At 71.8% G+C, this 57030-nt stretch carries 51 protein-coding genes and 1 tRNA gene (2 of these 52 running past the window's edge); 33 read left to right on the top strand and 19 right to left on the bottom strand.

The window, feature by feature from the left end:
* Positions 1–190, bottom strand: the start of a protein-coding gene (locus tag ACIBMZ_RS03650) for a glutamate--cysteine ligase (RefSeq protein WP_396690654.1). Its footprint begins 965 nt before the window's first position; 190 of the gene's 1155 nt are visible here — the first part of the coding sequence; the start codon lies at positions 188–190; the stop codon falls past the left edge of the window.
* A 302-nt stretch (positions 191–492) separates the two neighbouring features.
* Between ACIBMZ_RS03650 and ACIBMZ_RS03655 the strand changes: the two genes are divergently transcribed.
* Together ACIBMZ_RS03655 and ACIBMZ_RS03660 are read left to right on the top strand one after the other, a co-directional pair.
* A complete protein-coding gene (locus tag ACIBMZ_RS03655; protein ID WP_396690655.1) occupies positions 493–1911 on the top strand; it encodes a carbohydrate-binding protein in 1419 nt (472 codons plus the stop codon).
* Positions 1912–2097: 186 nt separating this feature from the next.
* Positions 2098–3516: a chitinase gene (locus ACIBMZ_RS03660; protein ID WP_396690657.1), complete on the top strand. Its 1419-nt coding sequence runs from the start codon at positions 2098–2100 to the stop codon at positions 3514–3516.
* 280 nt (positions 3517–3796) lie between these two features.
* On the opposite strand, the gene ACIBMZ_RS03665 is transcribed toward ACIBMZ_RS03660, so the two are convergent.
* Both ACIBMZ_RS03665 and ACIBMZ_RS03670 read right to left on the bottom strand, forming a co-directional pair.
* Entirely contained in the window at positions 3797–4462 is a 666-nt protein-coding gene (locus tag ACIBMZ_RS03665) for a DedA family protein (RefSeq protein WP_396690659.1), read from the bottom strand.
* A gap of 57 nt (positions 4463–4519) precedes the next feature.
* Positions 4520–5110, bottom strand: coding sequence for a DUF1349 domain-containing protein (locus ACIBMZ_RS03670; RefSeq protein ID WP_396690661.1), 591 nt, complete (start codon positions 5108–5110; stop codon positions 4520–4522).
* Between the two features lie 92 nt (positions 5111–5202).
* On the opposite strand from ACIBMZ_RS03670, the gene ACIBMZ_RS03675 reads away from it, so the two are divergent.
* Both ACIBMZ_RS03675 and fabG read left to right on the top strand, forming a co-directional pair.
* Positions 5203–6855, top strand: a complete 1653-nt coding sequence (locus tag ACIBMZ_RS03675; protein WP_396690663.1) for an alpha-amylase family protein — start codon at positions 5203–5205, stop codon at positions 6853–6855.
* Positions 6856–6971: 116 nt separating this feature from the next.
* Complete coding sequence (gene fabG, locus ACIBMZ_RS03680; protein WP_396690665.1) at positions 6972–7730, top strand: 3-oxoacyl-ACP reductase FabG; 759 nt, start codon at positions 6972–6974, stop codon at positions 7728–7730.
* 115 nt (positions 7731–7845) lie between these two features.
* Here fabG and ACIBMZ_RS03685 read toward each other — a convergent pair whose 3' ends face one another.
* Positions 7846–8289, bottom strand: coding sequence for a hypothetical protein (locus tag ACIBMZ_RS03685; protein ID WP_396690667.1), 444 nt, complete (start codon positions 8287–8289; stop codon positions 7846–7848).
* A complete protein-coding gene (locus ACIBMZ_RS03690) occupies positions 8282–8677 on the bottom strand; it encodes a hypothetical protein (protein ID WP_396690669.1) in 396 nt (131 codons plus the stop codon). Before ACIBMZ_RS03690 ends, ACIBMZ_RS03685 begins: the two co-directional genes overlap by 8 nt.
* A gap of 151 nt (positions 8678–8828) precedes the next feature.
* Here ACIBMZ_RS03690 and ACIBMZ_RS03695 point away from each other — a divergent pair, with 151 nt between their 5' ends.
* The gene (locus ACIBMZ_RS03695) at positions 8829–9731 is read left to right on the top strand and encodes a Gfo/Idh/MocA family protein (protein WP_396690671.1); all 903 of its coding nucleotides are present in this window, start codon (positions 8829–8831) and stop codon (positions 9729–9731) included.
* Between the two features lie 24 nt (positions 9732–9755).
* Here ACIBMZ_RS03695 and ACIBMZ_RS03700 read toward each other — a convergent pair whose 3' ends face one another.
* The gene (locus ACIBMZ_RS03700) at positions 9756–9947 is read right to left on the bottom strand and encodes a DUF2795 domain-containing protein (RefSeq protein ID WP_396690673.1); all 192 of its coding nucleotides are present in this window, start codon (positions 9945–9947) and stop codon (positions 9756–9758) included.
* 75 nt (positions 9948–10022) lie between these two features.
* On the opposite strand from ACIBMZ_RS03700, the gene ACIBMZ_RS03705 reads away from it, so the two are divergent.
* On the top strand, positions 10023–11279 hold the full coding sequence (locus tag ACIBMZ_RS03705) for an erythromycin esterase family protein (protein ID WP_396690675.1): 1257 nt from the start codon (positions 10023–10025) through the stop codon (positions 11277–11279).
* Positions 11280–11413: 134 nt separating this feature from the next.
* On the opposite strand, the gene ACIBMZ_RS03710 is transcribed toward ACIBMZ_RS03705, so the two are convergent.
* Both ACIBMZ_RS03710 and ACIBMZ_RS03715 read right to left on the bottom strand, forming a co-directional pair.
* Positions 11414–13648 carry an MMPL family transporter gene (locus ACIBMZ_RS03710; protein ID WP_396690676.1) on the bottom strand — a complete coding sequence of 745 codons (2235 nt, stop codon included), beginning with the start codon at positions 13646–13648 and terminating at the stop codon, positions 11414–11416.
* Between the two features lie 37 nt (positions 13649–13685).
* Entirely contained in the window at positions 13686–14234 is a 549-nt protein-coding gene (locus ACIBMZ_RS03715) for a TetR/AcrR family transcriptional regulator (protein WP_396690678.1), read from the bottom strand.
* A gap of 265 nt (positions 14235–14499) precedes the next feature.
* Between ACIBMZ_RS03715 and ACIBMZ_RS03720 the strand changes: the two genes are divergently transcribed.
* On the top strand, positions 14500–15462 hold the full coding sequence (locus tag ACIBMZ_RS03720) for a DNA polymerase domain-containing protein (protein ID WP_396690680.1): 963 nt from the start codon (positions 14500–14502) through the stop codon (positions 15460–15462).
* Positions 15463–15550: 88 nt separating this feature from the next.
* Here the strand turns inward: ACIBMZ_RS03720 and ACIBMZ_RS03725 are convergent, their stop codons facing one another.
* From ACIBMZ_RS03725 to ACIBMZ_RS03755, 7 genes are all read right to left on the bottom strand, one after another.
* Entirely contained in the window at positions 15551–16144 is a 594-nt protein-coding gene (locus ACIBMZ_RS03725; protein ID WP_396690682.1) for a hypothetical protein, read from the bottom strand.
* Between the two features lie 216 nt (positions 16145–16360).
* Positions 16361–18715 carry a metallophosphoesterase gene (locus tag ACIBMZ_RS03730; RefSeq protein WP_396690684.1) on the bottom strand — a complete coding sequence of 785 codons (2355 nt, stop codon included), beginning with the start codon at positions 18713–18715 and terminating at the stop codon, positions 16361–16363.
* A gap of 19 nt (positions 18716–18734) precedes the next feature.
* A complete protein-coding gene (locus ACIBMZ_RS03735; RefSeq protein WP_396690686.1) occupies positions 18735–19439 on the bottom strand; it encodes a hypothetical protein in 705 nt (234 codons plus the stop codon).
* Between the two features lie 249 nt (positions 19440–19688).
* Positions 19689–19763 (bottom strand) — tRNA-Arg (locus ACIBMZ_RS03740).
* 211 nt (positions 19764–19974) lie between these two features.
* Positions 19975–20667 carry a winged helix-turn-helix domain-containing protein gene (locus ACIBMZ_RS03745; RefSeq protein ID WP_396690688.1) on the bottom strand — a complete coding sequence of 231 codons (693 nt, stop codon included), beginning with the start codon at positions 20665–20667 and terminating at the stop codon, positions 19975–19977.
* Positions 20668–20882: 215 nt separating this feature from the next.
* Entirely contained in the window at positions 20883–21539 is a 657-nt protein-coding gene (locus ACIBMZ_RS03750; protein WP_396690690.1) for a DUF305 domain-containing protein, read from the bottom strand.
* A 1-nt stretch (position 21540) separates the two neighbouring features.
* Entirely contained in the window at positions 21541–22344 is an 804-nt protein-coding gene (locus tag ACIBMZ_RS03755; protein ID WP_396690692.1) for a DUF3105 domain-containing protein, read from the bottom strand.
* Between the two features lie 101 nt (positions 22345–22445).
* On the opposite strand from ACIBMZ_RS03755, the gene argS reads away from it, so the two are divergent.
* The 5 genes from argS (at position 22446) to ACIBMZ_RS03780 (ending at position 29283) form a co-directional block, all read left to right on the top strand.
* The gene (argS, locus tag ACIBMZ_RS03760; protein WP_396690694.1) at positions 22446–24110 is read left to right on the top strand and encodes an arginine--tRNA ligase; all 1665 of its coding nucleotides are present in this window, start codon (positions 22446–22448) and stop codon (positions 24108–24110) included.
* A 3-nt stretch (positions 24111–24113) separates the two neighbouring features.
* Positions 24114–25526, top strand: coding sequence for a diaminopimelate decarboxylase (gene lysA, locus ACIBMZ_RS03765; protein ID WP_396690696.1), 1413 nt, complete (start codon positions 24114–24116; stop codon positions 25524–25526).
* 8 nt (positions 25527–25534) lie between these two features.
* Positions 25535–26845 (top strand): homoserine dehydrogenase, encoded by a 1311-nt coding sequence (locus ACIBMZ_RS03770; RefSeq protein ID WP_396691008.1) that lies wholly within the window; start codon positions 25535–25537, stop codon positions 26843–26845.
* A 73-nt stretch (positions 26846–26918) separates the two neighbouring features.
* Positions 26919–27968 carry a threonine synthase gene (gene thrC / locus ACIBMZ_RS03775; protein ID WP_396691010.1) on the top strand — a complete coding sequence of 350 codons (1050 nt, stop codon included), beginning with the start codon at positions 26919–26921 and terminating at the stop codon, positions 27966–27968.
* 76 nt (positions 27969–28044) lie between these two features.
* Entirely contained in the window at positions 28045–29283 is a 1239-nt protein-coding gene (locus ACIBMZ_RS03780; RefSeq protein WP_396690698.1) for an acyltransferase, read from the top strand.
* A 27-nt stretch (positions 29284–29310) separates the two neighbouring features.
* Here the strand turns inward: ACIBMZ_RS03780 and ACIBMZ_RS03785 are convergent, their stop codons facing one another.
* Positions 29311–29877, bottom strand: coding sequence for a TetR/AcrR family transcriptional regulator (locus ACIBMZ_RS03785; protein WP_396690700.1), 567 nt, complete (start codon positions 29875–29877; stop codon positions 29311–29313).
* Positions 29878–29950: 73 nt separating this feature from the next.
* Here ACIBMZ_RS03785 and ACIBMZ_RS03790 point away from each other — a divergent pair, with 73 nt between their 5' ends.
* The 3 genes from ACIBMZ_RS03790 (at position 29951) to ACIBMZ_RS03800 (ending at position 36502) form a co-directional block, all read left to right on the top strand.
* Positions 29951–31849: an ABC transporter ATP-binding protein gene (locus tag ACIBMZ_RS03790; protein ID WP_396690702.1), complete on the top strand. Its 1899-nt coding sequence runs from the start codon at positions 29951–29953 to the stop codon at positions 31847–31849.
* A 9-nt stretch (positions 31850–31858) separates the two neighbouring features.
* On the top strand, positions 31859–35143 hold the full coding sequence (locus tag ACIBMZ_RS03795; protein WP_396690703.1) for an efflux RND transporter permease subunit: 3285 nt from the start codon (positions 31859–31861) through the stop codon (positions 35141–35143).
* A gap of 114 nt (positions 35144–35257) precedes the next feature.
* On the top strand, positions 35258–36502 hold the full coding sequence (locus ACIBMZ_RS03800; protein ID WP_396690705.1) for an MFS transporter: 1245 nt from the start codon (positions 35258–35260) through the stop codon (positions 36500–36502).
* Between the two features lie 21 nt (positions 36503–36523).
* On the opposite strand, the gene ACIBMZ_RS03805 is transcribed toward ACIBMZ_RS03800, so the two are convergent.
* Entirely contained in the window at positions 36524–36928 is a 405-nt protein-coding gene (locus ACIBMZ_RS03805) for a DUF1418 family protein (RefSeq protein WP_396690707.1), read from the bottom strand.
* Between the two features lie 119 nt (positions 36929–37047).
* Here ACIBMZ_RS03805 and thrB point away from each other — a divergent pair, with 119 nt between their 5' ends.
* The 4 genes from thrB (at position 37048) to prfA (ending at position 42097) form a co-directional block, all read left to right on the top strand.
* The gene (thrB, locus tag ACIBMZ_RS03810; protein ID WP_396690708.1) at positions 37048–38001 is read left to right on the top strand and encodes a homoserine kinase; all 954 of its coding nucleotides are present in this window, start codon (positions 37048–37050) and stop codon (positions 37999–38001) included.
* 296 nt (positions 38002–38297) lie between these two features.
* Entirely contained in the window at positions 38298–40361 is a 2064-nt protein-coding gene (gene rho / locus ACIBMZ_RS03815; RefSeq protein ID WP_396690710.1) for a transcription termination factor Rho, read from the top strand.
* A gap of 329 nt (positions 40362–40690) precedes the next feature.
* Positions 40691–40915 (top strand): 50S ribosomal protein L31, encoded by a 225-nt coding sequence (rpmE, locus tag ACIBMZ_RS03820; protein ID WP_396690712.1) that lies wholly within the window; start codon positions 40691–40693, stop codon positions 40913–40915.
* Between the two features lie 93 nt (positions 40916–41008).
* Complete coding sequence (gene prfA, locus ACIBMZ_RS03825; protein WP_396690714.1) at positions 41009–42097, top strand: peptide chain release factor 1; 1089 nt, start codon at positions 41009–41011, stop codon at positions 42095–42097.
* Positions 42098–42103: 6 nt separating this feature from the next.
* On the opposite strand, the gene ACIBMZ_RS03830 is transcribed toward prfA, so the two are convergent.
* On the bottom strand, positions 42104–43654 hold the full coding sequence (locus tag ACIBMZ_RS03830) for a diguanylate cyclase domain-containing protein (RefSeq protein ID WP_396690716.1): 1551 nt from the start codon (positions 43652–43654) through the stop codon (positions 42104–42106).
* 75 nt (positions 43655–43729) lie between these two features.
* Here ACIBMZ_RS03830 and prmC point away from each other — a divergent pair, with 75 nt between their 5' ends.
* From prmC to ACIBMZ_RS03850, 4 genes are all read left to right on the top strand, one after another.
* Complete coding sequence (prmC, locus tag ACIBMZ_RS03835) at positions 43730–44689, top strand: peptide chain release factor N(5)-glutamine methyltransferase (protein ID WP_396690719.1); 960 nt, start codon at positions 43730–43732, stop codon at positions 44687–44689.
* Positions 44689–45333, top strand: coding sequence for an L-threonylcarbamoyladenylate synthase (locus ACIBMZ_RS03840; protein ID WP_396691012.1), 645 nt, complete (start codon positions 44689–44691; stop codon positions 45331–45333). Before prmC ends, ACIBMZ_RS03840 begins: the two co-directional genes overlap by 1 nt.
* Entirely contained in the window at positions 45334–45945 is a 612-nt protein-coding gene (locus tag ACIBMZ_RS03845) for a phosphotyrosine protein phosphatase (RefSeq protein WP_396690721.1), read from the top strand.
* A 95-nt stretch (positions 45946–46040) separates the two neighbouring features.
* Positions 46041–48152 carry a transglycosylase domain-containing protein gene (locus ACIBMZ_RS03850; RefSeq protein WP_396690723.1) on the top strand — a complete coding sequence of 704 codons (2112 nt, stop codon included), beginning with the start codon at positions 46041–46043 and terminating at the stop codon, positions 48150–48152.
* Positions 48153–48167: 15 nt separating this feature from the next.
* On the opposite strand, the gene ACIBMZ_RS03855 is transcribed toward ACIBMZ_RS03850, so the two are convergent.
* Entirely contained in the window at positions 48168–49652 is a 1485-nt protein-coding gene (locus ACIBMZ_RS03855; RefSeq protein WP_396690725.1) for an SDR family oxidoreductase, read from the bottom strand.
* 35 nt (positions 49653–49687) lie between these two features.
* Here ACIBMZ_RS03855 and glyA point away from each other — a divergent pair, with 35 nt between their 5' ends.
* The 10 genes from glyA to atpD all read left to right on the top strand — a co-directional run.
* Positions 49688–50974, top strand: a complete 1287-nt coding sequence (gene glyA, locus ACIBMZ_RS03860) for a serine hydroxymethyltransferase (RefSeq protein ID WP_396690728.1) — start codon at positions 49688–49690, stop codon at positions 50972–50974.
* Positions 50971–51405 carry a hypothetical protein gene (locus tag ACIBMZ_RS03865; RefSeq protein WP_396690730.1) on the top strand — a complete coding sequence of 145 codons (435 nt, stop codon included), beginning with the start codon at positions 50971–50973 and terminating at the stop codon, positions 51403–51405. Before glyA ends, ACIBMZ_RS03865 begins: the two co-directional genes overlap by 4 nt.
* 165 nt (positions 51406–51570) lie before the next feature.
* Entirely contained in the window at positions 51571–51792 is a 222-nt protein-coding gene (locus ACIBMZ_RS03870) for a hypothetical protein (protein WP_396690731.1), read from the top strand.
* A 42-nt stretch (positions 51793–51834) separates the two neighbouring features.
* Positions 51835–52614 carry a F0F1 ATP synthase subunit A gene (gene atpB, locus ACIBMZ_RS03875; RefSeq protein ID WP_396690733.1) on the top strand — a complete coding sequence of 260 codons (780 nt, stop codon included), beginning with the start codon at positions 51835–51837 and terminating at the stop codon, positions 52612–52614.
* A gap of 90 nt (positions 52615–52704) precedes the next feature.
* Complete coding sequence (gene atpE, locus ACIBMZ_RS03880) at positions 52705–52929, top strand: ATP synthase F0 subunit C (protein ID WP_117225978.1); 225 nt, start codon at positions 52705–52707, stop codon at positions 52927–52929.
* Between the two features lie 29 nt (positions 52930–52958).
* A complete protein-coding gene (locus ACIBMZ_RS03885; RefSeq protein WP_396690735.1) occupies positions 52959–53489 on the top strand; it encodes a F0F1 ATP synthase subunit B in 531 nt (176 codons plus the stop codon).
* The gene (locus ACIBMZ_RS03890) at positions 53489–54310 is read left to right on the top strand and encodes a F0F1 ATP synthase subunit delta (protein ID WP_396690736.1); all 822 of its coding nucleotides are present in this window, start codon (positions 53489–53491) and stop codon (positions 54308–54310) included. The genes ACIBMZ_RS03885 and ACIBMZ_RS03890 overlap by 1 nt, the downstream gene beginning before the upstream one ends.
* Before the next feature lie 92 nt (positions 54311–54402).
* A complete protein-coding gene (gene atpA, locus ACIBMZ_RS03895) occupies positions 54403–56049 on the top strand; it encodes a F0F1 ATP synthase subunit alpha (RefSeq protein WP_396690737.1) in 1647 nt (548 codons plus the stop codon).
* Between the two features lie 9 nt (positions 56050–56058).
* Positions 56059–56997: a F0F1 ATP synthase subunit gamma gene (locus tag ACIBMZ_RS03900; protein ID WP_396690739.1), complete on the top strand. Its 939-nt coding sequence runs from the start codon at positions 56059–56061 to the stop codon at positions 56995–56997.
* A protein-coding gene (atpD, locus tag ACIBMZ_RS03905) for a F0F1 ATP synthase subunit beta (protein ID WP_396690741.1) crosses the window boundary here: on the top strand, positions 56997–57030 show its 5' end (the start). It continues 1403 nt past the right edge of the window; 34 of the gene's 1437 nt are visible here — the first part of the coding sequence; the start codon lies at positions 56997–56999; its stop codon lies off the right edge, out of view. The genes ACIBMZ_RS03900 and atpD overlap by 1 nt, the downstream gene beginning before the upstream one ends.

Raw genomic sequence — 57030 nt, forward strand, 5'->3', positions numbered from 1 at the left:
TCTGGAACTCGCGTTCCACCTGACCGTGCAGTTCCGCCGGGACCTGTTCCATGACCGCCTCGACGGCCGGCACCGCAGCGCCGCCGTCCGGGTCGACCAGCAGGAACTCCTCCTCGACTCCCACCGTGAGCAGGTCGGTCTCCTCGACCTTCCGGGTCGGCGCCGTCGCCACCTGCCTGACCATCACCATCACCGTCCGCCTCTGCCGGGGCGGTCCGTCCGCGCCGTCGGCCGGCAATTACCCCCCGTGGTGGCTCGGGGAAACACGCCCTGCTCGGGTACAGCGTCGATGCACAGCCGGGCTTGGGTGAAAGGAAGGGCCCCCTGATAACGCCTCGCGTAGAGCAGGGGACCCCTCCTAACTTCCGGTCGGCCCGGCGCGACACGCGGGCGGTGCGCCGTGCGGTCGATCGACATTGACAACTGTCCAGGTGGGACGTACAACTCCTGAGAGAGCGCTCTCACACCCCGTCCCGCAGAGAGGGATGTCCCATGACACCTGCCCCGGCGGCACCCGCCGCCCTGCCCGCGCGACGCCGGCTGCGGCTCGCGCTGGCCCTGATCACCGCCACCGTCACCGGCGTCGCCGGGCTCGCCGCAACCGCCGACGCCGCCGTGCCGACGCCCCCGTCCGGATGGAGCCTGGTGTGGAGTGACGACTTCACCGGCTCCGCCGGCACCCTCCCGTCGTCCAGCAACTGGATCATCGACACCGGCACCAGCTACCCGGGCGGGCCGCCCAACTGGGGCACCGGCGAGATCCAGACGTACACCAACAGCACCGCGAACGTCAGCCACGACGGCGCCGGCAACCTGCGGATCACCCCGCTGCGCGACAGTTCCGGCCGCTGGACCTCGGCCCGGATCGAGACGGTACGCAGCAACTTCAAGGCCCCGAGCGGCGGCATCCTGGCCATCGAGGGCCGCATCCAGATGCCGAACGTCACCGGCGCCGCCGCCTCCGGATACTGGCCCGCGTTCTGGGCGCTCGGTTCGCCCTACCGGGGCAACTACCAGAACTGGCCCGGCATCGGCGAGTTCGACGTGATGGAGAACGTCAACGGGCTCAACACGGTCTGGGGCGTGCTGCACTGCGGCGTGGCGCCCGGCGGCCCGTGCGACGAGTTCAACGGCATCGGCGGCTCCCGCGCCTGCCCCGGCAGCACCTGCCAGTCGGCCTTCCACACCTACCGCTTCGAGTGGGACGCCTCGACCAGCCCCCAACAACTGCGTTGGTACGTCGACGGGCAGCTCTACCACAGCGTCAGCCAGTCCCGGGTCGGCGAGCCGTACTGGTCGCAGATGACCAGCCACGCGGGCTACTTCCTGCTGCTCAACGTCGCCATGGGCGGGGCCTTCCCGAACGGGGTGGCCGGCAGCACCACGCCGACCTCGGCCACCGTGCCGGGGCGTCCGATGCTCGTCGACTACGTGGCCGTCTACAGCCGGGGCGGCAGCACCCCGCCCACCACCACGCCGCCGACCACTCCGCCGCCGACCGGGGTGCGGGACGCGTACGGCACCATCCAGGCCGAGTCGTTCAACGCGCAGAACGGCGTGCTCGTCGAGGCGTGCTCCGAGGGTGGGCAGAACATCGCCGCGCTGCGCAACGGTGACTGGGTCCGCTTCGACAACGTCGACTTCGGCTCCACCCCGCCGCGCGACTTCGTGGCCCGGGTCGCCTCCGGCGCGGCGGCCGGGGTGAGCGGCCTGGTCGAGGTGCGGATCGGCAGCCCGACGAGTACGCCGATCGGCAGTTTCGCCATCGCCAACACCGGCGGGTGGCAGAGCTGGCGCTCGGTGCCCGGCAACGTCACCTCGGTGACCGGCCGGCAGACCGTCTACCTGACGTTCAGCAGCGGCCAGCCGAACGACTTCGTCAACGTCAACTGGTTCCAGTTCCGTCGCTGAGCGCGCGCTGCCGATGTAAGGAGGGGTCCCCTGCTAACGCCTCGTGCATAGCAGGGGACCCCTCCTTACGTCCGGGTCGGGGAGGTGCGCATCCGTGCCGGTCAGGTCTGGACAGAAATAGTTAACAGTCTTAATAATGAGCGCCAGGTCGATGCCCATGGATTTCCGTCCGGTCTGGAGGCTCACATGAAACGGTCCAGAACCCTGGTGCTCACAGTGGTCGGCGCACTGGCCGCCGCGCTCGGCGCGGTCTGGCTGGCGCCCGCCGCGTACGCCGCCGGAGTCACCGCCAGCTTCGTCAAGACGTCCGACTGGGGCACCGGTTGGGAGGCGAAGTACACCATCACCAACGGGAGCAGCAGCACGGTCAACGGCTGGAGCCTCGCCTTCGACCTGCCCAGCGGCACCACGCTCGGCAGCTACTGGGACGCGCTGCTGACCTCCAGCGGCCAGCGCCACACGTTCACCAACCGCTCCTGGAACGGCACCATCGCCCCCGGCGCGTCGGTCTCCTTCGGCTTCCTCGGCAACGGTTCCGGCGTACCCGCGAACTGTCGGCTCAACGGCGTGGCCTGCGCCGGCGGCACCACCCCGACCACGCCGCCGCCGACCACCCCGCCCCCGACGACGCCGCCGCCCACCACACCACCGCCCACCACACCACCTCCGACGACCCCGCCGCCGACCAGCCCGCCGCCGGTCACCGGCCTGCCGAAGCACATCCTCACCGGGTACTGGCACAACTTCGACAACCCGGCCGTCGAGCTGCGGCTGCGGGACGTGCCCACCGAGTACGACCTGGTCGCGGTCGCCTTCGCCGACGCCACCACCACGCCTGGCGCGGTCTCCTTCGCCATCGACCCGGGCCTGTCCGCCTCGCTCGGCGGCTACACCGACGCCGACTTCTCCGCCGACGTGCGCACCCTCCAGAGCCGGGGCAAGAAGGTGATCATCTCGGTTGGCGGCGAGACCGGCCGGGTCGCGGTGAACGACGCGGCGTCCGCGGTGGCCTTCGCCGACAGTGTGTACGCGTTGATCCAGCGCTACGGCTTCGACGGCGTCGACGTCGACCTGGAGAACGGCCTCAACCCGACCTACATGGCGCAGGCGCTGCGCTCCCTGCGGGCGAAGGTGGGCAGTCGACTGATCATCGCGATGGCACCGCAGACCATCGACATGCAGAACCCCACCACCAGCTACTTCAAACTGGCGCTGGACATCAAGGACATCCTGACCGTGGTGAACACCCAGTTCTACAACTCCGGGGCGATGCTCGGCTGCGACAACAACGCCGCGTACGCCCAGGGCACGGTCAACTTCATCGTCGCGCTGGCCTGCATCCAGTTGGAGGCGGGACTACGGCCCGACCAGGTAGGGCTCGGCCTGCCGGCCGGTGCCGGGGCGGCCGGTGGCGGCATCGTCGCGCCCAGCGTGGTCAACGCCGCGATGGACTGTCTGACCCGGGGCACCAACTGCGGCAGCTTCCGTCCGCCGCGTACCTACCCGGGCCTGCGTGGCGCGATGACCTGGTCGATCAACTGGGACGTCACCCACAACAACTCCTTCGCCCGCACCGTCGCCCCCCACCTCCGCACCCTCCCCTGACCCCCTGACCCCCCGCCCCCGCCCCGCCCGCCCCGCCCGCCCCGCCCCGCCCTGTCCGCCTGCCCGCGTCCGCCCGTCTGCGTCGATCATGGAGTTGTGGTCTCGACAAATGCTGCATAAATGGTCAAAGCGAGCGCCACAACTCCATGATCGCCGGGCCGAGCAGGCCGAGCAGGCCGAGCAGGCCGAGCAGGCCGGGCGGGCCGGGCGGGCCGAGCAGGCCGAGCGGGGCGGGGCGGGGCGGGGGATGGACAAGCGGGGGGGGCGGGGAGGGGCGGGGTCAGCGGGAGGCGGGGGTGTGGGGGCGGGGACGGGAGCGGCGGCGCTTCTTCTTGATCGCCCAGGAGGCGATCATGAGGATGAAGACGGCGATGATGCCGTAGTCGAACCAGGAGCTGTAGCGGTCGATCTCGTGCCACTGCGAGCCGAGCACGTACCCGAGCCCGATGAACAGCCCGTTCCAGATGCCACTGCCCAGCGTGGTCAGCGTGACGAACTCGACCAGCGGCATCCGGTTGGCACCGGCCGGTATCGACACCAGGCTGCGGACCACCGGTGCCATCCGGCCGAAGAAGACCGCCCACCGGCCGTACCGCTCGAACCAGCGGTCGGCCTTCTCCAGATCCTCCAGGTCGACCAGGGGTAGCCGGTCGAGCCAGCGCTTGAGCCGCTCCTCGCCCAGCGCGGCACCGAGCCAGTAGAGCACCAGCGCGCCGAGCAGCGAGCCGGCGGTGGCCGCGACGGTCACCACGAACACGTTGAAGCGGCCCTCGCCGGCCAGGTATCCGGCCATCGCCAGCACGATCTCGCTGGGGATCGGCGGGATGATGCTCTCCAGGGCGACCAGCAGCGCCACGCCCACCGCGCCGCCCGCCTCGATCACGCTGGCCACCCAGCCGGTCAGCCCGCCGAGCTGGCTCGGGTCGACGTCCTGGGCGACTGCCATCCGGTGCCTCCGCGAGGATCGGCGTAAAGGATGGCTCCTACCCGCCCGAAGCCACTGTTACTCCTCGGGGTGCAGGGCGGCGTCGGCCGGGCCGAGCCGCCAGTCGGTGAACCGGACGGTCAGACCGTCCCGGCTGGGGGAGCAGCAGTACGGTCCGGCGGAGGCGTCGGCGTCGGGCGCGAGCGGCGCGAGCCGGACCAGCCGCCACTGCTCGCCGGCCACCCGGGCGCGCACGGTCAGCGCGTCGCCGGTGCGGCTGACGCGTACCGTCACCTCCTGGCCCACCCACTCGGGCACCGGGGCGACCGACCAGTCGGAGAAGTCCCGGGTGACCACGGCACCGACCTGCGGGTGGCCGTCGCTGACCTCCACTCCGGCTTTGACCCAGGTGCGGTCGTCGACCCACACGAGTACGCCGGCCTGGTCGAACTGTTCGGTGTAGTCGAGCGCGAAGTCCACCTCCATCGCGCTGCCCACCGGGAAGGGCGTGAGCAGCGCCGGAGCGTCGTCGTGCACGAACCCGTAGCTGGTGTGCCGCCACAGGTCGCTGCCCGCTGCCGGTGCGATGCTCAGGACGCCGGCCGGCTCCACGGCCGTACGTGCCGGCTGCCCGTGCCAGACCCCGCTGGACCACTCGATGTTCCGCATGACCGCACGGTACCGAGCGCTCGCCCCCGCTGGGGCCTCGCCGCGACGTGGGCGGGTTTGCCGGACGGGTGGTACGGAGAAGGTTCCCGGGCATGTCTGACAGGTGGTACTCGGAGGCGGTCGTGTACTGCCTCGACATCGACACGTACGCGGACTCCGACGCCGACGGGGTCGGTGACATCCGGGGTCTGATCGGCCGGCTGGACTACCTGGCCCGGCTGGGCGTGACCTGCCTCTGGTTGCACCCCATCCACCCGTCGCCCAACGGTGACGACGGGTACGACGTGACCGACTTCTACAACGTCGACCCGCGCTTCGGCACCCTCGGCGACTTCGCCGAGCTGCTGCACCAGGCCGGCAACCGGGGCATCCGGGTGATCATCGACCTGGTGGTCAACCACACCTCGGACCAGCATCCGTGGTTCGTCTCCGCCCGGTCGTCGCCGGACTCGCCGTACCGCGACTGGTATCTCTGGTCCGACGAGGAGCCCGCGGACCGGCACCAGGGCATGGTGTTCCCCGGCGAGCAGCACGAGACCTGGACCTACGACCGGACCGCCAAGTCCTGGTACTACCACCGCTTCTACAAGTTCCAGCCGGACCTCAACACCAGGAACCCCCAGGTACGCGACGAGATCAAGAAGATCATGTCGTTCTGGCTCCAACTCGGGGTGGCCGGGTTCCGGATGGACGCGGTGCCGTTCATCATCGAGCGCACCGAGCCCGGCGACCCGAACCCGGAGCTGGACTTCGAGTTCCTCACCGAGCTGCGCCAGCACGTGCAGTGGCGGCGGGGCGACGCGGTCCTGCTGGCCGAGGCGAACGTCGAGCCGGACCAACTGCCCGCGTTCTTCGGTGACCGCGGCGGTTCGGCGAACCGGGTGCACATGCTCTTCGACTTCATGCTGAACGGGCGGCTGATGCTGGCCCTGGCGAGGCAGGACCCGGAGCCGGTGATCGAGGCGCTGCGCGACACCCCGGCCCTGCCCGAGGGCGGCCAGTGGGCCACCTTCCTACGCAACCACGACGAGATCGACCTGTCCCGGCTGACCGCCGAACAACGCAACCAGGTGTACGCGCAGTTCGGCCCGGACGAGAACATGCGGATCTACGACCGGGGCATCCGTCGCCGGCTGGCACCGATGCTGGGCAACGACCGGCGGCGCATCGAGCTGGCGTACTCGCTCCAGTTCTCGCTGCGCGGCACGCCGGTGCTGCGGTACGGCGAGGAGATCGGCATGGGGGAGGACCTGGCGCTGCCGGGGCGGGAGGCGATCCGTACCCCCATGCAGTGGTCCTACGAGCGAAATGCCGGCTTCTCCCGGGCGGAGCCGGAGAAGCTGGTGCGCCCGGTCATCGACAAGGGTGACTTCGGGTACGAGAAGGTCAACGTCACCCTGCAACGGCGGGACCGCAACTCGTTGCTCGGCTGGTTCGAGCGGATGATCCGTACCCTGCGCGAGGCTCCGGAGATCGGCTTCGGCTCGACCACCCACATCGACGTACCGATGCCTGCGGGGGTGTTGGCGCACCGGGCCGACGGACCGACCGGCACGATGGTCTTCCTGCACAACCTGGGCACCGACGACGCCGAGGTCGACCTCAGCCTGCTGGAGTCGGAGGCGGAACTGCCGATCGACGTGCTCGCCGACCGCAACTACGACGACGTGGGCAAGCTGGACAAGCTCAAGATCGCCGGGTACGGGTACCGGTGGATCCGGCTCTGTCGAACCTGGTCCGTCTAGCTTCCGCGCACGCACGTCCCCGGCCGTCGCAGGTCGGCCGGGGACTCCGGCGGGCCGGAGGTGGGCGGAAGGTGGGTTAGGCTCCTGCCGTCGAGCGAGGTTACCGGGAGGTAGGCATGTCGGAGGGTCAGCGGGTCGCGATCGTGACCGGGGCGGCGCGGGGGATCGGCGCGGCCACCGCCAGGCGGTTGGCCGCCGACGGGCTGGCCGTCGCGGTGGTCGACATCGAGGAGTCGGCGACCGCCGAGACGGTGGACGCGATCACGTCGGCCGGTGGCCGGGCGCTCGGCGTCGGCGCGGACGTGTCGGACCGGGCGCAGGTGGAGGCCGCCGTGGAGCGGGTCGCCACCGAACTCGGCGCACCGACCGTGCTGGTCAACAACGCCGGAGTGCTGCGGGACAACCTGCTGTTCAAGATGACCGACGCCGACTGGGACACGGTCATGGGCGTACACCTGCGGGGGGCGTTCCTGGTCAGCCAGGCCGCGCAGAAGCACATGGTCGAGGCCAAGTGGGGTCGGATCGTCAACCTCTCCAGCACGTCCGCGCTCGGTAACCGGGGGCAGGCCAACTACGCCGCGGCGAAGGCCGGGATGCAGGGGTTCACCAAGACCCTCGCCATCGAGCTGGGGCCGTTCGGGGTGACCGTCAACGCGGTGGCGCCCGGCTTCATCGTCACCGACATGACCGCCGCCACCGCCGCCCGGATGAAGATCGACTTCGAGGCGATGCAGAAGCACGCCGAGGGGGAGATCCCGGTACGCCGGGTCGGGCGACCGGAGGACGTGGCGCACACCATCTCGTTCCTGGCCAGCGAGGGGGCGTCCTTCGTCTCCGGCCAGGTGATCTACGTCGCGGGCGGTCCGCGCGACTGACCCGGGTCCAGGGACCGTCCGGGCCCCTTCCTGCGCACCGCCCAGGTGTAAGGAAGGGGCCCTTCCTATACACCAGGCGTTAGCAGGGGACCCTTCCTTACACCCAAGCCCTTCCTTACACCTGAGCCCTTCCCTGCGCCGCAGCCGTCCGGGGGCGGGTGGACCAGAGCCAGGCCAGGCCGAGGACGGGCAGCACCAGCGGGATGTAGCCGTACCCGCTGCCGAAGCCGGACCACACCGTCTCGTCCGGGAACAGGTCGGGGCGGCCCAGACTGAACGCGCCCACCCCGACCACGCCGACCAGCTCGACGAGGCAGCAGGCCAGGGCGACCCGGCGGCCCGCGTGCCCGGCCCGGGCCAGCCCCACCGCCGCCACGATGTAGACCACCGCGGCCAGCGCCGAGAGCAGGTAGGCCAGCGGTGCCTCGTCGAAGCGGGTGATGATCTGAAGGCTGGCGCGACTGGTGGCGGCGATCGCGAACAGCAGGTACACCGCGATCAACAGGCGGCCGGGACCGGCGTTGGTCCGGCTCGCCCCGGCGGTCCGCGTCTCAGCCACCGAGCACCTCCCAGGTCTGCTGGAGCCGCACCACGACCACCGGCGTCACCAGGCAGACCGCGCAGACGATCGCCGAGCCCCAACGGGTCGGCTCCATCCGGGCCAGCACCGCGGCCAGCGGCGGCAGGCAGACCAGCGTCACCAGGTAGCCGAAGAACGCCCCCGGCTCGCCGGGCTGCTCGCCACCGGCGAGGGCCATCCCGGCCAGCACCGCCAACGCGAGCAGCGCCAACTCCAGTACGGCCAGACCGATCATCTGTACCCGGTCCGGCTCGCGGTGGCGCAGCGTGGCCACCAGCGCCCACGCGGCGACCAGCAGCGACAGCACGATGGCGACGGTCGCCGGGACGCCGTCGACCGGGGACCCGGCGACGGGCGCGGCGGTCACCGGGTCCGTCCGGTGCTCGTTCCGATCACCGGCCCACTCTACTAACCCCCGTAGTACAGACGGCGGGGCGGCAGGCCGGAGCGGCCGGGAGACTAGCGTGGACCACGCTGCGGGTCGGCCGCAGCCAGGCGAGACGGCGGAGGTACCGGTCATGCGGTTCGGGTTGTTCGGCACCGGCCACTGGGCGGCGCAGACGCACGCGGCGGCGCTCGACGCGCACCCGAGGGCGGAACTGGTCGGCGTCTGGGGACGCAACCGGGATCGCGCCGCCGCGCTGGCCACCCGGTACGACGTACCGGCCTTCACCGAGGTCGAGGCGTTGATCGAGGCGTGTGAGGCGGTGGCGGTGGCGCTGCCCCCGGACGTACAGGCCGACATCGCCACCCGGGCCGCCACCGCCGGCCGTCACCTACTGCTGGACAAGCCGCTGGCGTTGACCGTCGCCGACGCCGACCGGGTGGTCGAGGCCGCCGCCGCCTCCGGGGTGGCCTCGGTGGTCTTCTTCACCGGCCGGTACCAACCGGAGGTCGCCGGCTTCATCACCGCCGTCGCGGCGGCCGGTGGCTGGCACACCGCCAGTGTGGTCCGGTACGCCTCGATCTTCCAGCCCAGCAGCCCGTACGCCCAGTCGCCCTGGCGGCGCGAGCGCGGCGCGCTCTGGGACATCGGCCCGCACGCGCTGGCCGTCCTGCTGCCGGTGCTGGGTCGGGTGAGTCGGGTGACGGCCGTGGACGGGCCCGGTGACCTGGTGCACCTGCTGCTCACCCACGACGGTGGAGCCACCAGCACGGTGTCGCTGACGCTGGACGCCCCGCCCGAGGCGGTGGCGGCGGAGTTCACCCTCTACGGCGAGAGCGGCGTCGAGCGGCTGCCGAACCCGAGCGGTTCCTCGGCGACCGCCTTCGGCGTGGCCGTCGACCAACTGCTGGCCGAGGTGGACGGCGGTACCCGGGACCACCGGTGCGACGTCCGCTTCGGCCGCGAGGTGGTCGCCGTGCTGGCCGCCGCCGAGACCGCCCGGAGCCGCGCCGCCACCGTCGACCTCCCCGCCTGACCCGCCTCCGGCGCTGACGTCGAGTCAGGTCGCCGCGCGCAGCGCCTCGCCGAGTTCGGCCGGGGAGCCGAAATGTTCCACCGGCAGCGCCCGGACCGCCTCCAACTGCTCGGTGCTGGCGCCGTTCTCCTGGCACCAGCGGATCAGGTCCTCGCGGGAGACGGGAAAGTCCAGCCCCGCGATCTGCTCCGGCAGGAAGGCGCCGCTGTCGGTCATGTCCTTCGACCTACCCGCCCGAGGTGCCCGGCACACCCCCGGGTTTGCTGCCGGGGGTGCCGGGTAGCCGCAGGCATGCTGGTACAGCGGCTCGGCGCGCCGAGCGACCTCGACCCGTTGCTGGAGCGAGTCCGGGACGTCCGGGTGGTGATGATCGGCGAGGCGACGCACGGTACCCACGACTACTACCGCATCCGGGAACAGCTCACCCGGCGGTTGATCGCCGAGTGCGGGTTCAGTTTCGTCGCGGTGGAGGGCGACTGGCCGGACTGCGACCGGGTGAACCGTTCGGTGACCGCTGCGCCGGGTGGTGCCACCGAGCCGCAGACCGCGCTGGAACGCTTCGAGCGCTGGCCCACGTGGATGTGGTCCAACGCCGAGGTGGCCCGGTTCTGCCGCTGGCTGCGGGCCTGGAACCTGGAGCGTCCCGAGGCGTCCCGGGCCGGTTTCCACGGTCTGGACGTGTACAGCCTCTGGGAGTCGATGCAGGCGATCTTCGACTACGTCGGCGAGGAGGATCCGGCGTCGCTGGAGGCGGCCCAGGACGCGTACCGGTGCTTCGAGCCGTACGGCAAGCGAATCGAGGAGTACGGCCTGGCGAGCCGTTTCGTCTCCGCCCGCTGCGAGGAGGAGGTGGTACGGCTGCTGGCGCGTACCCGGGAACACGCCGCCACGGACGGGCCGGGCGCCTTCTCGGCCTGGCAGAACGCGGAGGTGGTGGCCGGCGCGGAGCGGTACTACCGGGAGATGGTGGCCGGTGGGCCGGGTTCGTGGAACATCCGGGACGGCCACATGGCCGACACCCTGGACCGGCTGCTGGACCGCTACGGGCCGGGCGCCCGGGGCGTCGTCTGGGCGCACAACACGCACATCGGTGACGCGCGGGCCACCGACATGGCCACCGACGGGATGCTCAACATCGGCCAGGTGGCCCGGGAACGGTACGGACCGGACGGGGTGGTCCTGATCGGCTTCGGCAGCTATCGCGGCACGGTGACGGCGGCCCCGCGCTGGGGCTCCCCGGCGGAGGCGATGCTGGTGCCGCCGGCTCGCCCCGGCTCGTTGGAACGCCGCCTGCACGAGCTGATGCCGGACCGGGCGGTGCTGGTCTTCGGTGGCCCGGACCAGCCGGGCTGGGTCACCGACACGCTCGACCACCGGGCGATCGGCGTGGTGTACGACCCGTCGTTCGAGTCGTGGGGCAACTACGTGCCGACCCGGCTCGGGGACCGGTACGACGCCTTCGTCTGGTGCGACGAGACCACCGCCCTGCATCCGCTGCCCGCGCTGGTCACACCGGGCGAGATGGAAACCTACCCGGCCGGCGTCTGAACACGCGCGCGCGCTGCGTGCGCGCTGCGCTGCGCTGCGGTGTGCGCTCGCTGTGGGCGGGGCGCTGGATGTTAGGAAGGGTCCCCTGCTATGCATGAGGCGTTAGCAGGGGACCCTTCCTTTCACGCAATCCGTCAGGTGCGGACGTGCACCTTGCCGTCGAGTTCGGCGCGCAGCTTCTCGCCCTCGATGTCGACGTTGGGCAGCAGCCGGTCCAGCCAGCGCGGCAGCCACCAGGCCACCTTGCCGAGCAGCGACATGACCGCCGGGACGATGGTCATCCGGACCACGAAGGCGTCGATGGCCACACCGATCGCCAGCGCGAAGCCCATCGACTTGATGACCGGGTCGTCGAGGAAGACGAAGCCGCCGAAGACCGCCGTCATGATCAGCGCGGCGGCGGTGACCACCCGGGCACCGTGCCCCATCCCGTTGATGGTGGCCTGCTGCGCGGTGTCACCGTGGACGAAGTCCTCCCGCATCCGGGAGACCAGGAAGACCTCGTAGTCCATGGCCAGGCCGAACAGGATGCCGATCAGCAGGATCGGCAGGAAGCTGATCAGCGGGCTCGGGGTGTCCAGGCCGACCAGGTCCGCCAGGTGCCCCTGCTGGAACACCGCGACGGTGAGACCGAAGGTGGCCGCCACGGTGAGCAGGAAGCCCAGTGCCGCCTTGACCGGCACCAGCACCGACCGGAACACCAGCATCAGCAGCAGGATCGACAGGCCGACCACCAGGCCCAGGTAGACCGGCATGGCGTCGGAGAGCTTGTCCGAGATGTCGATGCCGATCGCGGTCACGCCGGTCAGCAGCACGTCGGCGCCCTGGACGCCGTCGACCGCCGTACGGATGTCGTGCACCATCGTCTCGGTGGCCGGGTCGGTCGGGCCGGTCTGCGGGATCACGCCGAGCAGCGCGGTTCGGCCGTCCGGGCTGAGCTGCGGCGGAGCCACGGCCAGCACGTTCTCGGTGTTCTGCACCAGGTTGGCCACCTGCGGCACGGCGGCGGCGGTGGCCTGCGCGTCGTCACCGGCCACGACCACCGCGAGTCGGCCGGTGAAGCCCGGCCCGAAGCCCTCGGTGATCAGGTCGTTGGCGACCCGGGGAGCCGAGCCCGCCGGTGCGGTGCCGGCGTCGGGCAGGGCGAGGCGCATGTCCGGGGCGGGCAGCGCGAGCAGGCCGAGCCCGATCACGCCGGCCAGGATCACCGGGATCCGGAAGCGGGTGAGGAACGCCGCCCAGCGGAACCCGAACGTCGACCGGTCCTCGCCGGTGACGGTGGCCGCGTCGGGGCCGACGCCGTCCTCGGTCGCCTCCGACGGGCGCTGGTCGCCGTCGGCGGCCTGCGGTGCGGTGGTCCGCAGCTTGCGGGGCAGCACCCGGCGACCGGCGAACCCGAGCAGGGCCGGTTGCAGGGTGATCGCCACCAGCACCGCCACGGTCACCGTGCCGGCCGCGGCCAGACCCATCACGGTCAGGAACGGGATGTTCACCACCGACAGCCCGGCGAGGGCGATGACCACGGTGGCTCCGGCGAAGACCACGGCGGATCCGGCGGTGCCGACCGCTCGACCGATCGCCTCGTCGGCGGGTAGCCCCTCGACGAGGTTCTGCCGGTAGCGGGAGGTGATGAACAGCGAGTAGTCGATGCCGACGGCGAGGCCGAGCATCAGCGCGAGGATCGGCGCGGTGCTGGTCAGCTCCACCACGCTGCTGAGCGTGAAGAGGCCGGCCATGCCGACGCCCACACCGATCAGCGCGTTGAGCATGGTCATCCCGGCCGCCACCAGCGAACCGAACGTGATCACCAGGACGGCCAGGGCGACCGCGACACCGATCGCCTCGGTCGAGCCCACCTCGGGCTCGGCGTTGAGCACCTCACCGCCGGGGGCGACCTGCCAGCCCTGGGCTTCGGCCTGGGTGCCGATCTCCTCGTACGCCTCGCGCTGCTCGTCGGTGATCGCGTCGGAGCCGTCGCCGAACTGCACCTGGATCAGGGCGTACCGGCCGTCCGGCGACACGGCGCCGACCTGGAACGGGTCGACGGCGGCGAGGACGCCGGGGACCGCCGCGGCCTCCTGGGTGATCGACTGGACCACCGCCTGGCCTTCGGGTGTGCCGAGCTGTCCCTCTCCGGGCGCCTTGACGGCGATCGTGCCGGTCGCGCCGGACGCCGCCGGGAACTGCTCGGCGAGCAGGTCGAGAGCGCGCTGCGACTCGGTCCCGGGCATGGTGAAGTTGCTGGCCGTCGGGCCGCGCAGGGTCGCTGCGGCCAGGCCGAGCCCGACGAGTACGACGAGCCAGATCGCGGCCACGAGCCGCCGTCGGCGCATCGAACCCCGGCCAAGCCGGTAGAGCAGGGTCGCCATGAGGTCCTTTCCCTCGGTCAGTGAATGGTGGAACGGGTCAGTGCACGGGCTCCAACGCCCGTCGCAGCAGCGCGAGCAGGGCGGCCCGTAGGTCCTCGTCGGACACCTCGGCGAACTGTCCGCAGGTCTCCGCGATGCCGGCGAGCAGCACCAGTGCGCAGATCCGGGCCGAGTCCCGGGACGACCGTCCGGCCAGGGCGGCGATGAGCCGCTCGGAGATCTCGTGGATGTGCGCGAAGTCGGGTTGTTGCAGCAGTTCCGGGAACTCGCCGCGGAGCAGGGCGATCTCGCTGCGGAACCGGACCGCCAGGTCGACGAAGCCCTCGGTGGCGACCTGCTGGGCGCGGGCGGGGTCGTCCTGCGCGGTGATCCGGTCGTCCAGCGCCTGCAACACCTCGATCGCGGGCGCCATCAGCTCGGTGAGGATCGCCTCCTTGTTGGCGAAGTGGTAGAGCACTGCCGCCTTGGAGCAGCCGACCTCCCGCGCGATGTCCTGCAACGAGGTGCCCCGGTAGCCGGTGGCGGCGAACCGCCGCGTGGCGGCGGCCAGGATCTCGTCGTGGGTCTGCTGGGTCGGGCGGGCCATGCCAGCCAGCATGCCTGACCGATCGGTCAGAGGCTGACCGATCGGTCAGATCAGTGGTCTTCGCCACAACCAGCCGGGACTGATCGGCTATCGGGCCCTGCGCCGTGCCGAGCGTCACCTGCCGGTGGCGGAGCCGGAAGCCGCGTCACGGCGGGCGGATCGGCGTGACTCCGGCCACGTTCCAGCGTGCCCTGTCGAGCTGAGAGCGTGGGCGGATCGGCGTGGTTCGGTTGACCGTGTGCCGCTACGGGGCGATGGTGAGCGGATGAGTCGGGCGGACGAGACCCGGGACGGCGTGGCGCTGACCAACCTCGATCAGGCGCTCTTCGACGGATCCGGCGCGATCAAGCGGGACCTGGTCGACTACCTGGACGCGGTCGCCGACCGACTCGTCCCGCACCTGCGCGGACGGCCGCTGTCAGTGGTCCGGGTACGCCCCGGCCAACCGCCGTTCATGCAGAAGAACCTGCCCCGCTACACCCCGGACTGGGTACGCCGGGTGCCGGTCTGGGCCGAGGCGTCCCACCGGGAGATCGCGTACGCGCTCTGCGACGACCGCCGTACCCTGCTCTGGTTCGCCAACCAGCGCGCGGTGGAGTACCACCCGACGCTGGCGGTAGCTGACGACCTGAGCCGTCCCACGCACCTGGTGCTCGACCTCGATCCGCCCTCCGACGGCGGCTTCGGTGCCGGGGTGGCCGCCGCGCTGCTGGTCCGCCAGGCCCTCGCCGACGCCGGGCTGGCCGGTGCGGTGAAGACCAGCGGTGCCAAGGGCGTACACGTCTTCGTGCCGATCGCGGCCGGTCCGGACGCCGAGGAGTTGGCCGCCGCCACCCGGGCGCTCGCGGCCCGCGCGGAACGCCTCGATCCGGCGCTGGCCACCACCGCCTTCATCCGGGAGGACCGGGCAGGCAAGGTATTCGTGGACCCCACCCGGTCCGGCGGCGCGACCGTCGTCTCCGTCTACAGCCCCCGGCTGCGGCCCGGCGTGCCGGTCTCGTTCCCGGTGCCCTGGGCCGACCTGGAGTCGGTGGCCCCGGCCGACTTCACCATCCGCACGGTGCCCGGTCTGCTCGCGGACCGGGATCCGTGGGCCGCGGAGATGCCGCCGCCGCAGCGGCTTCCGGCCGACCTGGTGGAGGAGGGCCGGACCATCCCCGTCCCCCGGGTGCAGGCCATGCACGAGGGGCGTCGCCGGGCCCGCGCCCGCCGCGCCGAGGGCGGTTGAGGGCGGGGCCGCGCTGCGGTCTGGTAGGTGCCGACACGACGCCGGGCCGGACCGTGATGGCGGTCCGGCCCGGCGTCGCGTCGGGGCGTCAGATCATCCAGCGGTGCCGCTGCACGAAGGGCAGGCGGGCCCAGATCCGACCCAGACCCCAGGTGTGTCCGGCGTACGCGGCGGCGAGGGCGATCAGCGCCACGGCGTAGATCAGGTGGTAGTCGACGAGCGGGTTGGTCGAGCCGGTCGGGTCGCCTCCGGCGGTGAACCGGGCGAGCGGGAACTCGGCCAGCCACATCAGCGCCATCATTACCGTGCCCGAGGCGGCGGCGATCCGCAGCCCGACGCCGGCCACGAGGGCGACGCCGATGGCGGCCAGGCCGACCATGAACAGCACGTCGGCCCACCAGGTGCCGGCGATGGTGTGGGCGATCGACCGCAACGGGCCCACCTCCACGTTGGCGAGGAAGCCCCGGGTGGGGGAGCCGCCGTTGATCCAGGCCCGCTCGGCCGGGGTGGCGTACCCGAGGCCGAAGGTCTTGTCGAGGAAGGCCCAGAGGAAGACCAGGCCGGTGGCGACCCGCAGTACGGCCAGCGCCCGCGCGGCGGTGGTGGTCAGCATGGCGCCGGGCATCTCCGCGTGCTCAAGCGGCCGTTCGATCGATCGGTGAGTGCCGTGGTGGATGGTCATCGTCGCCTCCGCTGTCAGCTTCCTACGAGACCACCATCCCGCGCGCCGGTGGTCCGGCACCTGGGCCGGAACACCTGAGCCGGGCAGGACCAAGGTCCCGTCCCGGACGGGACCGTCGGCGACCGGCCCGTACCCGTACCGTCCGCCCGACGCCTGGTCCGCCCGGCGCGGGCTGCCCGGTCTCGGCCAGCCCGGTCTCGGCCAGCCCGGTCTCGGTCAGCCCTTGATGGTCCAGCGTTGCTTGGTGACCCACTCGGCGCCCGGTGCCACGGCCAGCTCGCGCCACTCGATGACCAGGAAGTCGGCACCCGGCCGCCGGACCGGTTGGGCCAGTTCCAGGACGGCGAAGTGGTTCGGCTGGTTGTGCTCCAGCTCGTGCTGGCTGACCCCGGTGCTGCCGCAGCCGGAGACGATCAGCGGGCGGGGTGTGACGCTGGAGTCGTTCTGCGGGATCCGCACCAGGGTCTCGCGAAGCTGCGGCTTGTGCTTGTGCCCGTGCAGCAGCAGCGAGAAGCCGAGCCGTTCCAGGCGCTGCTCCACCAGCCCGGCGTCGCGGACCGTGGACAGGTCCAGCACGACCGCGTTACCCCGTCGCGGCTCCAGCGGTTCGGGGAAGGGGTGCAGGTGGTGGTGCATGACCGCGACCCGTACGTTCTCCGGCGGCTCCTGCTCCAGCAGTTCCTTGACGATGTCGAGCTGACGCTTGCCGATGTAGCCGTAATGGTTCTGGTCGTCCTCGAAGATGCAGGAGTTCAACCCGACGACGGTCATCGTCCGGTCGGTACGTCGATAGACGATCTCCCTCGCCTCCGGCCGGGTGCCCGAGGTCCGCAGGTCCCACTTGACGCGGGGAAAGACCTCGTGGAACAGGTCCTCGCCATAGAACTGGTGCGCGAAGGTGAGGTAGTTGTCGAACCGGTTGGCCCGGTTCGACTTCGTCTGGAGCCAGTCGATGTCGTGGTTGCCGGGCACCAGCACCACCTGACTGCGGTCCATCCCGGTGTTCTCGCACAGCTCCGTCAGGAACTGCCGGACCAGGTCGAACTCGTCCTGCCGACCGGTGTAGGTGGAGTCGCCGGAGACCACCAGCACGGCGTCCGAGGCGGCGCAGCCGGAGCGTCTGAGGGCGGCGTGGAACTCCCGGGTCAGCTCGACGCTGAGCCGGTCGGAGTTCTCGGTGTCGGCGAACCGGTGCACGTCGATGAGGCTGTCGCCCTCGGTGATCGATCCGAAGTGGACGTCGGAGATGTGGAAGATCATCCGACGGGGGAACTCCGGGTCGGTCGCCGGGGTGCCCCGCTCGTCCACGGTCGTCGACGCCCGGTCCTTGGCCCCGTCGACCAGCCAGCGCGCGAAACCGTCCGCGTCGTGCAACGGCAGGCCGTTGGCGTCCAGCATCAGGATCTGGTCGGCGGTCGACTCCAAGTGGAGCCGTTCGGCACCGTACCGGACCGCCGCCCTGCCGAAGCGACGGGCCGCCTCCACGTCGCCCAGCACGAAGTGGGCCTCGGCGCGGACCAGGTTCGCCCAGGAATCGGTCTCCTGACCCGGGCGGGAGTCGATCTCGTCGAGCAACTGCCGGTACCGGGCGAGCGCCGGTTCGGGGTTGCCCGGATCGGCGATCGCCATCATGCCGGCGCAGGCCACCGCCAGGTACAACGAGGTGGGGGAGAGGGTGGCGCCCTGCTGGTAGAGGCGCAGCGCCTCGGCGTACCGGCCCTGGCGTTTGAGGGCGCCGCCGAGCATGCCGAGCGTCTCCGGATCCGACGGGTTCAGCTCGTACGCCCGGTTCAGCGCCACCTCGGCCGCGTCGAGCCGGGTCAGCTTGCGCAGGTAGAAGCCGCGCTGCCGGTGCACCTCCCAGTCGCCGTCGGCTTCCGGGAAGGCGGCGTCGAGCACCTGGACCGCGCTGGAGTAGTCGCCCTCAGCGGCCAACCGGTTGCTCAACGACAGCAACGCCCCGGTCGGCAGGTCACCCGACTGCCGCGCCCAGTGCCAGACGGCGAGCAACTGCTCGATGTTCCGACTCCGCTCGATCTTGTGGTGCAGTTCCTGCTCGAAGGCGACCCGATCGGTACGCGGATGGAAGTTCAACCCGAGGTCGCTCAGTGCGTCCCGGACCGGATTGTGGACGTGCGGGCTGTCCGAGATGAGTGCCTCGCGGTACGCGAACCGGAACCGCGGATCCTGGTCGAACTGTGGACTGTAGAACAACACCCGCTGGCTCTTGAGGTCGAACGGCAACTCGGTGCCGTGCACCGCGACAAGAATCGTCTTGCCCGGCGAGATCGCCTGCCGCACGCCCAACTCGTAGTAGACGCTGCCGTTCGGCGAGCTGATGTCGGCGACCACCACGTCGGCGGCCTGGAGATGCCGGAACGCCTGGTTGACGATGGTGCCCGGCTCGGTGATCTCGTCGGCGCGGAACACCGACCAGCCGGCGTCCTGGGCCACTGGGCGCAGGATCCCGTGATAGAAACGGTCGAAGTCGTGCATCAGGCCGGAGGGCAGCCGTTTCAGCCCGAACGGCATGATGACGAAGAGCTTCTTGGCACCCGAGATGTTCGACATCGACGTTCCGATCGGCTGGTCAGGTGTGGCTCTCGAAGAGGCCCTTGCCGTTGACCCGGACCAGGGCCGCCAACTCGCTGAAATCAGCGTATTCGTAGACCCGGATCCGGGGTATGTCCGGATGATTGGAGTTGGCCGCTCCACGGAGGAGGAACGGCAGCGCAGCCGAGGTGTGTCTGAAATAGATGGATGGCTTGCCCAGGGCGATCGCCACCCCGGCCTCCACCAGCGAACTCGACGGATTCGACAGCGGCAGCACCAGCAGGAAGTGCCGGCTGCGCGCCAGCGCCCGCAACTCGTCCCGGAAGCCCAGGTCGACGGCGGGGAAGTCGGTGATCTCGGGACGGTCCCGGCCGGCGAAGTAGCAACTCAGCCCGGCACGCTGCTCGATCTCCCGGATCAGCACCATGATCTGTCGGCGGTGGACCGGGTACTCCGACGCCGGCAGCGAGGCCATCGGCGTCGAGACGAAGACGTCGAACTCCGGCCCGTCCCCGCTCAGCGAGCGGCGGCGTACCGTGGCGCTCACCGCGACCGTCGCGCCGGTGACGGCCACCCCGGCGAGGAACGACACCAGTGCGACCGCGACCGCACCGCCCTGCCCGGCGAGCAGCGGCACCGCGCCCTGCACGACCGCCACCACCACCGTGGCCGAGGCCGCGATCGCCGCACCGCCGTAGGACGCCTTCTCGGTTGCCGAGATCCGCGACCAGCGTACGTTCACCCGGGGCACCGGCAGCCCTTCCGCAGAGTGGCGAGGTGCTCACAGCATAGTGTCGGCCCGCACCCCCGTACCGACCGCCGATCGGGGGTCAGACCGGCCCGCGACGGAGCGGTCCGACGCCGGTCGGTCGGCAGCCGACCCGGACCTGCCGACCGCGAGCCGTGTCGGCGCGGGTCCACGAAGACCCGTGCACACGACGAAGGCCGCCGACCGTGTTCGTGGTCAGCGGCCTTGCGCGTAGGTCGTTTCTGGTGCCCCCGGCAGGATTCGAACCTGCGCCCCCGCCTCCGGAGGGCGGTGCTCTATCCCCTGAGCTACGGGGGCTCAGCGACTGGTGAAGACTAGCAAACCCGCCCCCTGATCGCCGAACCGGCACCCCGACACCACCCCGACCCACCCGTCACCCCCGCCCGCACCCCGCTCCCGCCCGGCCTGTCTCCGTTGATCAAGAAGTTTTGGCGCTCGCCGGGATGCTCCGGAGGCCAAAACTTCTTGATCAACGCGGGGAGGGGGTGGGTGGGTGGGATGGGGTGGGTTAGGCGGCTTGGGCTCGGCCGCAGCTGGGGAGGGGGTGCGGCACTATGCGGCGGGGGAGGCGGCGGGGCCACTCGTTGCGGGCCCAGGAGCCGTCCACGATCAGGTGCACGGTGCGCTGCTCGGTGCCGCTGAGGCGGAGCACGAAGTCCCGGGGGAGTGCCGGGTCCACCGACGGAGTGGTGACCATGAACCGCACCCGGCCGCGCGAGGAGACCGCCGAGATCACGTCGGCTGCCGGCATGGTGCCGACGAGTCGTACCCGGCCGAGCCAGTAGACCTCGGCGAGGTGTTCCTGGGCGGCCCGGGTGATGGCCGGGTACTCGCTGCGTACCCACCGCTCGACCGCGCCGACGCAGAGCCCGCAGGCGCGCTCGCGCGGCTCGCGTGGGCCCAACCCCCAGGCCCGCAGGTACGCCCCGACGACCCCGGCGTCCAGGGTCAGCCCGAACTGTTGCTCGATCAGGGTGTGCAGACTCTGGCGAGTCCACAGCTCCTCGTCCAGGCCGAACTCGTCGGGATGGACGCCCCGCAGGGTGTCGATCAGTTCCAGTTCCTGTTCGCGGCTGAGCGCTCCCGACTCGCTCTGCCGCTGTCCGCGACGGACGGCTGCCACCGCCCCGTCACCGCCGATGGTGTGGCGCCGGCACCAACTGGTGACCGAGCGCCGTGCGTCTCTGAGTGCAACCCCCACGTCCTGCGCAACGAGCCCGAATCCCAACTGGTCACGATATGTGGGGAGAAAGGTTGTCAAGCTCAGTAATTAGTTCATAACGTGCAAAACGTGCGAATCGGGCATGTGGTGGTGTCTCGGTGGGTGGTCTGCGTACGGGCGAGGGGCCCGGCCGGTGTGTTCGGCGGGCCCCTCGGGGTGGAACGTCGTCGCGGCGGTCGTGAACCGTCCCGGTCTCAGCCGGCGGCCTCCTGGAGCTTCCGGAGCTCGTTGATCTCCTTCTGCTGCGCCTGCTTCATGGCCTCGGCCATCCGGACCACCTCGGCGCGGTCGGACGTCTTGAGCAGCCCGTCGACCATGTGGATGCCGCCCAGGTGGTGCTTGATGATCAGGTCCATGAAGAGGCGGTCGACCTCGGCGCCCTGGGCCTCGTGGAGCTGGGTGATCTGCTCCCGGGTGGCCATGCCGGGCATCAGCCCGTTCGCGTCCACCCGTACGCCGTCCGGCATCCACTCCATCGCCGGGCGGGTGCCGGTGGGCAGCAGGTCCCACTCCTGCAACCAGCGCTGCATGTGACCGATCTGCGCCTGCTGGGTCAGCGCCATGTCGTACCCCATCTGCCGGATCGCCGGATCCTGGCCCTTGGCGTACGCGATCATGGCCATCTCGACCGCCTGCGCGTGGTGCCGGGACATGTCCCGGGCGAAGCCGGCCTCGGCCGACTCCTCGCCCGGGGTACGCCCGGCGGCCAGCGTGGCGGCCGTCCAGCCGACGGCGAGCAGCATCAGCGCGGTCACGGCCAGCGTCAGGTAACGCAGCGTCCGGGAGGCCGGACGGGGCGCTGCCCCGCCCGTCTGCTCGGTCACCGGTGGGTCCTGCACGGCGGTCGGCATGTCAGCCACCCATCGACGGCTGCATCTCGCGCGGCTCGCTGCCGGTGCCGGTGGTGTAGTTGCCGGAGGAGCACGGCACGCCCGGCTCCATCGAGGCGTTCTGCGCCAGCACGGTGGCGAACTCCTTGAGCCGCGAGTCACCGGCGTCGTCGACCTTGAGCTGGTAGCCCCACGCCTGGATCGAGACGGGCTTGTCGAGGCCCTCGTAGGGGCTCATCAGCATGAAGTCGTTGCCCCGGATGATCTCGGCCAGCTTCTCCACGTCCGCCTCGGGCAGGTCGGGGCGGTAGGTGATCCAGACCGCGCCGTGCTCCAGGCTGTGCAGCGCGTGCTCGTTGGCGATCGGCGCCGTGTAGACGTCACCCTGGCAGCGCTGCCAGGTGTTGTTGTGCGGACCGCCGACCGGCGGGCTGTGCGGGTACTCGATCTTGCCGGCCCGGTGCTCCTGGTTGGCGATGCTCTCCGGGTCGCTCTCCCGGAAGTTGACGATGCCGTCGATCGCGGCGGCCTTGTCCTGCCACGACTGGCTGCCCTTGAAGGTCGCCCAGGCGCCGAAGCCGATGATCGAGGTGGCGAGCACGCCCACGGCGACGAAGAGGGCGATCGGCCCCCACGAACGGCCCTGGCTGACCTTCACCGGGGTGATCGGCTTGCGGGGACCCTTGCCACCGCCGGAGCGGGGGGTCGCCGGCTTCTTGTCGCTGGTCGGCTTGGCGCCGGCGGCCGGCCGACCTGCCGCCGGCTTCTTGCCGGTGCTGACCACGGTCGGGCGGCGCTGCGGGCCGCCCGGGGTGCTGATGCTCATCGTGCCTCGTCAGGTCGGTCGGTCAGAGGAGTCCGGCGGCCCAGCCCCCGATGCCGGGTCGCCGCCGCGGGGACCGAGTCTACCCCCGATAACATGGTTCGGTGACTCCCGCTGAACTCGCCGAAGCCGTCCTGGCCGCCGCTCACGCCGTCTTCACCGACCGAGGGCTGGACCGCTCCGCGCTGCCGGAGCACACGACGGTCGAGCGTCCCCGCAATCCCGAGCACGGCGACTACGCCGCCACGCTGGCGCTCCAGCTCAGCAAGAAGGTGGGCGTCCCGCCCCGCGAGCTGGCCACCGCGCTCGCCACCGAGTTGGGCAGCACGGCGGGGATCAAGTCGGTGGAGATCGCCGGTCCGGGCTTCCTCAACATCCGGCTGGACGCCGCCGCCGCCGGTCAGCTCGCCCGGACCATCGTCGAGGCGGGCGAGGAGTACGGCCGGAGCGACCGGCTCGCCGGGCTGAAGATCAACCTTGAGTTCGTCTCGGCCAACCCGACCGGGCCGGTGCACATCGGCGGGGTGCGGTGGGCGGCGGTCGGCGACGCGCTGAGCCGCCTGCTGCGGGCCACCGGCGCCGAGGTCGGTACGGAGTACTACTTCAATGACGCCGGGTCGCAGATCGACCGGTTCGCCCGTTCGCTGCTCGCCGCCGCCCGGGGCGAGGCGGCCCCGGAGGACGGCTACGGCGGGGCGTACATCGCCGAGATCGCCGCCGAGGTCACCGCCCGGCGGCCGGAGGTGCTGTCGATGGACGAGGCCGCCGCCCAGGAGGTGTTCCGGGTGGAGGGCGTCGCGCTGATGTTCGAGGAGATCAAGTCCTCGCTGCGCGACTTCGGGGTGGAGTTCGACACCTACTTCAACGAGAAGGACCTGCACGACCGGGGTGAGCTGGAGCACGCCCTGACCCGGCTGCGGGAGCAGGGCCACGTCTTCGACGCCGACGGCGCGACCTGGCTGCGCACCACCGACTTCGGTGACGACAAGGACCGGGTGCTGCGCAAGTCCAACGGCGAGTGGACCTACTTCGCGGCGGACTGCGCCTACTACCTGGACAAGCGGGAGCGCGGCTTCGACCGGGTCGTGATCATGTTGGGCGCGGACCACCACGGCTACATCGGCCGGATGAGGGCGATGGCCGCCTGCTTCGGCGACGAGCCGGAGCAGACCCTGGAGATTCTCATCGGCCAGTTGGTCAACCTGGTGCGCGACGGCGCACCGGTGCGGATGAGCAAGCGCGCCGGGACCGTGGTGACCCTGGAGGACCTGGTCGACGCGATCGGGGTGGACGCCTCCCGGTACGCGCTGGCCCGCTACTCCAGCGACTCCCCGATCGACATCGACATCGAGCTGTGGACCAGGGCCACCCGTGACAACCCGGTCTACTACGTGCAGTACGTGGCGGCCCGGACGGCCAACGTCGCGCGTAACGCCGCCGAGGTCGGGGTGAGCCGGGGCGACGCCGACGCGTTCCGGCCCGAGCTGCTCGACCACGACAAGGAGAACGAGCTGCTCAAGGCGCTCGCCGAGTTCCCCGCGGTGGTGGCCGCCGCCGCCGAGCTGCGCGAACCGCACCGGGTGGCCCGCTACCTGGAGGACCTGGCCGGGGCGTACCACCGGTTCTACGACAACTGCCGGGTCCTGCCCCGGGGCGACGAGGAGGTCACCGACCTGCACCGGGCCCGGCTCTGGCTCAACGACGCCACCCGGGTGGTCATCGCCAACGGCCTGCGCCTGCTCGGCGTCTCGGCCCCCGAGAGGATGTGACCGATGCGCGCTCACGAGGCCGGTGCGCTGCACGGTGACATCGGCAACCGGGGGCCGGCCTGGCTGCGTACCCCGGCCGACGTCAACGCCCTGGTGCCGCGCCTGTGGCCGCGCAACACCCGGCGCGGCGACGACGGCGCGCTGGTCGTCGCCGGGCTGGACGTCCGAGACGTCGCCGCTCGGTTCGGCACTCCGGTGTACGTGCTCGACGAGGACGACCTGCGGTCGCGCTGTCGCGACTTCCGGGCCGCCTTCCCGGACGAGGACGTCTACTACGCGGGCAAGGCGTTCCTCTGCCGCGCGGTGGTCCGGATGATCGCCGAGGAGGGTCTGTTCCTCGACGTGTGCAGCGGTGGGGAGCTGGCCGTGGCGCTGGCCGGCGGGATGCCGCCGGAACGGATCGGGTTCCACGGCAACAACAAGTCCGTGGCCGAGCTGACCCGGGCGTTGGACGCCGGGGTGGGCCGGATCATCGTCGACTCGTCGGACGAGATCGACCGGCTCACCGTGCTGGCCCGCGAGCGGGGCGTCCGGCCCCGGGTGATGATCCGGGTCACCGTCGGCGTGGAGGCGCACACCCACGAGTTCATCGCCACCGCGCACGAGGACCAGAAGTTCGGCTTCTCGCTGGCCGGGGGCGCGGCGAGCGCGGCGGCGCTGCGCATCCTCGACGAGGACGTGCTGGAGCTGCGCGGCCTGCACTCGCACATCGGCTCGCAGATCTTCGACACCAGCGGCTTCGAGGTGTCCGCCCGCCGGGTGCTCGCGCTCCAGGCGCAGATCCGCGACGCCCGTGGGGTGGAGCTGCCGGAGCTGGACCTCGGCGGTGGGTTCGGCATCGCGTACACCACCCAGGACGACCCCTCGACCCCGCACGAGCTGGCCAAGCGGCTGCGCCGGATCGTGGACGCGGAGTGCGCGGCGGAGCGGCTGACGGTGCCGCGTGTCTCGATCGAGCCGGGTCGGGCGATCGTCGGCCCGGCCGTGTTCACCCTCTACGAGGTGGGCACCGTGAAGTCCGTGCTGGTGGGTGCCGGTGGTGACGCATCCGACGGGCACCGCGCCTACGTCAGCGTGGACGGGGGGATGAGCGACAACATCCGGACTGCGCTCTACGACGCCGCGTACTCGGCGACGCTGGCGTCCCGGGTCACCTCGGGCGGGTCGATGCTCGCCCGCGTGGTGGGAAAGCATTGTGAGTCCGGGGACATCCTGGTGAAGGATGAATTCCTGCCCGCCGACGTGCAGCCCGGAGATCTTGTCGCGGTGCCGGGCACCGGTGCCTACTGCCGCAGCATGGCCAGCAACTACAACCACGTGCCCCGCCCCCCGGTGGTCGCGGTGCGGGACGGCCAGGCCCGGCTGATCGTTCGACGGGAGACCGAAGAGGACCTGCTCGCCTTGGATGTGGGATGAATCAACCTGTGCGCCTGGCCCTGCTCGGCTGCGGCACCGTCGGTGCCGAGGTGGTGCGACTGCTGCACGAGCAGTCGACCGACCTCGCCGCCCGGATCGGTGCCCCGCTGGAGATCGCCGGCATCGCGGTACGCCGGCTCGGGCGTGACCGTGGTGACCTGCCGATCGATCCGACGCTGTTCACCACCGACGCGCTCGGGCTGATCAAGCGCGACGACGTGGACGTGGTCGTCGAGGTGGTCGGCGGCATCGAACCGGCGCGCGGGTGGCTGGTGGAGGCGCTGCGGGCCGGCAAGAGCGTGGTCACCGCCAACAAGGCGCTGCTCGCCGAGGACGGCGGCACGCTGCACGACGCGGCGGCCGAGGGCGACGCCGACCTCTACTACGAGGCGTCGGTGGCCGGAGCGATCCCGCTGCTGCGCCCGCTGCGCGAGTCGCTGCACGGTGACCGGATCACCCGGGTCACCGGCATCGTCAACGGCACCACCAACTTCATCCTCTCCGCCATGCACGCCACCGGCGCGGGCTTCGCCGAGGCGCTGGAGGAGGCCACCGAGCTGGGGTACGCGGAGGCCGACCCGACCGCCGACGTGGAGGGCTTCGACGCGGCGGCCAAGGCGGCGATCCTCGCCTCGCTGGCCTTCCACACCCGGGTCGGCGCCGACGACGTGCACCGGGAGGGCATCACCGAGGTGACCGCCGCCGACGTGGCCAGCGCGAAGGCGATGGGTTGCACGATCAAGCTCCTCTGCATCGCGGCACGGGGTGCCGACGGGCAGGGGCGCGAGACGGTCAGCGTCCGGGTGCACCCGGCGATGATCCCGCTGAGCCACCCGCTGGCCGGGGTCGGCGACGCGTTCAACGCGGTCTTCGTCGAGGCCGACGCGGCCGGGCAGTTGATGTTCTACGGGCGGGGCGCGGGCGGTTCGCCGACCGCCAGCGCGGTACTCGGCGACGTGGTCGCGGTGGCCCGCAACCGGCTGGCCGGGGTTCGGGCGGCCAGCGAGTCCGCCTACGCCGACCTGCCGGTACGCCCGATGGGTGAGGCGCTCACCCGCTACCACATCAGTCTCGACGTGGCCGACCGTCCGGGTGTGCTGGAGGCGGTCGCCGGGGTGTTCGCCCGCCACGACGTCTCGATCGCCACCGTGCGTCAGGGGCCGGCCGGCGGCGGCGCCGGGGGAGCGGGCGAGGCGATCCTGGTCATCGTGACCCACGTGGCGCCGGACGCGGCCCTCGCGGCGACCGTCGGTGAACTGCGCGGGCTCGATATCGTCCGTTCGGTGGCGAGCGTGCTGCGGGTCGAGGGGGGCTCGTGAGCGGGCGGACCGGATGCGGACGACTCCCGGCCGGTGGTGACCGGTGACGGGTACGAGAGGCGAGGAGAACGGCATGTGGCGGGGTCTGATCGAGGCGTACCGGGACCGGTTGCCGGTCACCGACGCCACGCCGGTCGTCACGCTGCACGAGGGGAACACGCCGCTGCTGCCCGCGCCGGTGCTCTCCGCGCGGCTCGGCTGTGACGTCTACCTCAAGGTGGAGGGCGCCAACCCGACCGGGTCGTTCAAGGACCGGGGCATGACGATGGCCGTCTCCAAGGCGGTCGAGGCGGGCAACAAGGCGATCATCTGCGCCTCCACCGGCAACACCAGCGCCTCCGCCGCCGCGTACGCGGCCCGCGCCGGGGTGACCTGTGCGGTGCTGGTGCCGCAGGGCAAGATCGCTCTCGGCAAGCTGGCCCAGGCGCTGGTGCACGGCGCGAAGCTGCTCCAGGTCAACGGCAACTTCGACGACTGCCTGGCGCTGGCCGCCAAGCTCGCCCAGGACTACCCGGTGGCGCTGGTCAACTCGGTGAACATCGACCGGCTGCACGGCCAGAAGACGGCCGCGTTCGAGATCGTGGAGGCGCTCGGCGACGCGCCGGACATCCACTGCCTGCCGGTCGGCAACGCCGGCAACATCTCCGCGTACTGGATGGGGTACGTCGAGGACGCCCAGGTCGGCAACGCCACCCGCACCCCGAAGATGTACGGCTTCCAGGCCGCCGGTGCCGCGCCGATCGTGACCGGGCAGGTGGTGCCCGAGCCGTCGACGATCGCCACCGCCATCCGGATCGGCAACCCGGCGAGCTGGACGAAGGCGTTGGACGCCCGGGATGCCAGCGGTGGCCTGATCGAGGCGGTCACCGACCGGGAGATCCTCACCGCGTACCGCCTGTTGGCCCGGGAGGTCGGCGTCTTCGTGGAGCTGGGCAGCGCGGCCAGCGTGGCGGGTCTGTTGCAGCAGGCCGCCGCCGGTCGGGTGCCGGCCGGGTCCACCGTGGTCTGCACCGTCACCGGGCACGGCCTCAAGGATCCGGAGTGGGCGATCACCACGGCTCCGGCGCCGGTCACCATCGCCAACGACCCGCTCGCCGCGGCCCGTTCCCTCGACCTCGCCTGAGGGTGACGAACCACCCGCTTGCTCCTTTATGACCGTTTAGGGCGGGAAGCGACGTATCTAGCGGTACAACTGTGGGGTGGCTACCGACCCGGTGGCTGCCGAGGCCCGGCGGGCACCCGGCGCGACAGGCGTCGCGCCCGTCGTCGCCGTGCAGCCACGGACCTCCTACCTGGACCTGCTGCGCGCCGCGGCACTGGCCCGGGTGCTGCTGTACCACGCCACCGGCTGGCTGTGGCTGAGCCTGCTGGTCCCGGCGATGGGCGTCATGTTCGGCGTCGCCGGTGCGTTGCTGGCCGCGTCGCTGGACCGGTACGGCACCCGGGCCGTCGGCCGCCGGATGCGCCGACTGCTGGTGCCGTTCTGGGCCTTCGGCGCGACGGTGCTGGCGCTGGTCGCCGTCGCCGGTCAGGTCTCCGGCGCGCCGAGCGGGTTCGGCTGGGACGACGTCTGCTGGTGGCTGCTGCCGTTGCGGGTGCCGTCGGTCGGCGGGGCACCCTGGGGGTGGGCGTTCACCGTCGGTCTCTGGTACGTCTCGACGTACCTGTGGCTGACCCTGCTCTCACCGCTGCTGCTGCCGCTGTACCGCCGCTGGCCGTGGCCGGTGCTCGCGGCGGCCACCGCGCTGCCGGTGTGCACGCATCTCGCCGGGGTCACCCAGTTCTATTTCGTCGTGTCGTACCTGCCCTGCTGGCTGCTGGGCTTCGCGTACCACGACGGACTGCTGGGGCGGGTGTCGGCCCGCCTCTGCCGCGGCCTGGTCCTGGTGCTGGGCGCCGTCGGCGGCACCTGGGTGCTGCTCGCCGTGACCACGGGTGCGCCGAGCGAGCTCAACCACATCCCGGCCGGCTCCACCATCTGGTCGATGGCCTGGGTCGCGGCGCTGTTGCGGCTGGCTCCCCGCTCGTCCGGCGCTGTCCGGGCGACCGGCCCGGCCCGCGCCGAGGGGGACCGGCCGGCGCGGGGCGGCGCGCTGCTGCGCCTGGTCAACGCCCGGGCGCTCACCGTCTACCTGTGGCACATCCCGGCCAGCGCGGCGATCACCGCCCTGCTCATGCCGTGGCTCTCCTTCGACTCCGTCGCCCATGTGGGGCTGCGGTTGGTCGGGATGATCCTGCTGACCGTCGCCGCGGCGCTGGCCGTGGGGTGGATCGAGGATCTCGCCGCCCGGCGTCGTCCACGACTGCTGTGGGTGGGCGCCCCGGCGACCCCTCGGCCGCCGCGCCGAAGCCGCGCCGAGGTGCCACGTCGGCGGGCCGCCGTCGACCGGCCCGTCGAGCCCGTGCCGAGCGCCCTGCCGGGGGAGTCGGGCGGGTGACGGCGGTCGAGGCGGAGTGGCGGACGGTCAGCCCCGGGGCGCGACCGCGCCGCTGATGGTCCGGACGACCAGGCCGAGAGCCTCGTGCCGGGAGACCTCGTGCGAGGCAAGGTAGCTCCAGCCGGCGTACAACTGGGACCAGAGCACGGTCTGCACCCACGGCGCGGGCAGCGTCGGGTCGATGCTGCCGTCGGCGTGGCCGCGCGCGATCATCGCGAAGAAGTCGTCGTCGCAGACCTCGGTGCCCCAGACCGGGTCCTCGACGATCGTCGGCTCGGCGAAGACGAGGGAGAGCAGGTCGCCGAGGTCGAAGTACTCCGCGCAGAGGCGGAGCAGCGCCTCGGCGCCGGTGCCGTCGGCGAGGCGGGCCCGGACGGTCGCCTCGTTGAGCCGTACCGCGCCCTCGGCGGCCACCGCGGCCAGCAGGTCGGAGCGTTCGGCGAAGTAGCGGTGCAGGGTGGTCCGACCGACCTGGGCGGCGGTGGCGATCTCGCCGAGGCTGGCGGCCTGGTTGTGACCGAGCACCTCGATCGCGGCCTGCAGGATGGCCTGCCGGGTCCGCGCCCGGCTGCCGCTCTCGTCGGTGGTCGTCACGCCGGACAGGTTATCAACGTACGGATTCGGAATATAGCTTGCCCGTAGTGGAACAGTAGTGTTCCATTGCGGGGTGACTGTGACCGCCGTACCCGCCGCGACCGAGGCGGAGCCGACCGCCCCGACCGCCCCGAGGGCCCGTACCAGGCTGCTGCTGACCTACCTCCGCCCGCACTGGCCGGCCATGCTGGTCGGGTTGCTGCTCGGCCTGGTCGCCAACGCGGCCGGGCTGGCCACCCCGCTGGTGACCAAGTGGGTCCTGGACACCCTCGGTGCCGGGGAGTCGCTGGCCCGACCGGTCACCGTGCTGCTGGTGCTCGTGGTGGTGGGCGCGGCCATCTCGCTGTGGCAGTGGGTCCTGATGGGCCGCATCGCCGAGCGGGTGGTGCTCGACGCCCGCACCGGGGTGATCCGCCGCTACCTCGCCGCCCGGATCGACCAGCTCACCCACCGTTCCGGCGGCGAACTGGTCACCCGGGCCACCTCCGACCCCGCGTTGCTGCACCAGGCGTCCGGCAGCCTGGTCGGCCTGACCAACGGGGCGTTGGCGCTGGTCGGGACGCTGGTGCTGATGGGCGCGCTCGACCTGGTGCTGCTCGGCGCGACGATGGTCGCGGTGGTCGTGGTGGCGGTGCTGATGGGATACCTGCTGCCCTCGATCGGCCGGGCCCAGGAGGCGGCCCAGGAATCGGTCGGACGCTTCGGTGGGGCCCTGGAGGGTTCACTGCGCGCCATCCGGACGGTCAAGGCCAGCCGCGCCGAGCAGCGCCAGACGTCGGCGCTCACCACACACGCCCGCGAGGCCGCCGAGCACGGCCTCCGCGCCGCCCGGCGCAGCGCCCTGGTGTGGACCATCTCCTGGACCGGCATCCAACTCGCCGTCATCGTCATCCTGGGCGTCGGCGCGGCCCGGGCCGAACAGGGCCTGATCGAGGTGTCCACGCTGATCGCGTTCCTGCTCTACGCCTTCGGGCTGATGGGGCCGATCAGCGAGCTGACCCAGAACCTCACCGCCATGCAGGCCGGCATCGCGGCGGCCGGCCGGCTCCGCGAGATCGAGGCCGTCGAGGTGGAGCCCGGCTCCACCGCCACGGCAGCCGCGCCGGAGGCCGTACCGCCGGTCGTCACCGCCGGACACCGCGACCCCGCCGGGCCGGTGCTGACGCTGCGGGGCGTCACCGCCCGGTACGGGCCCTCGGCGCCACCGGCCGTGCGGGACATCGACCTGGAGATTCCCCGCGTCGGCCACACCGCGCTGGTCGGGCCCTCCGGAGCCGGCAAGACCACGCTGTTCTCCCTGCTGCTGCGCTTCCTCGAACCGGAGCACGGCGAACTGCTGCTGGACGGCCTCCGGTACGGCGACCACACCCCGGCGCAGATCCGTGGCCGACTCGCCTACGTCGAGCAGGAGGCGCCGGTGGTGCCCGGCACCATCGGGGACAACCTGCGCTTCACCCACCCGGACGCGAGCGACGACGAACTGTGGACCGCACTGCGGGCGGTGAACCTGCACGACAAGGTGAGCGGGCTGACGCTCGGGCTGGACACGCCGCTCGCGGCCACCACCGTCTCCGGCGGCGAACGGCAGCGCATCGCGTTGGCGCGGGCGGTGCTGCGTACCCCGGACGTGCTGTTGCTCGACGAGGCCACCTCGCAGGTGGACGGCCTGACCGAGGCGGTGGTGAGCCGGTGCGTCCGGCAGCGGGCCGAGGAAGGGGCGGTGGTGACGATCGCGCACCGACTCTCCACCGTGCTCGACGCCGACCAGATCGTGGTGATGGAACGGGGCCGGATCCGCGCCGTCGGGGACCACGCCACCCTGCTGCGCACCGACGAACTGTACCGGGATCTGGTGGCGTCGCTACGGATCGGCACCGCCGAACCGGTGCCCGCCGGGGCCGCCCCGGACACCGAGGGGCGGACCGGGTCGGGCACACTGCTCGTGCCCTTCGAACGTCTCCCCCAGGAGTGAGCCACGCCGATGTCGCTGCTCGCCAGATTCAGCCTCGCCAACCGAGGGCTGGTCGCCCTCATCGCGGTGGTGACCACGGCGTTCGGTGCGTACGCCGTGCCGTCGCTGAAGCAGCAACTCCTGCCCTCGTTGGAGTTCCCCGCCGCGTTCATCGTGGCGTCCTACCCCGGTGCCGGACCCGAGGTCGTCGAGTCCCAGGTGACCGTGCCGATCGAGAACAGCCTGCAAGGCATCCCGGCGCTGGACAGCGTCACCTCCACCTCGCGTGAGGGCCTGAGCACCATCCAGGTGCAGTACGAGTTCGGCACCGACCTGGACGACGTGGTCAACCGGATGCAGACCGCACTCAACCGCACCCGGCTGCCCGACGGGGTCGAGCCGCAGGTGATCGCGGGCAGTACGGACGACCTGCCAGCCGTGGTGCTGGCCGCCAGCGGCGGTGACGACGAACGCGCTCTCGCGGCCAAGCTGCGGGACACGGTGGTCCCCGAATTGGCGGCCATCGAGGGCGTACGCGGTGTCGAGCTGACCGGCGTCCGCGACGACCTGGTGGTCATCACGCCCGACCCGGCCAAGCTGTCCCGGGCCAAGGTGCAGCCCACCGCGATCGGCACCGCGTTGCAGGCCAACGGGGTGTCGGTGCCCGCCGGTGCGGTCCTGGACGGCGACCGGGCGCTGCCGGTGCAGGTGGGTGCGCCACTGACCACCCTGGACGACCTGCGGGCCGTCATCGTCGCGCCGCCGAAGGGCAAGACCGGTCCGATCCGCCTCGGCGACGTCGCCACCGTCTCCGAGCAGCTCGCCCCGGCCACCGCCATCACCCGTACCAACGGTCGGGAGAGCCTGGGCCTCGCGGTCACCGCGGACCCGGACGGCAACGCGGTGCAGATCTCGCACGCGGTCGCCGACCGGCTCGACGGCCTGCGGGCCGCCACCGGCGCCGAGCTGACCGTCGTGCTCGACCAGGCCCCGTTCGTGGAGAAGTCGATCAAGACGTTGAGCACCGAGGGTCTGCTGGGCCTGATCATGGCCGTGGTGGTCATCCTGGTGTTCCTGCTGTCGATCCGTTCCACCGTGGTCACCGCGGTCTCCATCCCGCTGTCCGTGGTGGTCGCGCTGCTCGCGCTCTGGATCGGCGACTACTCGCTCAACCTGCTCACCCTCGGCGCGCTGACGGTCGCGGTCGGCCGGGTGGTGGACGACTCGATCGTGGTGCTGGAGAACATCAAACGGCACCTGACGTACGGCGGGCCGAAGCGGGAGGCGATCCTCACCGCCGTCCGCGAGGTGGCCGGTGCGGTCACCGCCTCCACCCTGACCACGGTCGCCGTCTTCGCCCCGATCGCCCTGGTCGGCGGCTTCGTCGGCCAGCTCTTCGCACCGTTCGCGATCACGGTGACGGTGGCGCTGCTCGCCTCGCTGCTGGTCTCGTTGACCGTGGTGCCGGTGCTCGCGTACTGGTTCCTCAAGCCGGTGACCGGTGCCGACGGGGCGGCCGTGCGCCGCGCCGCCGAACAGCGGGAACTGCGCAGCCCGTTGCAGCGGGCGTACCTGCCGGTGATCCGGTTCGCCACCGGCCGGCGGGCCTACCGCTGGGCCACGCTGGCGGCCGGTCTGGTGGTGCTGCTCGGCACGTTCGGCCTGGCCCGGCAGTTGGAGACCAATTTCCTGGACGACTCCGGCCAGGACACCCTGAACATCCGGCAGGAGCTGCCGGTGGGCACCGGGCTGGGCGGCACCGACGCGGCGGCCCGCCGGGTCGAGGCGGTGCTGGCGGAGACGCCGGGGGTGCGGTCGTACCAGGTCACCGCCGGGGGCGGCGACTCGCCGTGGGGCGGTGGCGCCGGCAACAACGTGGCCAGCTACGCGCTGCTGCTCGGCGAGGAGACCGACGCCAAGGAGATGCGCGGCATCCTGCGCGACCGGATCGGGGCGCTCGGTGCCGAGGCGGGTGAGATCACCTTCCCGGCGGGTCAGGGCGGCGCGTCCGCCAACGAGCTGGCCGTGGTGGTGCGGGCCGCCGACCCCGAGGCGCTGGCCCGGGCCGCCGAGCAGGCCGAGGCGGTGCTGACCCGCCTCGGGGGCGTCGAGGACGTCTCGTCCACCCTGACCGAGCAGGTGCCGAGGGTGGAGGTGACCGTCGACCGGACGGCCGCCAGCCGGGCCGGGCTCACCGAGGCCGCGGTCGGTCAGCTCGTCGCACAGGCGTTCCGGGGTACGCCGCTGGGCCAGGTGAGCCTGGACGACGGCGCGCGCGACGTGGTGCTGCGGTTGTCCGCGCAGCCGCCGACGACCGTGACCGAACTGCGCGAGATGCGGGTCGGCGCGGTGAAGCTGGACGACATCGCCGAGGTCACCGAGACCACCGGACCGCAGCAGGTACGGCGGATCGACGGTGAGCGCAGCGTCTCGGTGACCGGCACGGTGACCGGCTCCGACCTGGGGGCGATCAGCGCCGAGCTGCAACGTGAGCTGGACGCGATCGACGTACCCGGGGCGACCCTGACCCTCGGCGGGGTCAGCGCCGAGCAGCGGGACACCTTCGCCGATCTCGGCCTGGCCGTGCTGGCCGCGATCGCGATCGTGTTCCTGATCATGATGGCGACCTTCCGCAGCGTCGTACAGGCGCTGATCCTGCTGGTCTCGATCCCCTTCGCGGCCACCGGCGCGGTCGTCCTGCTACTGGCCACCGGCACCGCGTTGAGTGTGCCGGCGCTGATCGGCGTACTCATGCTCGTCGGCATCGTGGTGACCAACGCGATCGTGCTGCTGGACCTGGTCAACCAGTACCGGGCCCAGGGAATGGGCGTACGGGAGGCGGTGGTCGAGGGTGGACGCCACCGGCTCCGCCCGATCCTGATGACCGCCATCGCGACCATCTTCGCGTTGACGCCGATGGCCTTCGGGCTCACCGGCGAGGGCGGGTTCATCTCCCGACCGCTGGCGATCGTGGTGATCGGCGGTCTACTCAGTTCCACCCTGCTCACGCTGATCCTGGTGCCCACGCTGTATGCCATGGTGGAGGACACCAAGGAGTCGGTGCGGGGTCGGCGTCGGGGCCGGTCCGGCCCGCCGCCGGGGGACGCGCGACGCGAGGTCGAGCCCGCCGACGCGACCGGCGACGAGCCGGCCGGCGGGGAGGCGGATCCGGCCGCGCCGGCCGCCGAGGAGCGCAGACCGGAGAGTCGACCGGTGCCGGCGGCGCCCACCGGCGCGCTGATCGAGAGCACCGACCAGTTCGAGGTGCTCCGGCTGCCGAAATCCCGCAACTCACCGTTCCCGCCCACCGAGTGAAAGGAGGGGTCCCCTGCTAACGCCTGGTGCATAGCAGGGGACCCCTCCTTACATCCACGGCGGATGTCCGCGCCCCGACTCAACGGGGGAGGACGGCCGGGTAGGGTCCGCCTCGTGGCGTCCACCGTCGGGGTCATCACCCACAACCGGAACTTCCGCAGCCTGTTCCTGGCCCAACTGGTGGTCTTCGGCGCCGACTGGTTCGTGATGGTGCCGTTGCTGGTCCTGTTGCCGCAGCTCACCGGCAGCGGCGTGTGGGGTGCGCTGGTGCTGGCCGTGGACACCGGCGTCGTGGCGCTGCTGCTGCCGTACACCGGGACCGTCGCCGACCGGTTCGACCGGCGCAAGATCATGATCGCCGCGAACGTGGCCGCGCTGGTCGGCGCACTGCTCCTGCTCGGCGTACGCGACGCCGGCACGGCCTGGTTGGCGATGCTCGGCATCGGCGTGATCGCGGTGGCCAAGGCGTTCTATTCCCCGGCCGCGCAGGCGGCCCTGCCGAACGTGCTCGACCCGGAGGAGTTGGCCGCGGGCAACGCGGTCGCCGGGTCGGCCTGGGGCACCATGACCGTCGTCGGTGCCTCCCTCGGCGGGATTCTCAGCGCCGCCGCCGGACCGTACGTCTGCTTCTGGGTCGCCGCGGTCGCGCTGGTGCTCGCCGCGGTGCTGGCCACCCGGATCCGCCGCCCCCTCCAGGCGCACCGCGAGCGGGACGAGGCACCGCCGCAGACCTGGGCGGCGATCCGTGAGGCGCTGGGCTACATCGCGCACCGCCCACGGGTGTTGGCGCTGGTGACGGTGAAGTCGGCGGTCGGCCTGGGCAACGGTGTGCTGACCGTCTTCCCGCTGCTGGCCGGGGTGTACGGCGTCGGCGCGCTCGGCACCGGCCTGCTCTTCGCGGTACGCGGCGCGGGCGCGCTGGTCGGCCCGATCCTGATGCGTCGGGTGCTGACCAACCGGGCCTGGCTGCTGCCTGGACTGGCGCTGTCCATGTCGGCGTACGGACTGGCCTATCTGGGCACCTCGGTGGTGCCCTGGTTCCCGCTGGTGCTGGTGCTGGTCTTCGTGGCGCACTTCGCCGGGGGCAGCAACTGGGTGATGTCGAACTTCGCGTTGCAGGGCGAGGTGCCGGACCGGTTGCGGGGCCGGGTGTTCGCCACCGACATGATGCTGGCGACGTTGGCGATCTCGGTCAGCCAGCTCGCGGTCGCCGCGGTGGTGGACGTGGTGGACGAACGGATCGTGCTGGCCAGTTGCGGCCTGGTCACGTTGACGTACGCGATCGGCTGGCGGGTGGCCACCCGACGGCTCTCGCTCGCCGCCGTGGCGCCGACCGTCGCCGGGAGCGGCACCAGGTGAGACCTGTGTGGCCCTGGCACGTCAGGGCGTGCCGGTGGGCGGCCGGTACGCCTCGACCGGCTGCGCACCCCAGGCCGCCGGGGCGCTCGACGTGGCCGGGACCGGCCCGCTGCCGCGACCGGCCAACGCGGCGGCGACCAGCAGTCCGACTGCGGCCGGGAGGAGCAGGGCGCGGATCACCCCGACGAACAGGGACAGCACGCCGAACCGGGCGGGCCCCTCGGCGGCCGTCCACGGCAGTGCGACCGACCAGGCGACGCTGATCAGCGTGAGGACGAGCAGGACGACGAGTCCGGCCAGCACCAGACGACGGGCCGCGTCCGGCAGCCGACCCCGGGCCGACGCCAGTACGCCCCCGGTGACCAGCACCGCCAGCGTCGGCAGCTCCATCGCCACCTGCACCAGCAGATATCTGACGTCGATCACGCAGTCCTCCCGAAGCCGTCGATCTGGGCAGACTAGAACCCGTGGACAAGCGTGCTCGGGCGCGAGGTGTCGTCCCGAGGGGCGGGTGGTGCGCCGGACGCCGCCGGTGGGGCCCTAGCATGGGCGGCGTGCCGACCACATTCGCCGCCGGCCCGGTCCGGGTCCGGGTCCCCGCCACCAGTGCGAACCTGGGTCCCGGCTTCGACGCCCTGGGCCTCGCCCTCGCGCTCTACGACGACGTCGCCGCCGAGGTGACGGCGGGCGGTGTGATCGTCTCGGTGTCCGGTGAGGGCGCCGACGACCTGCCGGCCGACGACGGGCACCTGGTGGTACGCGCCATGCGGGCGACCTTCGACGAGCTCGGCGGCCAGCCGTCCGGGCTGGCGTTGGAGTGTGTCAACCGGATCCCGCAGGCGCGTGGACTCGGTTCCTCCTCGGCGGCGATCGTGGCCGGTGTGTTGCTGGCCCGGGCCCTGGTGGTCGACGGCGCACAGCAGCTCGACGATGCCGCCGTGCTGCGGCTGGCGGCCCGCATCGAGGGGCATCCGGACAATGTCGCGCCCTGCCTGCTCGGCGGGTTCACGCTGGCCTGGACGGAGTCCTCGGGCGCGCGGGCGGTGTCGTTGCCGGTGGCCGGGGGCGTACGCCCGACGGTGCTGGTGCCGACCGAGCGCGGGCTGACCGCGTCCGCGCGGGCGGCGCTGCCGGCGACCGTGCCGCATGCCGACGCCGCGCTGAACGCGGGACGGGCGGCGCTGCTGGTGCACGCGTTGACCACCGAGCCGGGTCTGTTGCTGCCGGCCACCGTCGACCGACTGCACCAGGGTTATCGCGCACCGTCGATGCCCGGTACGAGCGCGGTGGTTCAGGCGTTGCGTGCGGCCGGTGTGGCGGCCGTGGTCAGTGGGGCGGGCCCGACCGTGCTCGCCCTGTCTGAGCTGCCGGAAGGCTTCGACGCGGGAACAGAATGGCAGGTTCTGCAGTTGCCGATAGACGTGCCCGGCGCGCAGGTCGAGCAGGGTAGACTCGGACACGCGGAGCGGGACCCTGTTGCCGCAGGTCGGAAGAGTTGATTACGCTCTAGACTTAGCACAGCCGCGAAGCATGCGATCTCCTGCGGGTCGGCGCACCCCCGAAGCTTTCGGCGGTAAGCCCGTCACCCCTGCTTAGGCATACGCCGCACCGCAGTCTTCACTGGTCGCCGCAGACGGCGAAACCCGCTCACCGGCTTTCTGGTGGGTCGGGCGACCGACCGGCTGCTGTGTCACAGACTCCCGCGAAGCGTCATGCGAGGCGGGTGCACCGAGGCCGCCCGGCCACCTGTTAGTCGATTCCGGGCAGTCCCGGCCTTATCGAGGGAAGGAATCCATTGAGCGACACCACCGACGTGACGTCGGATGTTTCCAACGTCGCTGGCGATGCCACCACCGCTGCCCCTGCCCGGCGTCGGCGCAGCGGCACCGGCCTGTCGGCGATGCTGCTGCCGGAGCTGCAGAGCCTGGCCGCGTCGCTCGGCATCTCGGGTACGGCTCGTATGCGCAAGGGCGAGCTGATCAGCGCGATCTCCGAGCGCCAGGGCAGCGCCGCCGGGGCCCCTCGACCACGGGCCGAGGTCGCGGCGGCCGCCGCACCGGTCCGCGAGGAGGTTCACGCGGAGGTCCGCGACGCGGGTGAGCGGCCGGAGGCCGAGCGTCGCGCCGAGCCGCCCGCGGCGAGCGTCGAGACCGAGGGCCGTAGCCGGACCCGGCGCAGCCGGGCCACCGCTGCTGCGGAGCCCCGGGCCGAGGAGCCCCGCACCGAGGAGCCCGCCGCCGAGACCGGCGAGCGCACCGAGGGCCGGTCCGGCCGCGAGCGTGGCGCCGAGCGTGCGGAGCGGGGCGAGCGCGCCGAGCGTGCGGAGCGGGGCGAGCGCACCGAACGCGGCACCGACCGTGCGGAGAAGACCGACCGTGCCGAGCGCGGCGAGCGTGGCACCGACCGCGCCGAGCGTGCGGAGCGCAGCGACCGTGGCGACCGCACCGAGCGGGCCGAGCGCACCGAGCGGGGTGACCGCACCGAGCGCACCGAGCGGGGTGACCGCACCGAGCGCACCGACCGCGGTGACCGTGGTGACCGCAACGACCGGGGTGACCGGGGCGAGCGCGGGCAGCGGTCCGACCGGGACAACGACGGTGACGACGACGGCGAGGGCGGCGGTCGGCGTAGCCGGCGCAGCCGCTTCCGGGACCGTCGGCGCGGTCGTGGCGACCGTAACGAGGGCGACCGTAACGAGGGCGGGCGTGAGCCGCAGGTCGGCGAGGACGACGTGCTCGTCCCGGTGGCCGGCATCGTCGACGTGCTCGACAACTACGCCTTCGTCCGGACCACCGGTTACCTCGCCGGCGCCAACGACGTGTACGTGTCGATGTCCCAGATCAAGAAGTACGGGCTGCGGCGCGGTGACGCGATCACCGGTGCGGTCCGCGCGGCGCGCGACGGCGAGCAGCGGCGGGACAAGTACAACCCGCTGGTCCGGCTGGACACCATCAACGGGATGGAGCCGGACGAGGCCAAGCGTCGGCCGGAGTTCTACAAGCTCACCCCGCTGTACCCGCAGGAGCGGTTGCGGCTGGAGACCGAGCCGCACATCCTGACCACCCGGGTGATCGACCTGGTCATGCCGATCGGCAAGGGCCAGCGGGCGCTGATCGTCTCGCCGCCGAAGGCGGGTAAGACGATGGTGCTCCAGGCGATCGCGAACGCGATCACGCACAACAACCCGGAGTGCCACCTGATGGTGGTGCTGGTCGACGAGCGGCCCGAAGAGGTCACCGACATGCAGCGGTCGGTGAAGGGCGAGGTCATCGCGGCCACGTTCGACCGTCCGCCGCAGGACCACACCACCGTCGCCGAGCTGGCGATCGAGCGGGCCAAGCGCCTGGTCGAGCTGGGTCACGACGTGGTCGTCCTGCTCGACTCGGTGACCCGGCTCGGCCGGTCGTACAACCTGGCGGCGCCGGCCAGCGGCCGGATCATGTCGGGTGGTATCGACTCCACCGCGCTGTACCCGCCGAAGCGGTTCCTCGGCGCGGCCCGCAACATCGAGAACGGCGGCTCGCTGACCATCCTCGCCACCGCGCTGGTGGAGACCGGTTCGATGGCGGACACGGTCATCTTCGAGGAGTTCAAGGGCACCGGCAACGCGGAGCTGAAGCTGGACCGGAAGATCGCCGACAAGCGGACCTTCCCGGCCATCGACATCCACCCGTCCGGCACCCGCAAGGAGGAGATCCTGCTCGCGCCGGAGGAGCTGGCCATCGTGCACAAGCTCCGCAAGGTGCTGCACTCGCTGGACTCGCAGGCGGCGCTCGACCTCCTGCTGGACCGGCTCAAGCAGTCCCGCACCAACATCGAGTTCCTGATGCAGATCGCCAAGTCGACGCCGGGGGAGTGACCTCCACCGGGTGAGATTCGTCGAAGGGGCGCGGCCGACACGGTCGCGCCCCTTCGACGTACGCGTCGGGGGTTCTCTCCTTCGTCACGGCGGCCCCACCGACCTCACGCGCCCCGCCTCCGGCAGGCCGGAATGCGCCCGCCGGTCTGGGGAATGCGGAGACTGGGTCCGGCGTTGACCTGGCCGACCAGCCGGTACGGCCCGCTTCGCGGGGCTGCCGGGCCCCATGGCAGACTGGTCAATCGGCCACCGGTTCCGGTTCACGCCCGATCGGCGCGCACTGGCGCGCGAGGGCGACCCGGCGACCACGACGAGAGGACCGAGGCGAGATGAAGTCCAACATTCACCCGGAGTACGTGACCACCGAAGTCACCTGCTCCTGCGGCAGCAGCTTCACCACCCGCAGCACCGCGAAGGGCGGCTCGATCCACGTCGAGACGTGCAGCGCCTGCCACCCGTTCTACACGGGCAAGCAGCGCGTCCTGGACACCGCGGGCCGGGTCGCGAAGTTCCAGCAGAAGTACGCCAAGGTTCAGGCCAAGAAGGCCAAGTAGCTCCTGGTCCGACGCCCGCGTCCGGTCTTCCCGGACGCGGGCGTCGTCCGTCTGTCGTCCGGTCTCCCCGCCGTCCAAGGAGCGATCCCCAGCATGAGCAGCGAGCGCCTGGCCGCCCTCCTCGACGAGTACGCCGAGCTGGAGAAGCGCCTGGCCGACCCCGCCATCCACGCCGACCAGGGCACCGCCCGTCGGGTCGGCCGCCGGTACGCCGAACTGGTGCCGCTGCACAAGGCCGCCGGGGAGTTGGAGCAGGCCCGGGCCGACCTGACCGCGGCCCGGGAGCTGGCCGCCGAGGACGCGTCGTTCGCGGCCGAGGCGGAGACGATCGCGTCGACGCTGCCGGCCCTGGAGGAACGCCTGGCCGAGCTGCTCATCCCGCGCGACCCGCACGACGCCAAGGACGTCATCGTCGAGATCAAGGCCGGTGAGGGCGGCGAGGAGTCCGCGCTGTTCGCCGGTGACCTGCTGCGGATGTACACCCGGTACGCGGAGCGGCGCGGCTGGCTCACCGAGGTGATCGACGCGCAGGACTCCGACCTCGGCGGGGTCAAGGACGTCTCGCTGGCGATCAAGACCAAGGGCGTACCCGACGGGGGCAACGGCGTCTGGTCCCGGCTCAAGTGGGAGGGCGGCGTGCACCGGGTGCAGCGGGTGCCGGTGACCGAGTCGCAGGGGCGGATCCACACCAGCGCGGCGGGTGTGCTGGTGCTGCCGGAGGCCGAGGAGGTCGACGTCACCATCGACCCGAACGAGCTGCGCATCGACGTGTTTCGGTCGTCCGGTCCCGGCGGCCAGTCGGTCAACACCACCGACTCGGCGGTGCGGATCACCCACCTGCCGACCGGCATCGTGGTCTCCTGCCAGAACGAGAAGTCCCAGTTGCAGAACCGGGAGCAGGCCCTGCGGATCCTGCGTGCCCGGCTGCTCGCCGCCGCGCAGGAGCAGGCCGACGCCGCCGCCTCGGACGCGCGCAAGGCGCAGGTCCGTACGGTGGACCGCTCGGAGCGGATCCGCACGTACAACTTCCCGCAGAACCGGATCACCGACCACCGGATCGGCTACACGGCGTACAACCTGGATCTGGCGTTGGCCGGTGACCTGGACGGCGTGCTCGACGCGCTCAGCGAGGCGGACCGTGCCGCCCGTCTGGCCGGCGATCCGGAGCTGGCCCGCCGCTGAGGGCGCTCAGGCGCTACGCGGCCGGGTCTTGGCCTGCAACATCTCCCGGTCGGCGGCCTCGAAGGCGGCGCCGAGCGCGTCCCGTTGCCCCGGCCCGGCGGCGCCCACCTCGGCGAAGCCGATGCTGACGCCGACCGGCGTGCCGGGCACCAGCGACTCCCAGTCCTCGGTGCGGATCGCGGCGTCGATCCGACGCGCCACCTCGGCGGCCTCGGACATCCCGGCGCCGGCCAGCACCACCACGAACTCGTCGCCGCCGTAGCGGGCCACGAAGTCGCCCCGGCGCATCACCCGGTTGATCACCCCGGCGACCCGCTGGAGCACCAGGTCGCCCGAGTGGTGGCCGTGCCGGGTGTTGACCGCCTTGAAACCGTCCAGGTCGCAGACGCCGATCACGACGCGTTCGCCCCGGGCGACCACCGCGGCGATGTACCGCTCCAGTCGACGCCGGTTCGGCAGCCCGGTCAGCGGGTCGGTCAGCGCCTCGCCCTCGAACCGGGCGGCCTCGCGGCGCATCTCCTCGTGGTCGATCCGGGCGGCGATGCCGTCGATGTAGACGTCGCGGAGCCGGTCGTGCCGTTGCGCGGCGAGCCGGAAGGCCAGCCGGTCGGCGCGGTGCGCCGCCGCGTGGTCACCGGCGCGGGCCAGCGCGATGCTGCGTAGGCGTGCCGGTTCGGCCGCGCCGAGCGTCTCGGCGGAGACCTGGACGGCGTCCAGCCGGGTGACCGCCTCGATCGGTCGGCCGGCGGCCACGGCCAGGCAGGCCTGGCCGAGCTGGCGCATGTCGCGGGCGCGGGCGCTGTCCGCACCGTGGCCGAGCAGACGGGCCGGGTCGGCGCCGACCGGTGAGTCGATCTCGTCCCCGAGGGCGGCGCGACGGGCCGCCGCGTAGCCGTACGCGGCCAGGCTGCTCGGCCGCAGCCGGTCGGCGCGACCGGCGGTGACGAACCGGTCGAGGTCGGTGGCGACGTCCCGCAGGACCCGCAGGCACCCGTCGCTGTCGCCGGTGTGGTCCAGGGCGACCGCGTTGCGCAGCCGGATCCCGGGGGCGGCGAAGGTCTCCTCCGGGATGCCGGCGGTGGTGCCGAGCTGGCGGGCCCGTTCGATCGCGCCGAGCGCGTAGCCGTGGAAGCTGAGGTAGGAGTAGGCCATCGCCAGGTCGTGCCAACCCCAGGCGGTGTCCCGGTCCGGGTCGTCGACCGCGCCCAGCGCCCGGGCGGCCTTCACCAGGTGCGTCACGCAGCGGTCCAGCGCGCCCTGGTGGTGGGCGGCCAGCGCGGCCAGCGCGTTGAGATGACCGTGCAGGTACGGCTCGGCGAGGTCGCGTACGGCCGCGGACGCCTCCTCGATCGCCCGGGTGTACTCCGCCGTGCGACCGAGATTGATCAACGCGGAGAGCCGCTGGACGAGCGCGTCGGCACGGGCCCGGGGGTCGGCGCTGGTGCACAGCACCCGGTCCAGGATCGCGTACGCCTCGTTCGAGCGGCTGACCTCCTGCAACGCCCGCGCCTTCGTCAGGGCGTCAACCTGGTCGTCGACCCGGTCGAGCCAGCCCACCCCTCGACCTCCCGTCGGTGTGTCGCCGGATGCACCCGCTTATGCACGTGCACCGCGACGACTCATGATTATGGCGTGACCTCCGTGCCGCAACACCCGTCCGAAGGGACGAGACGCGAGCGCCCCGCCGTCGTGCTGGCCCGCGCCGCCCGTGCCCTGGCCGACGCCGGGGTGCCCTCGGCCCGCGCCGAGGCCGAGCTTCTGGCCGCGTACGTGCTGGCGGTGCCCCGGGGACGGCTGGCGCTCGCCGACGGTTTCACCGCCGAGCAACGGGACCGCTTCGAGGCGTTGGTGACCCGCCGTTCCCGGCGGGAGCCACTGCAACACCTCACCGGAAGCGCCGGCTTCCGGCATCTGGAGCTGGCCGTCGGGCCGGGCGTCTTCGTACCCCGCCCGGAGACCGAACTGCTCGCCGGCTGGGGCGTCGAGCGGGCCGCCGAGCGGGCGGCCGACGGGACGACGCCGGTGGTGGTGGACCTGTGCAGCGGATCGGGGGCGATCGCGTTGTCGGTGGCGCAGGAGGTGCCGGCGGCCCGGGTGGTGGCGGTGGAGCGCTCACCCGCCGCGCTGACCTGGCTGCGTCGCAACGCGGCGACCCGGGCGGCGGCGGGGGACCGGCCGATCGAGGTGGTGGCGGCCGACGTGACCGCACCGGATCTGCTGGCGGAGTTGGTCGGTCGGGTGGACGTCCTGCTCTGCAACCCGCCCTACGTGCCGCTCGCGGTGGCCGTACCGCCCGAGGTGGCCGGGCACGACCCGGCCGAGGCGGTGTTCGGCGGCGACGACGGCCTGACCGTGATCCGTCCGGTGCTGCGGCGGGCGGCGGACCTGCTGCGCGCCGGTGGCGCCGTCGGCGTGGAGCACGACGACACCCACGGCGCGTCGGTGCCCGACCTGCTCGCCGCCGACGGTCGCTACACCGCGATCACCGCCCACCACGACCTCGCCGACCGGTCCCGTTTCGCCACCGCGTTCCGTCGCCCGGACCACCGGCGACCCGCGACGGCCGACACGTGGCAGACTGGCTCCTCGTGATGCTCTACGACTGCCGGTCCCTCGCCGACCGGGACCGCGGCATCGCTGCGGCCATCGAGGCGGTGCGCAACGGCGAACTGGTCGTCCTGCCGACCGACACCGTGTACGGGGTCGGTGCCGACGCCTTCACGCCGTACGCGGTGAAGGCGCTGGTGGACGCCAAGGGCGGGACGCAGGCGTCGCCGCCGGTACTGATCGGCTCCCGGCACACCCTCGACGGTCTGGTCTACACGCTGCCGCAGGCCGCCCGCGATCTGGTGGAGGCGTTCTGGCCGGGGGCGCTGACCATCCTGGTGAAGCACTCGGCGAGCCTGCGGTGGGATCTGGGCGACGACAGCGGGGTGGTGGCGGTCCGGATGCCGTTGCACCCGGTGGCGTTGGAGGTGCTGCGGGAGACCGGGCCGATGGCGGTCGCCTCGGCCAACAAGATCGGCCGTCCGGCGGCGCAGACCGCCGACGAGGCGCGGGAGCAACTGGCGTACTCGGTGCGGGCGTACCTGGAGGCCGGTCCGGCCGTCGATCCGGTGCCCAGCACGATCGTGGACCTGACCGGTGAGGTGCCGATGGTGGTCCGCGAGGGCGCCATCGACCTGGCCCGGCTGCGCGACGTGGTGCCGGAGCTGGTCGAGAGCCAGGTGGCGTGAATGCCTCCGTTCACCGTCCTGCACGTCTGCATGGGGAACATCTGCCGCTCGCCGATGGCGGAGCGGCTGCTCACCCTCGCGGTGGGCCAGCGGCTGGCCCGGCACGACCTCGACCCCGGCCGGGCCGAGGAGCTGCTGCACAGCCACAGCGCGGGCACCGGCGGCTGGCACGCCGGTGAGGAGATGAACCCGCCGGCGGCGCGCCAGGTGACCACCCGGGGCGGCACCGTGACCGGCTTCGCCGCGCGGAAGCTGCGCTCCGACCACATCGACGCCGCGGACCTGGTCCTGACCGCCACCGCCGACCAGCAGGAGTACGTGGTCGCGTTGCGTCCCGACGCCGCCTCGCGCACCTTCGTGCTCGGCGAGTTCGGTCGGCTGCTGACCGCGCTGGACCGCGACGGGCTGCCCTCGGCCGAGGCCACTCCGGACGCGGTGTTCGCCCGGGGCGTGGCGGTGGTGGTGGCCGCGAACACCGCTCGCCAGGGCGCGTCCCTGCTGCCCAGCGACGACCTCGACGACCCGTGGGGGCGCGGCGACCAGTGCTTCAGCCGGGTGGCGGACGAGATCGAGGAGACGATCCACCCGCTCGCGGCGATCCTGTTGCCCTGATCGGTGAACTTCCTCCGGGTTTGAGGAAAAGCGGGGCGCAAAGGGTGGTTAGCGCCATTCTGGGAGGGTCCTGACGGCTCCTGCGGGGAGAGCTGATGACCCGGGCGTTCCTGCCGAAAGTGTTCACCGTCCTGCTGGCCGGCACGTTGGCCGGGCTGGCCCTGGCGGTGGCGGCGCTGCCGGCCGCGCTGGTGTTCGGAATCGGTTTCTCGGCGATGGCCGCGCCGTACACGGAGTTGCCCAACACGCTGCGGACACCACCCACGGCCCAGCGCTCCAACCTGTACGCCAAGGACGGCACCACCCTGATCACCTCCTTCTATCAGGAGGACCGGGTGGACGTGCCGCTGGACGAGGTGGCCCCGGTGATGCGCCAGGCCATCATCGCCGCCGAGGACGTCCGGTTCCACGAGCACAGCGGCGTCGACCTGCGGGGTGTGGCGCGGGCCTTCGCCGCCAACCAGGGCTCCGGCGGCACCCGGCAGGGCGCCTCCACGCTGACCATGCAGTACGTCCGCAACGTGTTGAGCACCGACCCCCGGTTGACCGAGTCGCAACGGGCGGCGGCCACCGAGGTCAGCACCGCCCGCAAGATCCAGGAGATCCGGTACGCGCTGGCGCTGGAGCGGGAGCTTACCAAGGACCAGATCCTGGCCCGGTACCTCAACATCGCGTACTTCGGTGCCGGGGCGTACGGCGTCGCCGCCGCCAGCAAGCGCTACTTCTCCACCACGCCGGACCGGCTCACGCTGGCCCAGGCGGCGATGCTGGCCGGGCTGGTCCGGTCCCCGCACACCGACGACCCGATCAACGGCGACGCGGACGCGGCCACCGCCCGCCGGGGGTACGTGCTGGACCAACTGGTCGGCACCGGTCAGCTCACCGCCGAGGCGGCGGACGCGGCCCGGAGCGAACCGTTGAACCTGCGGCCCAGCGAGACGCCGAACGACTGCACGGCGGTGCCCTCGGGGCACAACGACTGGGGTTTCTTCTGCGACTGGTTCACCCGCTGGTGGAACGAGCAGAAGGCGTTCGGTGGCACGGTCGACGAGCGGCAGCGCACCCTGCGCCGGGGCGGCTTCACCATCGTCACCTCGCTCGACCCGAGCGTGCAGCGGGCCACCACCGAGCAGGTCCGGCGGGTCTACTCGGTAAACGAGCCGCACGCCATGCCGACGGCGGTGGTGGAACCCGGCACCGGTCGGGTGCTCGCCATGTCGGTCAACCGCAACTACAGCGTCGCGGCCAACCCGCCCGGGCAGACCAACTACCCGAACACGGTCAACCAGCTCGTCGCCGGTGGCGGCACGATCGTCGGGTACCAGGGCGGTTCGACGTTCAAGCTGTTCACCATGCTGGCCGCGTTGGAGGCCGGGATGCCGCTGCGGACCGTGTACGACGCCCCGTCGCGCATCGTCACCGGCTACCGGATCAGCGGCGAGACGAACTGCGGCGGGTACTGGTGTCCGTCGAACGCCAGCGCCTCGATGCGCGGCGAGCACGACATGTGGTCGGCGTTCGGCGAGTCGGTCAACACGTACTTCGTCTGGCTGACCGAACGGGTCGGCGCGGACCGGGTGGTGGAGATGGCCGAGCGGCTCGGCATCGTGCTGCGGGCCGAGGACGACATCCGGTTGGCCCGGCACGGCGCGCGCGAGTGGGGACCGTTCACCCTCGGGGTGGCCGCCACCACCCCACTGGACCTGGCCGGGGCGTACGCCACGCTGGCGGCGGAGGGGACGTGGTGCGCGCCCACCCCGGTCACCTCGATCGTCGACGGCACCGGTCGTCGGGTGACCGCCGGTCAGCCGGACTGCCGTCAGGTGCTCGACGTCGACGTGGCCCGCGCGGCGGCGGACGCCGCCCGCTGCCCGGTCGGGGACCAGTCGATGTACCAGGGCTGCTACGGCGGCACCGCGCCCGCCCTGCGCGGTCAGCTCGGTCGGCCGGTGGCCGGCAAGACGGGCAGCTCCGAGCGGTACGCCACGGAGACCGTGGTGGCCTTCACCCCGCAGCTCGCGGCGGCGGCGATGGCGGCCAACCCGGACGACCCGCAGGACGCGGTCGGCCGGGCGGTGCAGAGCCGGTTGGTGGAGGGGGTGGGGGAGATCCTCGCCTTCGCGCTGCGCGACGTGCCGTCCCGTGACTTCGTGCCGCCCAGCGAGACGACCGCGTGGCGATACACCACCGGCCGCAGTGGCGACTGAGCGGTCCCGCCCTGATCAGCGTGGGGCCGTTGGTGCCTCGACGGCGATCCGCCCGGCGTCGGCGGCGATGTTGCGGGCCATTCCGCCGAAGACCACCGCGTGGAACGGCGCCACCGCCGCCCAGTAGGCGTGTCCGCCGAGCCCTCGGGGCAGGAACACCGCCCGCTGGCGGTACCGGACCTGGCCGTCGTCGTCTCGCCGTACCTGCATCTCCAGCCAGGCCCGACCGGGCAGCCGCATCTCGGCCCGCAGGCGCAGCAGCTCACCGGGGACGATCTCCTCCACCCGCCAGAAGTCCAGCGCCTCGCCCACCCGCAGTCGGTGCGGATGCCGCCGGCCCCGGCGCAGCCCGACGCCGCCCACCAGCCGGTCCAGCCAGCCGCGCACCGACCAGGCCAGCGGGAACGAGTACCAGCCGTGCTGGCCGCCGACCCCCTCGATGACCCGCCACAGTGCCTCCGGCGAGGCCGCCACCGGCTGCTCCCGGACGTCGGTGTAGACGGTGCCACCGCTCCAGTCCGGGTCGCTGGGCAGCGGCTCGGCCGGGGCGTCCCGGCCCGCCGCCGACGACCAGCGGGTCTCCACCTCGGCGTCGCGGACCTTGGCCAGCGCCAACTCGACCGCCCGGTCGAAGCCGGTCAACCCCTCGGGCGGGTCCGGCAGGTACGCCGCGATGTCGTGCTCGTGCGCCACCGCCTCGTGCACCAGGCTCTCCACCAGCGGGCGGGCGAGCGCGTTCGGCACCGGAGTGATCAGCCCGACCCAGTGCGAGGAGAGCCGGGGCGTCAGCGCGCGCACCGGCAGCAGGACCCGGCGACCCAGCCCGGCGACCCGGGCGTACCGCTGCATCATGTCGCCGAAGGTCAGCACGTCCGGACCGGCGATGTCGAAGGCCCGGTTCACCTCCGGCGGCAGGCCCACGCAGCCGACCAGGTAGCGCAGCACGTCCCGGACGGCGATCGGCTGCACCCGGTTGGCCACCCAGCGCGGGGTGACCATCACCGGCAGCCGTTCGGTCAGGTAGCGCAGCATCTCGAACGAGGCCGAGCCGGAGCCGATGATCACCGCCGCGCGCAGCACCACCGTGGGCACGCCGCTGTCCAGCAGGATCCGGCCCACCTCGGCGCGGGAGCGCAGGTGTGCCGAGGACGCGTCGCCGGCTGCCGGCTCCGGGCCGCCGAGATAGACGATCCGGCGTACGCCCGCCGCGCGCGCCGCCTCCGCGAAGGCCGACGCGGCCTGCCGGTCGGCGTCGGCGAAGCCGGCCTGCCCGAGCGAGTGCACCAGGTAGTACGCGACGTCGACGTCGTCGAAGACGCCGGCCAGGCTCTCCGGCCGGCTCAGGTCGCCCTCTGCGATCTCGACCTGCCCCGCCCACGGCACGTCCCGCAGCCGTCCGGCCCGCCGGGCCAGGCAGCGCACCGTGTGTCCCTCGGCCAGCAGGCGGGGCGCCAGCCGCCCGCCGATGTACCCCGTCGCACCGGTCACCAGGCATCTCACGGCCTCCAGTGTGCGGGCGAATAGACTCGGGCGCTGTGGAGACCGGTAAGGGCACCTTCTGGGGGCCCGACTTCGAGCAGCTCAGCACCACCGACCCCGAGATCGCGGAGGTGGTGCTCGGCGAGCTGGACCGGCTGCGGGGCGGTCTGCAACTGATCGCCAGCGAGAACCTCACCTCGCCGGCGGTGCTGGCCGCGCTCGGCTCGACCCTGACCAACAAGTACGCCGAGGGTTACCCGGGTCGCCGCTACTACGGCGGGTGCGCCCAGGTGGACCGGGCCGAGGAGTTGGGGATCGCCCGGGCCCGGGAGCTGTTCGGCGCCGGCCACGCCAACCTCCAGCCGCACTCGGGCGCGAGCGCCAACCTGGCGGCGTACGCCGCGCTGGTGCAGCCGGGCGACACGGTGCTGGCGATGGAGTTGCCGCACGGCGGGCACCTGACCCACGGCAGCCGGGTGAACTTCTCCGGCAAGTGGTTCGACACGGTCGGCTACACCGTGCGGCGGGACACCGAGCTGATCGACTACGACGAGGTCCGTGACCTGGCCCGGACCCACCGACCAAAGATGATCATCTGTGGTGCGACGGCGTACCCGAGGCTGATCGACTTCGCCCGGTTCCGGGAGATCGCCGACGAGGTGGGCGCGTACCTGATGGTGGACGCCGCGCACTTCATCGGGCTGGTCGCCGGGCAGGCCATCCCCTCCCCGGTGCCGTACGCCGACGTGGTCTGCGCGACCACGCACAAGGTGCTGCGCGGTCCACGCGGCGGGATCATCCTCTGCCGCGAGTCGTTGGCCGAGCGGATCGACAAGGCGGTCTTCCCGTTCACCCAGGGCGGGCCGTTGATGCACGCGGTGGCGGCCAAGGCCGTCGCGCTGCGCGAGGCGGCGCAGCCGGAGTACCGCACGTACGCCGCGCAGGTGGTGGCCAACGCGCAGGCGCTCGCCGACGGGCTGGCGGCGGAGGGGATGCGGCCGGTCTCCGGCGGTACCGACACCCACCTGGCCCTGGTCGACCTGCGGGAGACCGGGGTGACCGGGGCGCAGGCCGAGGCGCGCTGCGACGCGGCGACCATCACGCTGAACAAGAACGCCATCCCGTACGACCCGCAGAAGCCGATGGTCGCCTCCGGTATCCGGGTCGGCACCCCGAGCGTCACCACGCAGGGCCTGGGCGAGCCGCAGATGCGCCAGGTCGCCGAGCTGATCGCCCGGGCGGTACGCACCGACCCGGCGGCCCCGGGCGGCACCGACGAGCTGGCCCGGGTCGCCTCCGACGTGGCCGAGCTGGTCGCCGAGTTCCCGGCGTACCCCCGATGACCGCGCCTCGCGCGGGGGAGCCCGGCGCCATCCGGTCCCGCCTGCCGCACCTGCGCCTGCCGCTGCTCGCCTGCGCCGGGCTGGCCGTGCTCGGGGTGCCGATCGCCGCGCTGCTGCGGGGCCCGACCGGCGCGGCCGGGGTGGCCGCCGGGATCGGGCTGGTGGTGGTGAGCTATCTGGTCTCCGGGCTCTCGGTGGCCTGGGCGGACGCGGTCAGCCCGAAGATGATCATGCCGGTCGGGCTGGTCACCTACGCCACCAAGATGGTCTTCCTGGGCATGGTGATGGCCGCCGTGGCGCGGACCGGCTGGCCCGGGCTGCCCGACATGGGAGTGGCGATCATCGCGGGCGTGCTGGTGTGGATCGTCGCGCACACCACCTGGGCCTGGCGCGCTCCGCTGCCGACGGTCGACCGGGCGGCGGGTCACTGACCGTACGGCCGGTGTTCGCCCGGCGTTTCGCCCCCCTTCCCGGCGGGCCGGGCAGGAGTAAGCTGAGCGCGGCTTGAGGCGCCGCATCGATTGCCCGCACGCTGCTCGCAGTGTGGGGGGTGCCGCACACTCGCGAAACACCCGGCTGATAGTGTTCGCCTCGTCATGGCCGACAACCCTCACCGCGGAAGCTCCGACGAGCACTCGTCGGAAGGCGTTGCCGGAGCCGTTCTTGGCTACCTGCTCGCCGGCATCCTGGTGTGGGGATTCCTCGGCTGGTTGGCGGGGGAATTCATCGGCCTGCCGACCGGCATCGGGATCGGCGTGGGCATGATGCTCGGCGCAGCCGGAGCGATCTACCTGATCATGAAGAGGCTCGGTGCCTGAGTTTCGGCACGCGCGGGTCTGTCGAGTGCGGAGGATGACACGGTGAGCGCAGAGCTTGTCGCCGCTGAAGGGCTGCCCTGGCCCCCGGGGGTCGAGGACTTCTATCTGCCGGAAGTGGCCGGCCCATTCGTCACCAAGTTCACTCTCATGATCTGGCTGGCCGTCGGCCTGCTGATCATCTTCTTCATGACCACCTACCGGAACCCGAAGCTGGTGCCGGGCAAGGGTCAGTGGGTGGCGGAGTCGATCTACGGCCTGGTCCGGGACAACATCGCCAAGGAACAGATGGGTAGTGCGGGCGTTCGATTCGCGCCCTATTTCACGGTGCTGTTCTGCTACGTCGCGCTGACCAACCTCTTCGGCATCATCCCGGGGTTGCAGATCTCGCCGAACTCGCACATCGCCTTCCCGATCGTGCTCGCCGCGATCACCTACGTGATGTACATCTACCTCGGTATGCGCAAGCACGGGGTCGGCGGCTACCTCAAGCAGAGCCTGATCCTGCCGGGCATCCCCTGGCCGATGCACATCCTGCTGATCCCGATCGAGTTCCTGCAGACCTTCATCAACCGGCCGGTCACCCTGGCGGTGCGTCTCTTCGCCAACATGTTCGCCGGTCACCTGATCCTGCTGGTCTTCACCATCGGTGGCTTCGTACTGCTCGCCTCGGACAACATCTTCATCCAGGCGACCTCGATCTTCTCCTTCATCATGGCGATCGTGATGGCCTTCTTCGAGGTGCTGATCGCGCTGTTGCAGGCATACGTCTTCGTCACGCTGAGCGCCAACTACATGGGATCGGCGCTCGCGTCCGAACACTGATCCGATCCCACCGGCGGGATGCCCGCCAAAGCTTCAGGTACGACCGCGTACGCGTGAAACCTCACGCGTCAAACAGGAGGAATACCCGCAATGACTGTTCTTGCCGAGATCAGCGGTAACGTCAACACGATCGGTTACGGCCTCGCCGCCGTCGGTCCCGCGATCGGCGTGGCCCTGATCTTCGTTGCGTACATCAACTCCAGCGCGCGTCAGCCCGAGTCGGCCGGCTACAACCGGACCTGGCTGGTCCTGGGCTTCGCCCTGGTCGAGGCGCTCGCCCTGTTCGGCCTGGTGCTCGCCTTCGCCGTTAACTGACCGTCCGCTTCCCGACCCGGAGGTCTGAAATGTTTGTCGCCGCCGAAGGTGTGGAGCACCACCCGCTCGTGCCGCTGTGGCAGGAGCTGGTCATCGGGACGATCGCCTTCGCCCTGCTCTGCTTCGTGCTGCTGAAGTTCGTCATGCCGCGCATGGAGGCGATGTACCAGGCGCGGGTCGACGCGATCGAGGGCGGTCTCAAGCGCGCCGAGGCGGCGCAGGCAGAGGCCAACCAACTGCTCGAGCAGTACCGGGCCCAGCTCGCCGAGGTGCGTACCGAGGCGGCGCGGATCCGGGACGACGCCCGTGCCGACGCCGAGTCGATCCGCACCGACATCCTCGCCAAGGCGCGGGAGGAGTCCGACCGGATCATCGCCGCCGGCCGGGAGTCGCTGGCCGTCGAGCGTCAGACCATCGTGCGCGAGCTGCGCGCGGAGGTCGGCGGTCTCGCGGTCGAGCTGGCCGGGCGGATCGTGGGCGAGTCGCTCGCCGACGAGGCCCGTCGTAAGGGCACCGTCGAGCGCTTCCTCACCGACCTCGAGAGCGCGGGGGCCCGCTGATGCAGGCCGCCAGCCGGGAGTCCTACACCGCCGCGAGTCAGCGGCTGGAGGAGTACGTCCGGGGCGCCGATTCGACGGCTCTCGCCACCACCGGTGCCGAACTGCTCGCCGTGGCGGACCTGCTGCGGCGGGAGGTCCGGCTGCGCCGGGCGCTCTCCGACCCGGCCCGCCCGGGCGCGGACCGGAGCGGCCTGCTCGACTCGGTGCTCTCCGGCAAGGTCGGCGCGGACGCGCTCGACCTGCTCGGGGTGCTGGTCGCCGGCCGGTGGTCGGCCCCGTCGGAGCTGCTCGAAGGTGCCGAGCGTCTCGGCGTGCAGGCGCTGCTCGCCAGCGCGGACCGCGCCGACGAGCTCGGTGAGGTCGAGGACGAGCTGTTCCGCTTCGGCCAGGTGGTCGCGGCGGACCCGCAGCTCTCCAACGCCCTGTCCGACCCGGGGGCACCGGTGGCCCAGCGGGCCGAGCTGATCGGGATGCTCCTGACGGGCAAGGCCCGGCCGGTGACGGTGCGACTGGTGGAGGCGGCCCTGGCCGGCTTCGGCGGTCGGTCGTTCTCCGCCGCGCTGTCCCGGCTGGTGGAGCTGGCGGCCGAGCGGCGTGACCGGCAGGTCGCGTACGTGACGGTCGCAGCGCCGCTGTCCGCGGACGAGGAGAGCCGGCTCACCAACCAGCTCTCGGCCATCTACGGCCGGGCGGTCGCCGTGAAGCTTACGGTTGACCCGACGATCCTCGGCGGAGCGAGCGTCCGGGTGGGTTCGGACCTGTACGACGGGACGATCCTGCGCCGCCTCAACGAGACCCGTAACGCGCTCGCGAAGCGCTGACCAGCACCCCGCGAAGCGCCCGGAATAACAGTCGACCCGAGGACCGGTCGGTACTAGGTATCCCGGGCCCCTGATACTTAAGGAAGCAGAGGATGGCCGAGCTGACCATCTCGACGGAGGAGATCCGCGGCGCCCTGGAGCGCTACGTCTCCTCCTATTCGCCCGACGTCTCCCGTGAGGAGGTCGGCACCGTCGCCGACACCGGCGACGGTATCGCCCACGTCGAGGGCCTGCCCTCGACCATGACCAACGAGCTGCTCGAGTTCGAGGACGGCACGCTCGGCGTGGCGCTGAACCTCGACGTCCGGGAGATCGGTGTCGTCGTCCTGGGCGACTACGCCGGCCTCGAGGAGGGCCAGCGGGTCAAGCGCACCGGCCGGGTGCTCTCCGTGCCGGTCGGTGACGCCTTCCTGGGCCGCGTGGTCGACGCGCTCGGCGCCCCGATCGACGGCCTCGGCGAGATCGCCGACGAGGGCTACCGCGAGCTGGAGCTCCAGGCCCCGAACGTGATGGCCCGGCAGTCCGTCTTCGAGCCGATGCAGACCGGCATCAAGGCCATCGACGCGATGACCCCGATCGGTCGGGGCCAGCGGCAGCTCATCATCGGTGACCGGAAGACCGGCAAGACCACGGTCGCCCTGGACGCCATCCTCAACCAGCGCGAGAACTGGGCCTCCGGCGACCCGACGAAGCAGGTCCGCTGCATCTACGTCGCCATCGGCCAGAAGGCCTCCACCATCGCCTCCATCAAGGGGCAGTTGGAGGAGGCGGGCGCGATGGAGTACACCACCATCGTCGCCTCCCCGGCGTCCGACCCGGCCGGCTTCAAGTACCTCGCCCCGTACACCGGCTCGTCCATCGGACAGCACTGGATGTACGGCGGCAAGCACGTCCTGATCGTCTTCGACGACCTGAGCAAGCAGGCCGAGGCGTACCGGGCCGTGTCGCTGCTGCTGCGTCGCCCGCCGGGCCGTGAGGCGTACCCGGGTGACGTCTTCTACCTGCACTCGCGGCTGCTGGAGCGGTGCGCGAAGCTCTCCGACGAGATGGGCGGCGGGTCGATGACCGGTCTGCCGATCATCGAGACGAAGGCCAACGACATCTCGGCCTTCATCCCGACCAACGTCATCTCGATCACCGACGGCCAGATCTTCCTGGAGACCGACCTGTTCAACCAGGGCGTCCGGCCGGCCATCAACGTCGGTACCTCGGTGTCCCGGGTCGGTGGCGCCGCGCAGGTGAAGCCGATGAAGAAGGTCTCCGGTTCGCTGCGGCTGAACCTGGCCCAGTACCGCGAGCTGGAGGCGTTCGCCGCCTTCGCCTCCGACCTGGACAAGGCCTCCCGCGCCCAGCTCGACCGCGGTGCCCGCCTGGTGGAGCTGCTCAAGCAGCCGAACTACTCGCCGTACCCGGTGCAGGAGCAGGTCATCTCGGTCTGGTCCGGCACCGAGGGCAAGCTGGACGACATCCCGGTCGGCGACGTGCGGCGCTTCGAGACCCAGTTCCTGGAGCACCTGCGGCGCAAGCACAACGCCACCCTGCTGGCGATCGCGGACAACAAGTGGGATGACGAGATCATCGCCACGCTGGACGCCGCCGTCACCGAGTTCAAGCAGGGCTTCCTCGGCCGGGACGACGAGCGCACGATCAACGAGGCGCCGGCAGCGCCGCTGGAGGGCGAGGCCGAGCAAGAGACGGTCACCCGTTACAGCGGCGGGGCCCCGGCCCAGAAGCGTTAGGGCCGGGCCATGGCGGCGCAGGTACGTGTTCTTCGTCAACGGATCCGCTCGGCGAAGGGGATGAAGAAGATCACCAAGGCGATGGAGCTCGTGGCGACGAGCCGGATCGCCAAGGCCCAGGCCCGGGTGGAGGCGTCCCTGCCGTACGCCCGGGCCATCACCGGCGTCCTCACGGCGCTGGCGTCCAACGCGTCGGTCGACCACCCGTTGCTGACCCCGCGCGAGCGGGTGCGGCGGGCGGGCGTGCTGCTGGTAACCGCCGACCGGGGTCTGGCCGGCGGTTACAGCTCCAACGCCATCAAGACGGCGGAGTCGCTGATCGCCCGGCTGCGCGAGGACGGCAAGGAGCCGGTGCTCTACGTCGTCGGTCGCAAGGGCGTGTCGTTCTACCGGTTCCGTAACCGGCCGATCGAGGCGAGCTGGACCGGCTTCTCCGAGCAGCCGTCGTTCGCCGACGCCCGCGAGGTGGGCGAGACGCTGGTGAAGGCGTTCTCGGCCGGCGCGGACGACGTCGACGGCGGTCCGGGTGCGGACGGGGTGCTCGGGGTGGACGAGTTGCACATCGTCTTCACCGAGTTCAAGTCCCTGATGACGCAGACGCCGGTCACCCGGATCATCGGTCCGTTGCAGGTGGAGGAGCGGCCTCGGTCGGAGGCGGCCCCCGGGCTGCTGCCCGACTACGAGTTCGAGCCGAACCCGGAGGAGCTGCTCGACGCGCTGCTGCCGAAGTACATCAACACGCGGATCTACGCGGCGTTGCTGGAGTCGGCGGCGAGCGAGTCGGCGGCCCGGCGGCGGGCGATGAAGAGCGCCACCGACAACGCCGAAGAGATGATCGACAAGTACACGCGTGAGATGAACTCGGCCCGCCAGGCCGGGATCACCCAGGAGATCAGTGAGATCGTCGGCGGCGCTAACGCGCTGGCCGCGTCGGGAAGTGAAGTGTGATGACTGCCCCAGTAGAGACCAAGACGGCCACGG

The sequence above is a fragment of the Micromonospora sp. NPDC049900 genome (genome assembly GCF_044461025.1).
Lineage (GTDB): Bacteria > Actinomycetota > Actinomycetes > Mycobacteriales > Micromonosporaceae > Micromonospora.

Bases quoted from the DNA above. Each gene is read 5' to 3' on its own strand.
- ACIBMZ_RS03655 (WP_396690655.1), top strand. From the start codon at position 493: ATGACACCTGCCCCGGCGGCACCCGCCGCCCTGCCCGCGCGACGCCGG.
- ACIBMZ_RS03660 (WP_396690657.1), top strand. From the start codon at position 2,098: ATGAAACGGTCCAGAACCCTGGTGCTCACAGTGGTCGGCGCACTGGCC.
- ACIBMZ_RS03665 (WP_396690659.1), bottom strand. From the start codon at position 4,462: ATGGCAGTCGCCCAGGACGTCGACCCGAGCCAGCTCGGCGGGCTGACC.
- ACIBMZ_RS03670 (WP_396690661.1), bottom strand. From the start codon at position 5,110: ATGCGGAACATCGAGTGGTCCAGCGGGGTCTGGCACGGGCAGCCGGCA.
- ACIBMZ_RS03675 (WP_396690663.1), top strand. From the start codon at position 5,203: ATGTCTGACAGGTGGTACTCGGAGGCGGTCGTGTACTGCCTCGACATC.
- fabG (WP_396690665.1), top strand. From the start codon at position 6,972: ATGTCGGAGGGTCAGCGGGTCGCGATCGTGACCGGGGCGGCGCGGGGG.
- ACIBMZ_RS03695 (WP_396690671.1), top strand. From the start codon at position 8,829: ATGCGGTTCGGGTTGTTCGGCACCGGCCACTGGGCGGCGCAGACGCAC.
- ACIBMZ_RS03700 (WP_396690673.1), bottom strand. From the start codon at position 9,947: ATGACCGACAGCGGCGCCTTCCTGCCGGAGCAGATCGCGGGGCTGGAC.
- ACIBMZ_RS03705 (WP_396690675.1), top strand. From the start codon at position 10,023: ATGCTGGTACAGCGGCTCGGCGCGCCGAGCGACCTCGACCCGTTGCTG.
- ACIBMZ_RS03710 (WP_396690676.1), bottom strand. From the start codon at position 13,648: ATGGCGACCCTGCTCTACCGGCTTGGCCGGGGTTCGATGCGCCGACGG.
- ACIBMZ_RS03715 (WP_396690678.1), bottom strand. From the start codon at position 14,234: ATGGCCCGCCCGACCCAGCAGACCCACGACGAGATCCTGGCCGCCGCC.
- ACIBMZ_RS03720 (WP_396690680.1), top strand. From the start codon at position 14,500: ATGAGTCGGGCGGACGAGACCCGGGACGGCGTGGCGCTGACCAACCTC.
- ACIBMZ_RS03725 (WP_396690682.1), bottom strand. From the start codon at position 16,144: ATGACCATCCACCACGGCACTCACCGATCGATCGAACGGCCGCTTGAG.
- ACIBMZ_RS03730 (WP_396690684.1), bottom strand. From the start codon at position 18,715: ATGTCGAACATCTCGGGTGCCAAGAAGCTCTTCGTCATCATGCCGTTC.
- ACIBMZ_RS03750 (WP_396690690.1), bottom strand. From the start codon at position 21,539: ATGCCGACCGCCGTGCAGGACCCACCGGTGACCGAGCAGACGGGCGGG.
- ACIBMZ_RS03755 (WP_396690692.1), bottom strand. From the start codon at position 22,344: ATGAGCATCAGCACCCCGGGCGGCCCGCAGCGCCGCCCGACCGTGGTC.
- lysA (WP_396690696.1), top strand. From the start codon at position 24,114: ATGCGCGCTCACGAGGCCGGTGCGCTGCACGGTGACATCGGCAACCGG.
- thrC (WP_396691010.1), top strand. From the start codon at position 26,919: ATGTGGCGGGGTCTGATCGAGGCGTACCGGGACCGGTTGCCGGTCACC.
- ACIBMZ_RS03795 (WP_396690703.1), top strand. From the start codon at position 31,859: ATGTCGCTGCTCGCCAGATTCAGCCTCGCCAACCGAGGGCTGGTCGCC.
- thrB (WP_396690708.1), top strand. From the start codon at position 37,048: ATGGGCGGCGTGCCGACCACATTCGCCGCCGGCCCGGTCCGGGTCCGG.
- rpmE (WP_396690712.1), top strand. From the start codon at position 40,691: ATGAAGTCCAACATTCACCCGGAGTACGTGACCACCGAAGTCACCTGC.
- prfA (WP_396690714.1), top strand. From the start codon at position 41,009: ATGAGCAGCGAGCGCCTGGCCGCCCTCCTCGACGAGTACGCCGAGCTG.
- ACIBMZ_RS03840 (WP_396691012.1), top strand. From the start codon at position 44,689: ATGCTCTACGACTGCCGGTCCCTCGCCGACCGGGACCGCGGCATCGCT.
- ACIBMZ_RS03845 (WP_396690721.1), top strand. From the start codon at position 45,334: ATGCCTCCGTTCACCGTCCTGCACGTCTGCATGGGGAACATCTGCCGC.
- ACIBMZ_RS03850 (WP_396690723.1), top strand. From the start codon at position 46,041: ATGACCCGGGCGTTCCTGCCGAAAGTGTTCACCGTCCTGCTGGCCGGC.
- ACIBMZ_RS03865 (WP_396690730.1), top strand. From the start codon at position 50,971: ATGACCGCGCCTCGCGCGGGGGAGCCCGGCGCCATCCGGTCCCGCCTG.
- ACIBMZ_RS03870 (WP_396690731.1), top strand. From the start codon at position 51,571: ATGGCCGACAACCCTCACCGCGGAAGCTCCGACGAGCACTCGTCGGAA.
- atpE (WP_117225978.1), top strand. From the start codon at position 52,705: ATGACTGTTCTTGCCGAGATCAGCGGTAACGTCAACACGATCGGTTAC.
- ACIBMZ_RS03885 (WP_396690735.1), top strand. From the start codon at position 52,959: ATGTTTGTCGCCGCCGAAGGTGTGGAGCACCACCCGCTCGTGCCGCTG.
- ACIBMZ_RS03890 (WP_396690736.1), top strand. From the start codon at position 53,489: ATGCAGGCCGCCAGCCGGGAGTCCTACACCGCCGCGAGTCAGCGGCTG.
- atpA (WP_396690737.1), top strand. From the start codon at position 54,403: ATGGCCGAGCTGACCATCTCGACGGAGGAGATCCGCGGCGCCCTGGAG.
- ACIBMZ_RS03900 (WP_396690739.1), top strand. From the start codon at position 56,059: ATGGCGGCGCAGGTACGTGTTCTTCGTCAACGGATCCGCTCGGCGAAG.